61 protein-coding genes and 1 pseudogene (2 of these 62 only partly in view) are annotated in these 57671 nt (G+C 46.4%); 26 read left to right on the top strand and 36 right to left on the bottom strand.

Going from position 1 to position 57671, the window contains the following annotated elements:
* The 6 genes from OVA33_RS09450 to OVA33_RS09425 form a co-directional block, all read right to left on the bottom strand.
* Positions 1-118: the beginning of a nitronate monooxygenase gene (locus OVA33_RS09450; RefSeq protein ID WP_021495351.1), read on the bottom strand. The gene continues 914 nt to the left of window position 1, outside the view; 118 of the gene's 1032 nt are visible here — the first part of the coding sequence; its start codon is at positions 116-118; the stop codon falls past the left edge of the window.
* Positions 111-533, bottom strand: a complete 423-nt coding sequence (locus OVA33_RS09445) for a secondary thiamine-phosphate synthase enzyme YjbQ (RefSeq protein ID WP_017419405.1) — start codon at positions 531-533, stop codon at positions 111-113. Before OVA33_RS09445 ends, OVA33_RS09450 begins: the two co-directional genes overlap by 8 nt.
* Positions 534-654: 121 nt before the next feature.
* The gene (locus OVA33_RS09440) at positions 655-2313 is read right to left on the bottom strand and encodes a glycoside hydrolase family 13 protein (RefSeq protein WP_063637074.1); all 1659 of its coding nucleotides are present in this window, start codon (positions 2311-2313) and stop codon (positions 655-657) included.
* An 89-nt stretch (positions 2314-2402) separates the two neighbouring features.
* Complete coding sequence (locus OVA33_RS09435; protein WP_007408640.1) at positions 2403-3692, bottom strand: hemolysin family protein; 1290 nt, start codon at positions 3690-3692, stop codon at positions 2403-2405.
* A 42-nt stretch (positions 3693-3734) separates the two neighbouring features.
* On the bottom strand, positions 3735-4412 hold the full coding sequence (locus tag OVA33_RS09430; protein WP_003152125.1) for a zinc metallopeptidase: 678 nt from the start codon (positions 4410-4412) through the stop codon (positions 3735-3737).
* A 46-nt stretch (positions 4413-4458) separates the two neighbouring features.
* Complete coding sequence (locus OVA33_RS09425; RefSeq protein ID WP_014418740.1) at positions 4459-4722, bottom strand: YuzI family membrane protein; 264 nt, start codon at positions 4720-4722, stop codon at positions 4459-4461.
* Between the two features lie 132 nt (positions 4723-4854).
* On the opposite strand from OVA33_RS09425, the gene OVA33_RS09420 reads away from it, so the two are divergent.
* The gene (locus OVA33_RS09420) at positions 4855-5109 is read left to right on the top strand and encodes a protein mistic (RefSeq protein ID WP_003152123.1); all 255 of its coding nucleotides are present in this window, start codon (positions 4855-4857) and stop codon (positions 5107-5109) included.
* Positions 5106-6092 carry a potassium channel family protein gene (locus OVA33_RS09415; RefSeq protein WP_128974216.1) on the top strand — a complete coding sequence of 329 codons (987 nt, stop codon included), beginning with the start codon at positions 5106-5108 and terminating at the stop codon, positions 6090-6092. The genes OVA33_RS09420 and OVA33_RS09415 overlap by 4 nt, the downstream gene beginning before the upstream one ends.
* Here the strand turns inward: OVA33_RS09415 and OVA33_RS09410 are convergent.
* The 3 genes from OVA33_RS09410 to OVA33_RS09400 form a co-directional block, all read right to left on the bottom strand.
* Positions 6089-6493 (bottom strand): YugN-like family protein, encoded by a 405-nt coding sequence (locus tag OVA33_RS09410; protein ID WP_015418088.1) that lies wholly within the window; start codon positions 6491-6493, stop codon positions 6089-6091. The genes OVA33_RS09415 and OVA33_RS09410 overlap by 4 nt on opposite strands.
* A 22-nt stretch (positions 6494-6515) precedes the next feature.
* Positions 6516-6869: a hypothetical protein gene (locus OVA33_RS09405; RefSeq protein ID WP_025650352.1), complete on the bottom strand. Its 354-nt coding sequence runs from the start codon at positions 6867-6869 to the stop codon at positions 6516-6518.
* Between the two features lie 65 nt (positions 6870-6934).
* Positions 6935-8287, bottom strand: a complete 1353-nt coding sequence (locus OVA33_RS09400) for a glucose-6-phosphate isomerase (RefSeq protein ID WP_007408647.1) — start codon at positions 8285-8287, stop codon at positions 6935-6937.
* A gap of 397 nt (positions 8288-8684) precedes the next feature.
* Between OVA33_RS09400 and OVA33_RS09395 the strand changes: the two genes are divergently transcribed.
* Both OVA33_RS09395 and ycaC read left to right on the top strand, forming a co-directional pair.
* On the top strand, positions 8685-9251 hold the full coding sequence (locus tag OVA33_RS09395; RefSeq protein ID WP_017419407.1) for an NADPH-dependent FMN reductase: 567 nt from the start codon (positions 8685-8687) through the stop codon (positions 9249-9251).
* Positions 9252-9375: 124 nt separating this feature from the next.
* The gene (ycaC, locus tag OVA33_RS09390) at positions 9376-10020 is read left to right on the top strand and encodes an isochorismate family cysteine hydrolase YcaC (RefSeq protein WP_014418745.1); all 645 of its coding nucleotides are present in this window, start codon (positions 9376-9378) and stop codon (positions 10018-10020) included.
* Positions 10021-10235: 215 nt separating this feature from the next.
* On the opposite strand, the pseudogene OVA33_RS20670 reads toward ycaC, so the two are convergent.
* Positions 10236-11664 (bottom strand): annotated as a pseudogene (locus OVA33_RS20670) (iron-containing alcohol dehydrogenase).
* Between the two features lie 230 nt (positions 11665-11894).
* Between OVA33_RS20670 and OVA33_RS09375 the strand changes: the two are divergent.
* Positions 11895-12131, top strand: a complete 237-nt coding sequence (locus OVA33_RS09375) for a DUF378 domain-containing protein (RefSeq protein ID WP_003152104.1) — start codon at positions 11895-11897, stop codon at positions 12129-12131.
* A gap of 64 nt (positions 12132-12195) precedes the next feature.
* On the opposite strand, the gene OVA33_RS09370 is transcribed toward OVA33_RS09375, so the two are convergent.
* From OVA33_RS09370 to OVA33_RS09355, 4 genes are all read right to left on the bottom strand, one after another.
* A protein-coding gene (locus OVA33_RS09370; RefSeq protein WP_087614160.1) for an IS3 family transposase occupies positions 12196-13346 on the bottom strand; the annotation gives its coding sequence in 2 pieces (ribosomal slippage) (positions 12196-13073 and positions 13073-13346; 1152 coding nt in all).
* 123 nt (positions 13347-13469) lie between these two features.
* Entirely contained in the window at positions 13470-13862 is a 393-nt protein-coding gene (gene yugI / locus OVA33_RS09365) for a S1 domain-containing post-transcriptional regulator GSP13 (RefSeq protein WP_007408653.1), read from the bottom strand.
* Between the two features lie 197 nt (positions 13863-14059).
* Positions 14060-15229 (bottom strand): aminotransferase, encoded by a 1170-nt coding sequence (locus tag OVA33_RS09360; protein ID WP_025650225.1) that lies wholly within the window; start codon positions 15227-15229, stop codon positions 14060-14062.
* Complete coding sequence (locus OVA33_RS09355) at positions 15230-15730, bottom strand: Lrp/AsnC family transcriptional regulator (protein WP_003152098.1); 501 nt, start codon at positions 15728-15730, stop codon at positions 15230-15232.
* Positions 15731-15882: 152 nt separating this feature from the next.
* Here OVA33_RS09355 and OVA33_RS09350 point away from each other — a divergent pair, with 152 nt between their 5' ends.
* Positions 15883-16704: an alpha/beta fold hydrolase gene (locus OVA33_RS09350; RefSeq protein WP_021495356.1), complete on the top strand. Its 822-nt coding sequence runs from the start codon at positions 15883-15885 to the stop codon at positions 16702-16704.
* Between the two features lie 24 nt (positions 16705-16728).
* Here OVA33_RS09350 and OVA33_RS09345 read toward each other — a convergent pair whose 3' ends face one another.
* Complete coding sequence (locus OVA33_RS09345) at positions 16729-16989, bottom strand: DUF1871 family protein (protein WP_014418748.1); 261 nt, start codon at positions 16987-16989, stop codon at positions 16729-16731.
* Positions 16990-17075: 86 nt separating this feature from the next.
* On the opposite strand from OVA33_RS09345, the gene OVA33_RS09340 reads away from it, so the two are divergent.
* The 3 genes from OVA33_RS09340 (at position 17076) to OVA33_RS09330 (ending at position 20079) form a co-directional block, all read left to right on the top strand.
* Positions 17076-18239, top strand: coding sequence for a MalY/PatB family protein (locus tag OVA33_RS09340; protein WP_077722758.1), 1164 nt, complete (start codon positions 17076-17078; stop codon positions 18237-18239).
* A 122-nt stretch (positions 18240-18361) separates the two neighbouring features.
* A complete protein-coding gene (locus OVA33_RS09335) occupies positions 18362-19645 on the top strand; it encodes a sensor histidine kinase (RefSeq protein ID WP_003152088.1) in 1284 nt (427 codons plus the stop codon).
* Between the two features lie 47 nt (positions 19646-19692).
* Positions 19693-20079 (top strand): kinase-associated lipoprotein KapB, encoded by a 387-nt coding sequence (locus OVA33_RS09330; protein WP_003152087.1) that lies wholly within the window; start codon positions 19693-19695, stop codon positions 20077-20079.
* A 24-nt stretch (positions 20080-20103) separates the two neighbouring features.
* On the opposite strand, the gene kapD is transcribed toward OVA33_RS09330, so the two are convergent.
* Positions 20104-20721: a 3'-5' exonuclease KapD gene (gene kapD / locus OVA33_RS09325; protein ID WP_003152084.1), complete on the bottom strand. Its 618-nt coding sequence runs from the start codon at positions 20719-20721 to the stop codon at positions 20104-20106.
* 150 nt (positions 20722-20871) lie between these two features.
* On the opposite strand from kapD, the gene OVA33_RS09320 reads away from it, so the two are divergent.
* The 3 genes from OVA33_RS09320 to OVA33_RS09310 all read left to right on the top strand — a co-directional run bounded on the left by OVA33_RS09320 (position 20872) and on the right by OVA33_RS09310 (position 24515).
* On the top strand, positions 20872-22116 hold the full coding sequence (locus OVA33_RS09320; protein WP_217365447.1) for a multidrug efflux MFS transporter: 1245 nt from the start codon (positions 20872-20874) through the stop codon (positions 22114-22116).
* A gap of 89 nt (positions 22117-22205) precedes the next feature.
* Positions 22206-24080, top strand: coding sequence for a transglycosylase domain-containing protein (locus tag OVA33_RS09315; protein WP_014305709.1), 1875 nt, complete (start codon positions 22206-22208; stop codon positions 24078-24080).
* A 21-nt stretch (positions 24081-24101) separates the two neighbouring features.
* Entirely contained in the window at positions 24102-24515 is a 414-nt protein-coding gene (locus OVA33_RS09310; protein WP_014305710.1) for a thiol-disulfide oxidoreductase DCC family protein, read from the top strand.
* Positions 24516-24529: 14 nt separating this feature from the next.
* Here OVA33_RS09310 and OVA33_RS09305 read toward each other — a convergent pair whose 3' ends face one another.
* Positions 24530-25087, bottom strand: a complete 558-nt coding sequence (locus OVA33_RS09305) for a YufK family protein (protein ID WP_007408662.1) — start codon at positions 25085-25087, stop codon at positions 24530-24532.
* A gap of 174 nt (positions 25088-25261) precedes the next feature.
* Between OVA33_RS09305 and malK the strand changes: the two genes are divergently transcribed.
* From malK to nupQ, 6 genes are all read left to right on the top strand, one after another.
* On the top strand, positions 25262-26863 hold the full coding sequence (gene malK / locus OVA33_RS09300) for a malate sensor histidine kinase MalK (protein WP_017419412.1): 1602 nt from the start codon (positions 25262-25264) through the stop codon (positions 26861-26863).
* Positions 26856-27563 carry a response regulator gene (locus OVA33_RS09295; RefSeq protein ID WP_017419413.1) on the top strand — a complete coding sequence of 236 codons (708 nt, stop codon included), beginning with the start codon at positions 26856-26858 and terminating at the stop codon, positions 27561-27563. The genes malK and OVA33_RS09295 overlap by 8 nt, the downstream gene beginning before the upstream one ends.
* A 401-nt stretch (positions 27564-27964) precedes the next feature.
* Positions 27965-29038: a BMP family lipoprotein gene (locus OVA33_RS09290; protein ID WP_007408665.1), complete on the top strand. Its 1074-nt coding sequence runs from the start codon at positions 27965-27967 to the stop codon at positions 29036-29038.
* A gap of 141 nt (positions 29039-29179) precedes the next feature.
* Positions 29180-30712: an ABC transporter ATP-binding protein gene (locus OVA33_RS09285; protein WP_063637044.1), complete on the top strand. Its 1533-nt coding sequence runs from the start codon at positions 29180-29182 to the stop codon at positions 30710-30712.
* Complete coding sequence (locus tag OVA33_RS09280; RefSeq protein ID WP_014418756.1) at positions 30705-31751, top strand: ABC transporter permease; 1047 nt, start codon at positions 30705-30707, stop codon at positions 31749-31751. The genes OVA33_RS09285 and OVA33_RS09280 overlap by 8 nt, the downstream gene beginning before the upstream one ends.
* Positions 31752-32711: a guanosine ABC transporter permease NupQ gene (gene nupQ / locus OVA33_RS09275; protein WP_003152071.1), complete on the top strand. Its 960-nt coding sequence runs from the start codon at positions 31752-31754 to the stop codon at positions 32709-32711.
* 44 nt (positions 32712-32755) lie between these two features.
* On the opposite strand, the gene OVA33_RS09270 is transcribed toward nupQ, so the two are convergent.
* Positions 32756-32974 (bottom strand): hypothetical protein, encoded by a 219-nt coding sequence (locus tag OVA33_RS09270; protein WP_007408668.1) that lies wholly within the window; start codon positions 32972-32974, stop codon positions 32756-32758.
* A 242-nt stretch (positions 32975-33216) separates the two neighbouring features.
* On the opposite strand from OVA33_RS09270, the gene OVA33_RS09265 reads away from it, so the two are divergent.
* Genes OVA33_RS09265 through mnhG form a run of 7 tightly spaced genes read left to right on the top strand, consistent with a single transcriptional unit; the run spans position 33217 to position 38986 of the window.
* A complete protein-coding gene (locus OVA33_RS09265) occupies positions 33217-35619 on the top strand; it encodes a Na+/H+ antiporter subunit A (protein WP_017419417.1) in 2403 nt (800 codons plus the stop codon).
* Positions 35616-36047: a Na(+)/H(+) antiporter subunit B gene (locus OVA33_RS09260; protein WP_007613424.1), complete on the top strand. Its 432-nt coding sequence runs from the start codon at positions 35616-35618 to the stop codon at positions 36045-36047. Before OVA33_RS09265 ends, OVA33_RS09260 begins: the two co-directional genes overlap by 4 nt.
* Positions 36047-36388 carry a Na(+)/H(+) antiporter subunit C gene (locus tag OVA33_RS09255; protein ID WP_022553706.1) on the top strand — a complete coding sequence of 114 codons (342 nt, stop codon included), beginning with the start codon at positions 36047-36049 and terminating at the stop codon, positions 36386-36388. Before OVA33_RS09260 ends, OVA33_RS09255 begins: the two co-directional genes overlap by 1 nt.
* Positions 36381-37862, top strand: a complete 1482-nt coding sequence (locus tag OVA33_RS09250) for a Na+/H+ antiporter subunit D (RefSeq protein ID WP_128974217.1) — start codon at positions 36381-36383, stop codon at positions 37860-37862. Before OVA33_RS09255 ends, OVA33_RS09250 begins: the two co-directional genes overlap by 8 nt.
* Before the next feature lie 5 nt (positions 37863-37867).
* Positions 37868-38344, top strand: a complete 477-nt coding sequence (locus tag OVA33_RS09245) for a Na+/H+ antiporter subunit E (RefSeq protein WP_017419419.1) — start codon at positions 37868-37870, stop codon at positions 38342-38344.
* Positions 38344-38628, top strand: coding sequence for a Na(+)/H(+) antiporter subunit F1 (locus tag OVA33_RS09240; protein WP_012118311.1), 285 nt, complete (start codon positions 38344-38346; stop codon positions 38626-38628). The genes OVA33_RS09245 and OVA33_RS09240 overlap by 1 nt, the downstream gene beginning before the upstream one ends.
* Positions 38612-38986, top strand: a complete 375-nt coding sequence (gene mnhG / locus OVA33_RS09235; RefSeq protein ID WP_003152056.1) for a monovalent cation/H(+) antiporter subunit G — start codon at positions 38612-38614, stop codon at positions 38984-38986. Before OVA33_RS09240 ends, mnhG begins: the two co-directional genes overlap by 17 nt.
* A 39-nt stretch (positions 38987-39025) precedes the next feature.
* On the opposite strand, the gene OVA33_RS09230 is transcribed toward mnhG, so the two are convergent.
* From OVA33_RS09230 to degQ, 5 genes are all read right to left on the bottom strand, one after another.
* Positions 39026-39409, bottom strand: coding sequence for a hotdog fold thioesterase (locus OVA33_RS09230; protein WP_065180456.1), 384 nt, complete (start codon positions 39407-39409; stop codon positions 39026-39028).
* A gap of 21 nt (positions 39410-39430) precedes the next feature.
* Entirely contained in the window at positions 39431-40075 is a 645-nt protein-coding gene (locus tag OVA33_RS09225) for a two-component system response regulator ComA (RefSeq protein ID WP_071181952.1), read from the bottom strand.
* 80 nt (positions 40076-40155) lie between these two features.
* Positions 40156-42459, bottom strand: coding sequence for a sensor histidine kinase (locus OVA33_RS09220; protein ID WP_025650219.1), 2304 nt, complete (start codon positions 42457-42459; stop codon positions 40156-40158).
* 152 nt (positions 42460-42611) lie between these two features.
* The gene (locus OVA33_RS09210) at positions 42612-43544 is read right to left on the bottom strand and encodes a class 1 isoprenoid biosynthesis enzyme (RefSeq protein WP_025650217.1); all 933 of its coding nucleotides are present in this window, start codon (positions 43542-43544) and stop codon (positions 42612-42614) included.
* A 184-nt stretch (positions 43545-43728) separates the two neighbouring features.
* The gene (gene degQ / locus OVA33_RS09205) at positions 43729-43869 is read right to left on the bottom strand and encodes a degradation enzyme regulation protein DegQ (RefSeq protein ID WP_003152043.1); all 141 of its coding nucleotides are present in this window, start codon (positions 43867-43869) and stop codon (positions 43729-43731) included.
* Between the two features lie 464 nt (positions 43870-44333).
* Here degQ and OVA33_RS09200 point away from each other — a divergent pair, with 464 nt between their 5' ends.
* Positions 44334-44675 carry a YuzC family spore coat inner layer protein gene (locus OVA33_RS09200; protein ID WP_014418765.1) on the top strand — a complete coding sequence of 114 codons (342 nt, stop codon included), beginning with the start codon at positions 44334-44336 and terminating at the stop codon, positions 44673-44675.
* Positions 44676-44681: 6 nt separating this feature from the next.
* Here the strand turns inward: OVA33_RS09200 and OVA33_RS09195 are convergent, their stop codons facing one another.
* From OVA33_RS09195 to essC, 13 genes are all read right to left on the bottom strand, one after another.
* Positions 44682-45905, bottom strand: a complete 1224-nt coding sequence (locus OVA33_RS09195) for an EAL and HDOD domain-containing protein (RefSeq protein WP_014418766.1) — start codon at positions 45903-45905, stop codon at positions 44682-44684.
* Between the two features lie 129 nt (positions 45906-46034).
* Positions 46035-47501 (bottom strand): nicotinate phosphoribosyltransferase, encoded by a 1467-nt coding sequence (locus tag OVA33_RS09190; RefSeq protein WP_014418767.1) that lies wholly within the window; start codon positions 47499-47501, stop codon positions 46035-46037.
* A 17-nt stretch (positions 47502-47518) separates the two neighbouring features.
* The gene (locus OVA33_RS09185; protein ID WP_025853916.1) at positions 47519-48070 is read right to left on the bottom strand and encodes a cysteine hydrolase family protein; all 552 of its coding nucleotides are present in this window, start codon (positions 48068-48070) and stop codon (positions 47519-47521) included.
* Between the two features lie 96 nt (positions 48071-48166).
* Positions 48167-48565, bottom strand: coding sequence for a YueI family protein (locus OVA33_RS09180; RefSeq protein ID WP_003152031.1), 399 nt, complete (start codon positions 48563-48565; stop codon positions 48167-48169).
* A gap of 64 nt (positions 48566-48629) precedes the next feature.
* A complete protein-coding gene (locus OVA33_RS09175) occupies positions 48630-48878 on the bottom strand; it encodes a YueH family protein (RefSeq protein ID WP_003152028.1) in 249 nt (82 codons plus the stop codon).
* 72 nt (positions 48879-48950) lie between these two features.
* Positions 48951-49172, bottom strand: a complete 222-nt coding sequence (locus tag OVA33_RS09170) for a spore germination protein (protein WP_003152026.1) — start codon at positions 49170-49172, stop codon at positions 48951-48953.
* Between the two features lie 61 nt (positions 49173-49233).
* Complete coding sequence (locus OVA33_RS09165) at positions 49234-50340, bottom strand: AI-2E family transporter (protein WP_014418769.1); 1107 nt, start codon at positions 50338-50340, stop codon at positions 49234-49236.
* Between the two features lie 135 nt (positions 50341-50475).
* Positions 50476-50712, bottom strand: coding sequence for a DUF2642 domain-containing protein (locus tag OVA33_RS09160; RefSeq protein WP_003152023.1), 237 nt, complete (start codon positions 50710-50712; stop codon positions 50476-50478).
* Between the two features lie 137 nt (positions 50713-50849).
* On the bottom strand, positions 50850-51380 hold the full coding sequence (locus OVA33_RS09155; protein ID WP_003152022.1) for an HD domain-containing protein: 531 nt from the start codon (positions 51378-51380) through the stop codon (positions 50850-50852).
* Between the two features lie 163 nt (positions 51381-51543).
* Positions 51544-52275 (bottom strand): (S)-benzoin forming benzil reductase, encoded by a 732-nt coding sequence (locus OVA33_RS09150; protein WP_007408685.1) that lies wholly within the window; start codon positions 52273-52275, stop codon positions 51544-51546.
* Between the two features lie 60 nt (positions 52276-52335).
* On the bottom strand, positions 52336-52809 hold the full coding sequence (essA, locus tag OVA33_RS09145; protein ID WP_063637055.1) for a type VII secretion protein EssA: 474 nt from the start codon (positions 52807-52809) through the stop codon (positions 52336-52338).
* A 7-nt stretch (positions 52810-52816) separates the two neighbouring features.
* Positions 52817-55942 carry a type VII secretion protein EsaA gene (gene esaA, locus OVA33_RS09140; RefSeq protein ID WP_025650215.1) on the bottom strand — a complete coding sequence of 1042 codons (3126 nt, stop codon included), beginning with the start codon at positions 55940-55942 and terminating at the stop codon, positions 52817-52819.
* Positions 55939-57671, bottom strand: the 3' end of a protein-coding gene (essC, locus tag OVA33_RS09135; protein WP_025650214.1) for a type VII secretion protein EssC. It continues 2743 nt past the right edge of the window; the window shows 1733 of its 4476 coding nt (coding positions 2744-4476); the start codon falls outside the window, past its right edge; the stop codon is at positions 55939-55941. The genes esaA and essC overlap by 4 nt, the downstream gene beginning before the upstream one ends.

Raw genomic sequence — 57671 nt, 5'->3', positions numbered from 1 at the left:
TTCCGAGCGCCCCTTCATTTGATACCGCCGAAGCCAGACGCGGCGTGACCAGCCCGCCGGCCATCGGCGCCTGAATGACGGGCTTTGTTAATGATAATGCACTCATCCACTCACTCATTTGTGTTTTCCTCCGTTTCAGCCTGTATTTTGATATAACAGGTTCTGTTTCGCGGACCGTCAAATTCGCAAAAATAAACGCCCTGCCATGTTCCGAGTATCAGGCGCCCGTCTTCTATGATGACATGCTGGGAGGCGCCGGTTGTACTCGCTTTCATATGTGCCGCCGTATTTCCCTCCATATGCCGGTCCAGTTCGTGCTCCCACGGATACATTTCATCAAACCTTCTGAGCATATCCCTCTTCACATCCGGATCGGCATTTTCATTTATGGTAATGCCGGCGGTTGTATGGGGACAGTATATGAGCGCCAAACCGTTTTTCACGCCTGTTTTGCGGAGAAACGCTTCAGCTTCATGTGTGATGTCGATCATTTCATCCCGTCTGTTTGTTTGAATCTGCAATTTTTTCAGCATATGAATGCCTCCTTTCTTTTTCTCTTCCTTTCCCATATTCGTTTCTGTATTTGTCTTTTCCTGTCGGATCGCGATGATAAACGCAGATCACAAAAAACTTCAGCCTCGGGACTGAAGTTTTTCACCATATATATACGCGGGCCTCATAAGGCTTTAAAAGAAAGGATGTCACATGGCGGTGCGCTTCTGTCTCCGCGTTTGCAAGCACGAGAGAATCGGAGTCAAGCGGATAACCGGGATGCCTGTATAAAGTGGGGGTTCGGGACAGATTTGTGATGATCAGGGCGGTTTTTGTTCCGTTTTTTCTTAGATAGGCATAAATCTGCCGGTCATTCGGAAGCAGCAATTCATATGTGCCGCTGATCAATACGCCGTGTTCTTTTCTGAGGGCGAGCAGCCGTTTGTAGAAATGGTATACGGATGTTTCATCCTGCATTTGTGATGCAGCATTCAGCCATGTGTGGTTCGGATTCACTCCGAGCCAAGGAGAAGCATCAGAAAACCCGCCGTTCGCCTCACCGCTCCATTGCATCGGTGTCCGTGAATTATCCCGGCCCTTCTTCCAGATGATCTTCATCACTTTTTCATGCGGAACGCCGCGGGACGTCTCTTTTTCATACAGATATTTCATTGCGGCGTCATCATAATCTTCAATGGATGGGAACGAAACATTGGTCATTCCGAGCTCCTGCCCCTGGTAAATAAACGGCGTGCCTTTCATCAGCATATACATCGCGGCGAGTGCCTTGGGGCTTTCTTTCAAAAACCGTTCGTCACCCCATACCGAGACGGAACGGGGCTGATCGTGGTTCTCCATAAACAACGCGTTCCAGCCCTTTCCTTCAAGACTGTTCTGCCAGCCGGACAAGACGCGCTTAAGCGCCGGAATGGAAATGCTTTGATCATCTTCCGTATCCCAGAGGCCGAGATGTTCAAATTGAAAAATCATTTGAAAGACGCCGTTTTCTTCACCGGCCCAATCAGCCGCCTCCCAAGCCGCCACTCCGTTCGCCTCGCCGACCGTCATGATCGGATAGCGCGAAAATGTTTCCCGTTTCAGCTCTTTCAAGAGATCCATTATGCCTTCCCCATTCATATGATACGGGAAAGACGGGACGTATGGGAGACCGTCCGGATTCGGCATGTCAGGGAGCCCTTCTTTTTTCTTAATGTGAGAAATGGCATCCACCCGGAAGCCGTCTATGCCTTTATCAAGCCACCAGCGGACCATCTCATAAACGGACTGCCTCATCACTTCGTTTTCCCAATTTAAATCAGGCTGTTTTTTGTCAAACAGGTGCAGGTAATACTGGCCGGTCTCTTGATCATATTCCCACGCCGATCCGCCGAAAATGCTTTCCCAATTGTTCGGCTCTTTGCCGTTTTTTCCGTCTCTCCAGATGTACCAGTCCCGTTTTTCGGAATCTTTCGCTGAGCGTGATTCGATAAACCAAGGGTGCTCATCGCTTGTATGGTTGATGACGAGGTCTATAATCAGCTTCATGCCGAGCGAATGGACATCCGCAAGGAGCCGGTCAAAATCCTCCATCGTCCCGAATTCGCCTGCAATTTGTTTATAATTCCGAATATCGTAGCCGTTGTCCGCGCCCGGCGAGTCAAAAACGGGACAAAGCCAGATCACATCCGCCCCCAACTCTTTTATGTAATGAAGCTTTGCTCTGATGCCGTTCATGTCGCCGATTCCGTCCCCGTTCGAATCCATAAAGCTTCGGGGATAAATTTGATAGACGGCCGCCGTTTTCCACCAATCCGTTTTCATACCGACACTCCTTTCTTTACATCATATGAAGGAGCGGGACGAAGAAGCATTTTTTCCAAAAAAAAAGCCTCATTGCAAAAGCAGGAGGCTCAGAAATCAGTTTTTTTAATTTCAACGAAGCGGATATGATGGTCTTCCGCTTCCAGCACCTTAAATTCACACCCTTCGGCATGAAACACATCACCATTTTTCAGCTCCATTTTTTGTGTTAAGAGCCAGCCGGCAATCGTGTCAATGTCTTCATTTTCGATGGCGATATCAAGGAGATCATTCACCTCTTCTATGAGCGCCTTGCCGTCCATCACATAATGGTGTTCGCCTTTTTTGACGATGTGGGGCATTTCATCCTGGTCATATTCATCACGGATTTCCCCGACGATTTCCTCCAATATGTCTTCGACGGTCACAAGTCCCGCCGTGCCGCCGTATTCGTCAACGAGAATCGCCATATGAATCCGCTCCTTCTGCATGCGGATCAAAAGCTCCTGAACGGGGATGCTTTCAATGACTCTGATGACCGGACGCATAATTTCTTTTAATTCAATGGAGCGGCCGAGAAAATACGCTTTAAATAAATCCTTATTGTTAATAATGCCGAGAATGTGATCTTTGTCTTCCTTAATAACCGGATATCGCGTATACCGTTCGTTGATGATCAAATGTATGGCTTCATCAACTGACTGTTCAAGCGAGATGGCGGCGATTTCGGTGCGCGGCACCATGATTTCTCTGGCGACCCGGTTATCGAATTCAAATATTTTATTGACGTAACGGAATTCGGATTGATTGATTTGACCTTTTTTATAGCTTTCGGACAAAATCAGCCGCAATTCCTCTTCACTGACCACGACCTCATGTTCTTTCACCGAATGAAAACCGAACAGCTTGACCAAAAATCCGGCTGAGCCGTTTAACAGCTTAATAAACGGATACATCACTTTATAAAACAGAATGAGCGGTTTCGCCGTCCACAGACTGACGGCTTCGGCTTTTTGAATGGATATCGTTTTCGGCGCAAGCTCTCCGATGACGACGTGCAGATACGTGACGGCGATAAACGCCGCAATAAACGTGACGACGTGCGTAATAGATGACGGCATTCCGATCAAGCTGAAAACAGGATGAAGAAGCCGCTGAATCGTCGGTTCACCGAGCCAGCCGAGTCCGAGCGCCGTAATCGTAATGCCGAGCTGGCACGCTGATAAATATTCATCGAGATTTGAAATCACCCTGTGCGCCGCGAGCGCCCGGCTGTCTCCGGTTTCAACCAGCTCCGCGATTTTTGAACCGCGGATTTTGACAATCGCAAATTCCGCAGCGACAAAGATGGCCGTTAATCCGATTAACAGCATAATGAGAATCAGTTTTAATATAAGCAAAAAAACCCCTACCGCAAACGGTAAGGGGCCACCTCCTTCGTGTTAATTCTCATCACGACCATTTAAGAAAATCATCACAAAACGAAGCAGCTCGAATAATGAAACGAGCGCCGCAGCCACATACGTCAGCGCGGCGGCGTTCAGCACTTTATTCACGCCGTGTTCTTCACTGTTGCGAATGAATCCTTCCGACACGATAATCCGCTTCGCCCTCGCGCTGGCATTAAACTCGACAGGCAGTGTGACAAGCTGGAAAAAAACAGCGGCCGAAAACAAAATAATGCCGAGTCCGATTAAGTTCAAGCTGCCCAGGAGCATCCCGCCCAAGAAAAGCAGAGGGGCAACCCCGGAGGCAAAATTGACGACCGGAAAAATTTTGTGCCTCAGCACAAGCGCGCCGTATGATTCCTGATGCTGCAAAGCATGTCCGACTTCATGGGAAGCGACGGAAATGGCGGAAATGGAGCGGCCGTAATATACCGGCTCAGATAAACGCACCACCCGCTCCGTCGGGTCGTAATGGTCTGTTAAAGTGCCTCTTACCGGTTCTACCGGCACATCATATAAACCGTTAATATCAAGAATCCGTCTTGCCGTTTCCGCCCCCGTCCGCTGACTGGAAGCTTCTACGTCTGAGTATTTCTGAAAATTGCTTTTCACTTTAAATTGTGCCCAAAACGACAATCCCAATGCAGCAATTGTTAAAAAGATAAACAGCATATTATCCTCTTCCTTTTTCTCTTATATCGTACGATCTGCTTATATATTATTTTAATGATTGTCCGCTTTCCTGTACAGAAATCCGCTTCTTTTTTCTGACAGGAATCAATCCTCCGAGCATGATGAGGATACACCCGGCCATTCCGATGTAAAACGGAAACGTGCCTGCGGTCTCTTTTGCAAAAACAAGCCATGAAAATCCGCCGGACATATGATTGTGTCCATTCAAATCAAAAATAAGCAATACGGCCGCCGAAGCGAGCAGCTGCGCTCCGGCCAGCGCCGCCAGCAGTTTTTGAATGACTGTCATTCGACTCACCCTTTTTCGGTCCGCTTTCTTTATCATATGAAAAAATAAGGGTGAATATGTTTTCGTCGATTTTTGAAAGACATCAAACGAACTGGGACATACTGTATAAAAAAAGATACAGGTGTGATCGACATGAAAGTGACAAATGGCGAGAAAGAACAGCTGAGCAATGCGATAGACAGAATGAACGAGGGGCTTGACGCCTTTATCCAGCTCTATAATGAATCGGAAAACGACGAGCCTCTCATTCAGTTTGAAGATGAGACGGCCGATTTAATCAGACATGCGCGTGACTCATACGGCCAGGAACAGCTGGACGAAAAACTAAACACCATTATTAAGCAGATTTTATCCATCTCTCTGTCGAAAGAAGAGCCGGACGAATGAAATCAAACCGTATTTTTATTTCCTGGCTGAGATGGCCGTTATATGTTCGGATCGGACTGATCATTATCGCCTTGATCTTATTGTTCGGCCAACTCATTTACATGCTTGAACCGAAGCAATTCACGTCTGTGTTTGAAGGGGTTTGGTGGGCGGTTATTACGGTGGCCACGGTCGGCTACGGCGATTACGTTCCCCAGACGCCGCTCGGGCAGATTGCCGGCATGGTGCTTGTATTAAGCGGAGCGAGTTTTGTGACCGCCTATTTCGCCACGCTTTCTTCAGCCGTATTCAGCAAACAGCACCGCTATGTCGAAGGGAAGGTCGCCTTTAAAGGCAAAGGGCACGTCATTCTTATCGGATGGAATGAGAAATCGCATATGCTGCTGAAAGAACTGCAGCACATCGCGCCGTCAAAAACTGTCGTCCTGATTGATGATTCATTAAGGGAAGGGCCGCTTATTGAAAACGTCCATTTCATCCGCGGACATGCCGCTGATGACAGTACGCTCAATAAGGCGAATGTTACGGAAGCCGATACCGTCATTCTGACAGCGGATCAGCAGAAAAATGAATCCGAAGCTGATATGCTGTCGGTATTAACGCTTCTCGCCATCAAAGGGCTGCATCCGTCCGTTTATTGTATCGTGGAAATTTTAACGGAACGGTATGTCAAAAACGCCGAGCGCGCAGGAGCTAATAAGATTCTGTGCACATCACGGCTGTCGAGCCGGGTGATGTTTGAGCATTACCGGGTCAAGCTGCAGCTTGCCAAACCGCAAACGCTGTCAGATCTGACGCTGGAGAAAAAGGTTCGCATCATTCCCGTTCCCGGGGAATTAAAGGGCTCATCCTATCATGACTGTGCGCTCTATTATCTCAAACGGAATACCACGATCATCGGCATACAAAAAGAAGAGGGGCCGATGCTGACCCCTCCCCTGTTATACAAGGTGCTCGATACTGATCTGTTTTTGGCTCTTTAATGCAGCAGGACGTCTTCCAGCTCTTTCACAAGCGAGATGCCGATATCTGTATATGAGCGGTCAATTGCCGCATCCCGCCGTTTCGGCTCGGAGAATTGGTTGAATAATGACTCAAAAACACCGCCGCCTGCGTGATCATCCGTTTCCTGCTGATAGACGTGCCTCAGCAAAAAGGGTGTGCCGATTGTAACGGCGGCCCCCCGTTCATCCAGGTGTCCCTTATTTGCTTCAACAGGGATGCGGAGAAATAAATAGCCGTCCTGATCGGAAATTTTGTAATCAAAGAACCCGCGGTCATACTCCCAGCCGCCTCCGATGGTATAACCGATCGGTTTCAGCACCTGTTCCAATTCGCGGAGTAAAAACGATTGCCCTTCAAGTGAAGATGGAATGCTGATCATGTGCATATGCTCCTTTTTGTCTTTAGCGTCCCCGCTCTGCGGCATCTTCATACGGCGCCCGGGAAGAATCGGGAGCGGCAGACAGACGCCGGAAAGAGATAACGGCGCATTCAATCAGAACATACGTCACAATTGCGGAGAGAACGGCTTCCGTTGAAATATAGAAAACGGCGGCATAGAGACAGCACTTCGTGATCAGCGACTGCATCCGGCCAATCTTCAGTTTCAGCCGGACCATGTCCGTAAACAAGCCGAGAGGGAAAGCGAAAAACAGGATGGTTTGTAAGAGGGATTCAGGAGACAGTTTTAGTGCCGAATAGACAATAACGGCGGAACAGACGGAAATGACGGCATGCTTACATAAGAGTCGTATCATTCATCAACACACCTTTCACGGTTTAAAAAAGGCTGACCCGTCATGCTGAGGGCCAGCCCTTCTTTTTATTTTTCAAGGCGTTTTTCAAGCTCTGCTTTTTTCTCTTCAAAGCCCGGTTTGCCGAGAAGCGCGAACATATTCACCTTATAGGCTTCAACACCCGGCTGATCAAACGGGTTGACTCCGAGCAGATAACCGCTCATCGCCACCGCTTTTTCAAAGAAATAGACGAGATATCCAAATGTATATGCATTAAGCTCCGGAATGTTGACAATTAAGTTCGGCACTTTTCCGTCTGTATGGGCAAGCATCGTGCCTTCGAACGCTTTTTTGTTGACGAAATCGACCGTTTTTCCGGCTAAGTAATTTAAGCCGTCGAGATCATTTTCCGCTTCTTCAATTGTCAACTCATGCTTCGGTTTTTCAACGTTTAATACAGTTTCAAACAGATCGCGTCTGCCTTCCTGCACGTATTGACCGAGAGAGTGAAGGTCTGTTGAGAAGTTAGCGGAAGAAGGATAGATGCCTTTTTCATCTTTTCCTTCACTTTCGCCGAAGAGCTGCTTCCACCATTCCGCAAAGTATTGCAGCGCAGGCTCATAGTTGATAAGCATTTCAATGGTTCTTCCTTTATTATACAGAACGTTGCGGACGACGGCGTATTGGTAAGCCGCGTTCTCTTCTAATTCCGAGCTGGAAAAGTCTTTGCTTGCATCAAGAGCGCCTTTCATCATTTCATCGATATCAGCCCCGCTTACCGCAATCGGCAGAAGGCCTACCGCAGTCAGAACGGAGAAACGTCCGCCGACATCATCAGGAATAACGAATGATTCGAAGCCTTCTTCATTAGAAAGCGTTTTTAAAGCGCCGCGCTCTTTATCTGTCGTCGCGTAAATCCGCGCTTTCGCTTCTTCTTTTCCGTATTTTTCTTCAAGAAGTTTGCGGAAAATCCGGAAAGCGATTGCAGGTTCCGTCGTCGTGCCTGATTTAGAAATGACATTGATAGAGAAATCAGCGTCTTCTAAAAGATCCATAACATCTTTCATATAAGTTGAGCTGATATTGTTGCCGATAAAGATAACTTGAGGGTTTTTGCGCTTGTCTTTCGGCAGAACATTATAGAAAGAATGATTGAGCGCTTCAATCGCCGCGCGGGCGCCTAAGTATGAACCGCCGATACCCACGACGAGAAGCACGTCTGAATCTGATTTGATTTTTTCAGCGCTTTTTTTAATGCGCGCGAATTCTTCTTTATCGTAGTTTTCAGGGAGGTCCACCCATCCTAAAAAGTCGCTTCCGGCGCCTGTTTTTTCATGGATATTATGGTGTGCCGTTTTTACGAAATCACGTGCGTATGTAAGTTCATGTTCATTGAAAAAAGGTAACGCTCTTGAGTAATCAAAGCGTACATGCGTCATTTGCTTGTCCCTCCATCACGGTGAATTGTTTTCTCTTTCACTTTATATGAACTCACCCGCTAAATCAAGTCATGAAGAAGGCCGGATGAATACGGGATTTGCGCTAAAGATGCGTTCATTTTTTATACAATATCCCGGATTCGATATGGTTATATTTGTAATAATCGTGAGAGGGGTAACGAATCGAATGTTGATGATCCAGGAACGTATCACCTTTACTTTGGAGCAGGATGACATCCATCGCCAATCCCGATGGGCCGGTTCTTTTTATATAGTACTCCTCTTGAGAGGCTGCCGCGCAGTCATATTAAGGCATAAATGTCCATTTTTAAAAATAGTGTCTGTATTTGGGGTATCGTGTTAAGATGAAAGTGATTTTAAACCGGGAGGTGATTTTATGACTAAAACCATTGGTCTTATTTGCGGAAGTTTACGAAAAAACTCGTATAATCGAGCAATTGCTCAATCATTGTTTGACTTCGATAATGCGGCTCAATTTCGTTGGGTTGAAATAGACAATCTTCCTTTTTTTAACGAAGATTTAGAAATTGCCGGAGCACCAGACTCCGTAACATCCTTTAGAGCTGATATACAAGACGTTGACGGCGTCATCATTGTAAGTCCAGAGTACAATTCCGGAATTCCGGGGGTATTAAAAAACGCATTGGACTGGGCATCGAGACCGCGGACCTCTTCTGTTTTAAACAGAAAACCGGTTGGCTTAATCGGCGCAACCCCCGGAGGGTTCGGTACTGCCTTTGGTCAAACGCAAATGAGAGAAGTACTCGAAGCTATGCAAGTCAATGTTTTGCCATTTCAAAAAATGCTGATTTCGCAAGTCCATGAGAAAATTGATTCCGCTCAAAACATACTTACGGATGAACAAACAAAACGTTATCTTCAACGCTATTTACAACAGTTCATCCATTGGATTGATCATGCTCCGGTTCCCGTTCCAGATTAATTGAAGGATCATCACCCTCACGAAAAGTCACCTCAGAAATAACTTTCTATCTATACAGCATATGAATAGATTTACCGTTTTCAATTCACAAACTTACTTGCCTTAATTCAAGGAGGATTATAAAATGTCTGATCTTTATTCCCGTCTTTCAAAAGATGATGCTGCCGTGCTTTTAGTTGACCATCAAACCGGCCTTATTTCCGGTCTCGTGCGTGACTATGGCGTTGATGAATTTAAAAACAATGTATTGGCTCTCGGTGATACGGCTAAATTCTTTGATTTACCGGTTATTTTAACAACCAGCTTTGAAAACGGACCCAACGGACCGCTCATGCAAGAACTCGTTGATCTCTTTCCTGATGCGCCAAAAATAGCCCGTCCCGGACAAATTAATGCATGGGACAATGAAGACTTTGTTAAAGCCATTGAAGCCACTGGCAAAAAACAGCTGATTATCGCGGGGGTGGTAACAGACGTCTGCGTTGCTTTTCCTGCGCTTTCTGCCATTAAAGCAGGCTACGAAGTGTTTGTTGTGACAGATGCTTCGGGGACGTTTAATAAGCAAGTAGCAGATGCATCATTAACCCGTATGGCTCATGGCGGCGCACAGCTGATGAACTGGTTCAGCGTAGCATGCGAGCTTCAGCGTGATTGGCGCAACGATGTTGAAGGTTTTGGCGCATTAATCTCCAGTCATCTTCCCGGTTATCAAAACTTAATGGGAAGCTATATGGGGGCTCAGCGGGACCTTAGTACACAAAATGCATAAAAGGAGCGCTGATTGAATCAGCGCCCCTTTTTTAAATTCGAAGTATAGCAAGGCTCTTCATGATTTAGATTTTGTGTAAATAGATGATCGGCAATCGCAAAGTTAATTGATCCTTTTCTGCTAAATGTACAGAAACAGGGAGTCAAATCCGCAGCATGTGATTACATCTGCAGCTTGAAAATCTATTTCATCTTCACTCCAGCGGGGAATGTATCTTACAGTGACGCCTTTAAGATGGCAAGTACGTCATCTTTGTTCAGTTTTTGGAAATTGCCGAATCCGCCGTATTCCATTTCTTTTGCGGCGATGTCTGCAATCAGCTCAAGCTTGTCTTCGCCGATGTCATAATCCGCAAGGCGGGACGGCGCGCCGAGGCTTGTCCAGAACGCAGATAATTTATCGATCCCTTCAAGCGCAATTTCTTTATCCGTTTTGCCTTCAGTATCAATGTCAAACATGTTGAGCATGAGGTTTTTAAAACGGTCTACATTTGTATCCAGCGTGTATCTCATCCAGTTCGGGAACAGAATCGCAAGTCCTCCCGCGTGAGGGATGTCATACACCGCTGATACGGCGTGCTCCATCGTATGGGAAGCCCAATCGCCGAAATAGCCCATTTGCAGCGTGCCGTTTAATGCGATCGTACCCGCGTATAAAATCGTTTCACGGTGCTTATAGTTCTCAAGGTCTTCCAAAAGTTTCGGCGCTGTTTCAATTACCGTCTGAAGGACCGCAAAACACATTCTGTCCTGAAGCGGCGTGTTTTCAACATTGTGGAAGTATTGTTCAAATACGTGGCTCATCATATCCACCATGCCGTATACGGTTTGGTTTTCCGGAACGCTGAAAGTATTCTCAGGATCTAAAATGGAGAAACGCGGATGAGTGACATTGCTGCCCCATACGAATTTTTCGTTTGTTTCCCAATTTGTGATAACGGAATCAGGGTTCATTTCAGAGCCTGTCGCCGCAAGCGTCAGCACCGTGCCGAACGGGAGTGCGTCCTGCGCCGTTACTTTTTTGCTGTAAATGTCCCATGCGTCGCCGTCATATTTCGCACCGGCCGCAATCGCTTTTGTACAGTCGATGACACTTCCGCCGCCGACTGCGAGCCGGATCGAGAATAGAGAATTTAGGGTAAACGAGCGGGCTCCCCCACCCGTATTTCTCTTGTGTCTCCCAGTTTGTGATGACTGATCCGGAGTTCATCTCTGAACCGGTTGCCGCAAGTGTCAGCACTGTTCCGAACGGCAGCGCTTCTTTCGGCTGGTGTTTTTTCGTGACGATATCCCACGCGTCGCCGTCATATTTAGCGCCCGCCGCGATGGCTTTCGTGCAGTCAATGACACTTCCGCCGCCGACGGCCAATAAGAAATCGATGCTGTTTTCTTTACAGAGCGCAACACCTTTGTTCACCGTTGAGACACGCGGATTCGGCTCTACGCCTGCCAATTCATGTACGGTAACTCCTGCTTTTTTCAGCAGTTCGGTTACTTGATCATAAAGACCGCTGCGCTTAATGCTGCCGCCCCCGTATACGAGCAGTACGTTCTTTCCGTACGGCTTGATTTCTTCAGGAAGTTTTTCGACCTCTCCCTTTCCGAAAATCAATTTGGTCGGATTCCAATATGTAAAGTTTTGCATGACATCTCCTCCTTTGGATTTATATTATGCAGAAAGATGACATTCAATGTAAAGCAATCCGCTTTTTTGACGGCACATCACACGGTTTACAGACAGCGGCTTCCCGGGAAAGGCACTTGTACAGCTTGAGACAGTGTGTGATTTACACGGCGGAGAATGTAGTATGCATAGATTCTTTGCTTTGTCACAATCTATAACTGTTTCACGAATTCATAGAGGAGGTTGTTTACATGAGTGTTATTCAGCGTATCTGTCTCGTATTAACAATTATCGGCGCTATTAACTGGGGACTGATCGGATTTTTCCAATTTGATTTAGTAGCAGCCATCTTCGGCGGCCAAGGATCAGCTCTGTCGCGGATTATTTACGGTCTTGTCGGCATCGCCGGTCTGATCAATCTCGGCCTGCTGTTTAAGCCGAACGAAGAAACATCCCGCGAGGAAGCGGCAAATCCGGAAGTCAGATAAACATAAAAAAAGCACCGAACATAGGGACTGACCCCTGTTTTTGAGACAGGGATCAAAACACCTTTTAAACAGCCAATTGCCGATAATTTATCGGTGATTGGTTGTTTAGTTTCGTTTGAATACGAATATTGTTATAATAATGAATGTATTCTATGACAGTGCGTTCTACGATGGCGGTCGTGGTTCGATCAATGCTGTTAAGATAGAACGTTTCAGACTTTAGTGAGGAATGAAACGATTCGATGGAGGCATTATCAGCGGGTGTCCCTTTGCGGGACATGCTCATGGTAATGCCTTTTGTTTTAACAGCTTTCTGATACTCGTAAGATGTATACACAGATCCTTGGTCACTATGTAACACGCAGTTCTCAGGCAGTGTTGGCAGTTGATCAAGTGTGTGTAAGACAAAGTCTGTGTCCTGCTTATCTCCAATCGTAAAAGCAATCACTTCTCCATTATATACATCCAATATACTGGAAAGGTACAATTGTTTCTGTCCATAAGGCAAATACGTGATGTCTGTTACTAGTTTTTCAAGAGGATGATCAGACTGAAAGTTCCGATCTAATATATTGTCGACCACGGCATATGGCTGCCCATTCTTCTTGCGCTTTTTCACCTTAACCCGGCACTGCCACTGATTTTTCTGCATAATACGCTGAACCGTTTTATGGTTAATACACATTCTCTTTTTTAATATAGCTGTGATTTTTCGATATCCATATCGATACTGGTGCTCTCGGCACAACGTGCCGATTTGTTTTTCTAAATGGCGCTTGGGATGATCTTTCTTCAGATTCTTCTTCCAACGATAATAAGACGAGCGAGAGATACCTAAATGAATACAGATATCCTGCACGGTCATTGTGCTGTGCAATTCTTCTACAAGTTCGACTGACGTTTGGCTATCAACTTCCTTTCCAATTCGTTGTACTTTTTTAACACTTCATTCTGTTGTCTCAGATATCGATTCTCTGCCTGCAGTTTCTCTAATTCGGAAGAATACTCCGGACCTTTTCCATAAGTGTATTGCTTACCAACAGGCTGTTCAAATCGATGTGTATCACCAGCCTTATACCATCTGACCCATGTCTTAATCTGCGTATTATTTTTGATATTCAACTCCTGCATGATCTCTTTCATAGGTACGCCTGCCAATCTCATTTCTACAGCCTTCTGTTTCACTTCAACCGGATAACTCACTCTTGTCCCCATAGAAAAAACACCTCCAAGTCTAATTTCGGCTAACAATCATCCGTTTTCAAACTTGAAGGTGTTTTTTGTTTGTCTCATCTTATGGGGTCAGTCCCCATACATATCCGGTGCTTTTTTTGATGATTATTTTTTGATAAGGTCTTTGCGGTTGGACTGTTCAATCCACTCTTCAAGCTTATCTTTCAATGTGTTGAAACCTTGCGGAGCAGATGTTTCTTCAGAAGCTTGAGCCGCTTTCGGTTTTCTTGGTTTGCTTTCTTTTCTTTCAGGCGCCGCTTGAGTCGCACGGATAGAAAGGCTGATTTTGCCTTTTTCTTCGTCAACCGCAAGTACTTTTACTTGTACTTCGTCACCGATAGAAAGGTGTTCGTTAATGTCTTTTACGAAACCGTGAGTGACTTCAGAAATGTGAACAAGTCCTTGAGTTTCTTCATCTAATGCAACAAACGCACCATACGCTTGTAATCCTGTTACTTTACCAGTGTAAACACTGCCCACTTCAAATTTTGCTGCCATTCATAACAACTCCTAAGTTAAATTAAATACAGATTATACGCAATTTAAAATTATATCATACAAGTTTGTTTTTCGCAAAGAGAACTTTTTTACATGATCATGTTTAAGGACAGAAAAATGGGGGTATACTATGATTACGAAGGCTTTCTAGTATTCCCCCCCTTTTATTTGGATGCGAACCGGGTTCGTATCTTTTTTTATGCCCTTTTTTCAACAAACCGTTTGATTCTGACGAGCGCTTCCTGAATCTGCTCAATGGATGTCGCATAGGAACATCTGATGTAGCCTTCGCCGCTCGGGCCGAACACATTCCCCGGAACGACGGCTACTTTTTCTTCAATGAGCAGCTGTTCCGCGAATTCTTCTGAACTCATGCCGGTCGACTGAATGGAAGGAAAGGCGTAAAATGCTCCGCCGGGGTGGTGGCAGCCGAGTCCGATTTCGTTCAATGTCTCCACAATCAGGTTTCGGCGTCTCCGATAGCTTTTCTTCATTCTTTCGACGTCTTCCTGGCCGTTTTTCAGCCCTTCAAGCGCCGCGTACTGAGCCATGGAAGGCGCGCACATCATCGCGTGCTGATGAATTTTGAGCATGGCAGCCCTGATCACGGGAGGCGCCGCCGTAAATCCGAGTCTCCACCCCGTCATGGCAAATGCTTTGGAGAAGCCGGAAATAAGAATCGTGCGTTCCTTCATGCCGCGGATGGCCCCCATGCTCGTGAATGGCTCATCATACGTCAGCTCGGCATAAATTTCATCGGCAAGCACGATCAAGTCGTGTTTTTCAGCGAAAGCAGCGATGCATTCAAGCTCTTCTTTCGAATAGACAGAACCTGTCGGATTTGACGGCGAGCATAGAAGCAGCGCTTTTGTTTTGTCCGTCAGGGCCGCTTCAAAATCGGCTGGGGATGCTTTGAAACCTTTTGCAGCGACAGTCTGAATCGGCACCGGCTTCGCCCCCGTCAGGGTCACGAGTGATTCATATGCGACAAAACACGGTTCGGGAATTAACATTTCCTCCCCGGGATTCATAATGGCGCGGACAGCGAGATCAAGCGCCTGGCTTGCCCCTACAGTAACGATCAGTTCACTGTCAGGCGAATAACTCAGGCCGAACCGCTGATCTAAGTAGCGGCTGATTTCTTCTCTCAGTTCATAAAGACCCGCATTTGCCGTATAAGCCGTATAACCCTGTTCTAAAGAAAGAATACTCGCTTCCCTCACGTTCCAGGCCGTCACAAAGTCAGGCTCTCCCACTCCCAGTGAAATGACGCCTTCCATCGTAGCGGCCAGATCAAAGAATTTGCGGATGCCTGACGGTTTAATCTGCTGCACGTAGTCAGATAAATAAGAAGTCTTCGTTTCCATTTACGGAGACACCACGATTCTTTTGTCATCGTCTCCGCTTTCAAAGACTTTGCCGTCATGCTTATATTTTTTCAGGATGAAGTGCGTTGTCGTGGAAACGACAGACTCAAGGGTGGACAATTTTTCAGACACGAAGCTTGCCACGTCTGACATCGTGTTGCCGCGAATAACGACGGATAAGTCATACACCCCTGACATCAGGTACACTGATTCAACTTCCTGGAATCTGTATATCCGCTCAGCGACTTCATCAAAGCCGACATTTCGTTTCGGAGTGACTTTTACGTCAATCATCGCCGTGACGCCTTCCAAACCGTCGACTTTGCGCCAGTCGATCATCGCCGCATAATCAATGATGACTTTTTCCTTTTCAAGCTTTTCAATGATGCTTTTGACTTCTTCAGCGGGAATGTTTGCCATTTTCGCAATCGTTTCCGCATCAACGCGGCTGTTTTCGTCTAAAATTTCTAATATTTCTGTTTCTTTTTCGGTCAGCTTCATACGTTTCACACCTTTGCATTATCAAAAATCTTCATGACATTATATCACGATTTTCGACAAATGCTAAGAAAAACCCGAAAGAAACCAGAGCTAAAATCTGACAATCAAATAAGCCTTTACATTACAACAAAGAAAGGATGGCGAAGGCTCTCATGGAAGCTGTTTCACCGATTAAACGGGCCGCGATAGACGGAGTTGAGCTATATTACGAGCATTATGAAAATCCCGGCAGACAGACACTCGTCTGCGTACACGGTTTTTTATCTTCGGCATTCAGCTTCAGAAAACTGATCCCGCTGCTCAGAAACCATTATGATATTATCGCCGTTGACCTGCCTCCTTTCGGGCAATCGGAAAAGTCACGGACATTCGTATATACTTACGCAAACCTCGCCAAGCTTCTGATCGGACTTCTGGAAAAGCTCGGTATCAGCCGGGCCGCACTCATCGGCCATTCAATGGGCGGCCAGATTTCCTTATCCGCGTCTCTTCTCAGACCCGAGCTTTTTTCTAAAATCGTCCTGCTGTGCAGCTCGGGGTATTTAAAGCGCTCGCACCCGTCGATTATATTCGGGACGCATCTCCCTTGTTTTGACCTGTATCTTAAGTATTGGCTTTCAAAAGACGGCGTGCTGAACAACCTGTTAAATGTCGTTCACGACCGGACGCTTATCGATCAGGAAATGATTGACGGTTACGAAAAACCATTTACAGACCGCCAGATTTTCAAAGCGATGACAAGGTTTATCAGACACAGGGAGGGCGATTTAGAGCCCGAGGATTTGAAGAAAGTGCAAAACCCCGCTCTTTTAATATGGGGAGAAGAAGACCGGGTCGTTCCGGTCTCAATCGGAAAACGGCTTCATGACGACCTGCCGGATTCCATTCTGTATTCACTCAAGGATACGGGGCACCTCGTACCCGAAGAGCGCCCGGAGTTTGTTTCGGAGCGGATTTTTGAATTTATTCAATAAAAAAACCGGCGGAACCGCCGGTTTTTATGGGGTGCAGGAGCTGCTTTCTTTTATGGACAGAAGCTGCTCGGCGGCCTTTTGGCAGCCTTCGATCGGAAGCTTTTGCTCAAATGAAGCTTCAAAGATATCCTGAATGGCTGCTGCCAGCTTGTCGGCACGGTCTTCACTGTAGACGGCCTGAACGATGTCGACGGCTTCTGTCTCATAAAAATCTTCTCCATATTTAAACGGGTCCCACTTGGCAATGATTTTCATCATTTCCATGACCGCTTGGCTTTCTTCCATTTTCATCACCGCTTATAATAAAGTTTGCAATTCTATTTTATCATAGATACGCTGTGCAAAATAATGATACTACAGGAGTGACATACATGAACTTTGATCTTCGAGAAAACCGTCTTGGCACACAATCGGTGAAATGGGACAAGGCGGAAGCGTTATTCGGCGTATCGGATGCGCTTCCGATGTGGGTTGCCGATATGGATTTCCGCGCTCCCGAAGCGGTCACTGACGCCTTAAAAGCCCGCCTTGACCACGGCATATTCGGTTATACGTCTCCTGACGAAAACACAAGAGAAGCTGTCGCTTCATGGCTCGAGACACGGCACGGCTACCGGCCCGATCCCGCAAGCATCACGTTCAGTCCCGGAGTTGTCACGGCAATCAGCATGGCAGTACAAGCCTTTACCGAACCGGGCGATCCGGTGTTGATTCAATCACCGGTGTATACGCCTTTTTATCAGATGATCAAGGAAAACAAACGGCAGGTTTTACATAACCCATTACGGGAAGAAAACGGCGTCTACTGCATGGATTTTGAGGATCTTGAGAAAAAGCTGAACGATTCTGAGGTCAAGCTGATGATTCTTTGTAATCCCCACAATCCGTCCGGCAGAGCGTGGAGCCGGGATGAGCTTATGAAGCTCGGATCGCTGTGCGCCGCTCATAACGTCACCGTCGTTTCTGACGAGATACATTCCGACTTGATGCTGTACGGAAAGCCGCATACGCCTTTTGCTTCTCTGTCTGAGGAGTTTGCGCGGATTTCCGTTACTTGTGTCGCGCCGAGCAAGACGTTTAATATTGCCGGCATTCAGGCATCCGCCATTATCATTCCCGACCGTTATAAGCGGGCGAAATTCTCCGCCGCATTGCATCAGAACGGGATTTCCAGCCTCAACACATTTGCGGTTGCAGCAATCGAAGCGGCTTATACAAAGGGAGGCCCTTGGCTTGACGCGCTGATTCCTTACATTGAAGGGAATATGAAATTGGCTGAGGACTTTTTAAGAAAAGAATTGCCGAAAGTCCGCATGATGAAACCTGACGCTTCCTATTTGATCTGGATGGATTTCAGCGGATATGGATTTTCGGATGCCGAGCTCAAAGAAAGAATGCTCAAAAAAGGGAAAATCATATTAGAGCCGGGAACGAAATACGGACCGGGCGGCGAAGGATTTATGAGACTTAATGTCGGCTGTTCAGCCGCAACCGTAAAAGAAGGGCTTGAGAGAATGAAAGCAGCGCTCGCTTAGCAGCGGAAAGAACGCCTTTATCAGACGAGATAAGGGCGTTCGCTTTAGAGAAATATATACTTTTTTTGCCGGTAAAGATGTTATAATAGATTCATATTTACATAGGAAAGGATTTCGCATAAATGGAGATTGTAAAGGATTACCTGCTTCACTTCTCTTTTATTTTATTCCCTATTTTTCTTTATCAAGTCTTCTGGCTCAGCAAGCCCGATTTGCTTGTACCGAGAGCGAACCGCCTGCTGGTCGCCGTATTTGCAGCGTCATCTTCATTATTATGTACGGCTTTTCCCATCCAGGAGCTTCATTCCGTCCGTTACGGTTTGCAGCTGATTCCCATTATCGTCTGCCTGCTTTATTCCGGTACCGCAGCAGGACTTGCCGCAGGGGCGGCATCCGTTTTTTTTCAGCTCATATGGTTTGAACCTTCCGCTCTTTTTTTCTTATCCTTAATTCCTTTTTTAATCATCATCCCTATCCAGCTCCAAACGAAATGGCCTTTTTTCTCAAAGCGGAAGAAACTGCTTTTCGCTCTTCTCATCGGCTGCACTGAAACCGCCTTATTAACCGCATCTGTCTTCATCTATTCCGCGACCAATATTTTCAATTTTCAAAATCTATCTTCCGTTTATTATGAGGCGGCAGTATCCGTTTTTTTTCAAGTCAGCGCCCTTTTGCTGTGCATTTATTTGATTGAGATCATCGATGAGAATGCGTCAATGCGGGCAAGGCTGATTCACTCAGAAAAAATGGCCGTCGTCAGCGAGCTTGCGGCAAGCGTCGCCCATGAAGTCCGCAATCCGCTTACGGTCGTCAGAGGTTTTGTGCAGCTGCTGTTCAGCGGCGAGCAGCTTCAGGACAAATCCCACTCCGGATATCAGAAACTTGTGCTGTCCGAACTCGACCGGGCTCAGACGATCATTACGAATTATCTCGATATGGCGAAGCAGGATGACTATGAAAAAGAAAAGTTTGATATTTCTCTGCTCGTAAAGGAAACAGGTTCCTTAATGGAGTCTTATGCCAATTTTAAATCGGTGACCGTGACTGTTCAAAGCGAGCCTGATTTATATGTGTTCGGCGATGTAAAAAAACTGAAACAGGCCTTCATTAATCTGATTAAAAACAGTATTGAAGCCGTGCCCTCAGAAAACGGCCGAATCGAGGTCTCCGTCCAAAAACAGGAAGAGATGATTCTCATTCAGATTACGGATAACGGAATCGGCATGTCCGATGAAGAACTGCAGAAACTCGGCAAGCCGTATTATACGCTGAAAACGAACGGCACCGGGCTCGGGCTTACCGTGACATTCTCGATTATTCAGCATCATGAAGGCTCCGTCTATTTCACCAGCGGCGAGCACTCGGGCACAACGGCTTCAGTCAGGCTTCCGGCAGCTGTTCACTAGCCAATCGCGTTGATCTTTTATAGAATAACTAGAGAGAGGTGAACGCTATGAATTCGTTTGAAATCGGCACAATCGTAAAAGGGTTTTATAAAACAGGAGCATACATAGGGGAAGTGACAGACGTCAGGCCCAATCACTATTTAGTGAAAATTAAAGCCGTTCTGACGCATCCCGCTCAAGGAGATCTTCATCATCCGAAGCAGGCGGATGTTCCGTTCTTTCATGAAAGAAGAGCGCTTGCATTCGGGGAACAGACAAACATACCGCATCAGATGGTCAAACCGTTTGATGGCGAAGTTCCTGATTATACGGCTTCCTTACAAGCGGCGTCTGCCCGGCTGAAAGATCAGCTTACAGCGGACGGCTCAGAATGGGCGGAACGTTCGCTCGCCAACTTGGCCGCGTTAGAGCGTGACTATTTTAAAAGAACTTGACCCAGTCGGCATGATTGGGTTTTTTTATGTGGCCCGGCGAAACAGTTCAGTCAGATCGACGCGATCACCGATCGTCGGAGGTTTCGGTTTTTCAAGATATTGTTTATCCCGCTCGACAAGCTTGAATAATTTGTATGTCGTCCGCGCATCATCCAGCGCTTTGTGATGCGTGCCCGTTCCTTTATCGCCATACTCTTCTGCCGCTTTCCAAAGGCCGGTCAATGTTCTGTCGCCGAAGAAGTTTTTGTATTCAAGGGACAGATCCCGAAGTTCTCCTTTGAACGGAAAAGGGATGTGGTTAAACATGCAATTTTGCTTCAACACCTTCATATCCATATTTCCCCAGGTGACGATCGTGCAGTTTTTATCAGGATCAAGCTCATTTAATTTGCGGATGAATTCATTAAACGTGATTCCGCCGTCCACGTCTTTTTGGGTGATGTTCAGAAAGGTTTTACATCGTTTCGTCAGCTTTGGAAATTTTTTCGGTTTGATATAACTCGAAAACGTTTCAGTCACTTCATCATTCACCGTCTTGACAATCCCCGCTTCAATAATCTCAGGAAAGAAATTTTGCGGGCTGTATTTTCCGTCAGGCATCGTAAATTCAAAATCAATAATGAGCAGACTGCGCTGATCCACTTTTTTACACCTGCCTTTCCTCCGATCAAAAATGATATTTTATGATAGTATATCAGTTTCCCCTCTGAAACTTTCTTCATTTTCTAAAAATAATGAATTTTCCTATATCCGCATCGAAAATACAAATACCGGATTCATTCCTATATACTAATGATTAGACACACGAAAATTAAAGAAGGTGATGTTATTTCTGTCCGTAAGAAGAACTTCGTCGTCATTTGGGTTACAAATTTCTTTATTTCCGCCAGCATGACCATGATTGTTCCGTTTCTTTCGTTATATATCGAAACGATCAGCCCCCATTCGGGCGGGTATGTGCAGAGATGGAGCGGGTATGTGTTCGGTGTCACGTTTTTAATGGCGTTTGTGATTTCCCCGTTTTGGGGCAGATTCGGCGATAAGCGCGGCTACAAAAAAATTCTCTTGATCACAGGCACCGGCATTGCCGTCAGCATTTTATTGATGGGGTTTGTGACATCGGTTTATCAGCTGTTTGTCCTGCGGCTGCTTATGGGCCTTGTAACAGGCTTTGTTCCGACATCGCTTGCCATGATTTCGGCGCAGACGCCGAAAGAGACTGCCGGGAAAACGCTCGGCACACTGCAGATGGGTCAGGTGTCAGGCACTTTATTCGGACCGATGCTGGGCGGGCTGCTCGCTGACAGCTTCGGGTTTACGTACACATTTTTTATTACGTCTTTTGTTATTTTCGTATCCGTGCTTCTCGTTTTATTTCAGGTGAATGAGCAGCCGCTCGGCGAGAAACAAAACAAGCGGAAAACCTATTCCAGAAAACAGGTACTCTCCTATATTTTTCACCAGCCCGCGCTTTGGGCGATGATGGTGCTTACCATGATCGTGCAGACCGGCAATTTCAGCATCCAGCCGCTGCTCGCTTTATATGTCAATGAGCTGCACGGACCTGTTAATTTAGCTTTTTTCTCCGGAATGGCGTTTTCAGCGACCGGACTCGGAAGCTTATTGCTTGCCCGGAAATGGGGGGACTTCGGCGACCGCTTCGGCCACAGCCGGATCTTAATCGTGCTTTTGATTGCCTCAGCGGTGTTTTTTATTCCGCAGGCGCTCGCCTCCTCCCTCTCCATTCTGTTAGTCTTCAGATTTCTGTTCGGCATGGTCATGGGCGGCACGCTCCCCTGCATTACGGCCGCGATCCGCGTCAGGGCGCCGGGCAGCATCCAGGGAGAGGTGCTCGGCTATAACGTCAGCTTTCGTTTTCTCGGAAACGTGCTCGGCCCTCTGCTCGGAGGTGCGGTCTCAAGCGGTTTTTCTATTTCGGCTGCTTTCTACGTCACCGCCTTTCTCTTTTTAATAGGCGCGGGGCTTTTATGGATGGCGGGACATCTGCAAAAGGATACAGCGTCAAACGCGGGCTGACCGGCAGCGATCACGATTTCTTCTAAATTTAACCTTCTCGTATTCTTAAAAGAATGATACGATATGGCTAGAAATCAGGAGAAAAGAGAGTGACCATGGTACGTAAAATAATCGGATGGATTTTGCTGCTCGGCATTATCCCGTTGTGTGCATTTACAGTTATTGCTTCCGGCAAAGAGGTAAAACAAATCAAGCCTTTTGATCAGGTGCTCGATAAACATATTGATTTAAAAGCGATCAACCTGGTTCAAAACAGTTACATGTATGACAGGGACGGAAGCCTTGTTTCTGAGATTGTCAGCGATCATGAGAACCGCGTGATCGTGCCCTTTAATAAAATACCGAATGAGGTAAAACAGCTGTTTTTAACCTCTGAAGACCGCCATTTTTATGAGCATAAAGGGTTTGACTTTATGGGGATGGTCAGGGCGGCCGCCTCCAATTTCAAAGATCATAAAATTGACCAGGGCGCCAGCACCATCACCCAGCAGCTGGCAAGGAATGTGTATTTAAGCCATGAACGCACCTTCAGCCGAAAACTGACGGAGCTGGCCTATTCCTATCAGCTTGAGAAAAAATACAGCAAAGATGAGATTTTAGAAGGCTACTTAAATACGATTTATTTTAATAACGGTGTATACGGTGTCGGTTCGGCGGCGCAATTTTATTTCAGCAAGCCGCTGAAATCTCTCACTTTGGGAGAGATGGCCTTTATCTGCGCCATCCCTAATAACCCTACATTATATGATCCTCTCAAGCATTTTGATTATACGAAAAAACGACAAGTCAGATTGCTTAACGGATTGAAAAAAGCAGGCGTTATATCCGGGAAACAGCTGAAAAAAGCCGAAAAGGAAAAGATCAAGCTTGATATAAACGAAAAAACAAATAAATATCCTGACTATGTTTCCTATGTAAATGATGAATTCACACAGCTTGTTTCCTCATCCGAAGGCTATGACAAACGTCTTGAAAAAGCTTCCGGAAAGGCGAAACAAAAAATACAGAGTGAGCTTTCCGACAGAGTCAGCACATTGTTAAAAGACGGCGTGAAGATTTATACGGCGCTGAATCCGTATATGCAAAACCAGGTCGTCGCCCAAGTGAATCAAAATCTGCCGTATGCAGGCGTCCAGGGCGGAGCGGCCGTGATTAATCATCAGACACATCAGATTATCGCGCTTTCAGGCGGGAAAGATTATCATAAATATGATTTCAACCGCGCCTATCAAGCATACAGACAGCCCGGTTCATCCATTAAGCCGCTGCTTGATTACGGACCTTACATTGAAAAGACCGGCGCAACGCCACACAGCAAGATTGACGCAAGCAAATTCTGCAGTGCGGATTACTGCCCGCAGAACTATAATAACCGCACGTACGGCACGGTTACGCTGGAAACGGCGTTTAAATACTCGTACAACACACCGGCCATCAGAATCATGGACCGCGTCGGCGTTAATAAGGCGTTCAGCTACCTTGAACCGTTTCATTTCGCGAAGCTGGTCAGCGCGGATTATCGTCTGCCTGCGGCGCTGGGCGGTTTTACAAACGGCATGACGCCGCTTGAAATGACCAATGCGTACACCACGTTCGGCAACAACGGCGTTTATACGCCGAGTCACGCGATTACAAAAGTGACTGATTTAAAAGGAAAAACGATATTAAAATGGAAAGATGAGCCGGCGCAGGTATTCAGCGTGCGGACCAACATGCAGATCAAAGAAATGATGAAAGCCGTCGTCAAAAGCGGAACAGGAAAGAAAGCGAACTTTAAAGCTCCGTACGTCGGCGGAAAATCAGGAACGTCAAATGACTATCACGATATGTGGTTTGTCGGCCTGACGGATGCTTATACGATGGGGGTATGGGTCGGCAAGGATACACCGTCAAGCGTCGAATACCTTCATGACGCAAGCCCTCAGCTTTCGATCTGGAAAAACACGCTGCAGGCAGCTTATTAAAGATAACGGAGGGGATCCGCTTTGAAACCAGCTCAGCTTCCGGACCGCGTGCTTTTGTTTGACGGCGTCTGCAACTTATGCAGCGGCGCCGTTCAATTCATCATTAAACGCGATCCGGCCGGCAAAATCTCATTTGCATCATTGCAATCAGATACCGCCCGGGAGCTTTTGGCATCAGAAGGACTTCCGACAGAACAATTTGACAGCATGATTTTCATCGAAAACGGGCGGATATACAAAAAATCCGCAGCCGTGTTAAAGGTTTCGCGTCATCTCCGCGGAGCCTGGCGGCTGTCAGCGGTTTTTTTCGCAGTGCCCCGCCCCCTCAGGGACAGAGCCTATTCTTTCATCGCCCGGCGCCGTTACAAATGGTTCGGAAAAAGGGAAGCATGCATGCTCCCCTCCCCTGAGATCAAAAACAGATTTCTGTCTTAACAAAAATGGCTAGCTTACACAGGTAAGCTAGCCATTATGCTATTATAAAGCTTGATAAAGATGTACAAAATACCGATAACAAAAGTAAACCAAAACAGAATCTCAAGCAATATAAAACCGATCAGCGAAACGATCGAGAGTGTCGAATAGATTCTGTACACCATGAAAATCAAATAAACGAGCGTAACAACGGCAAATAACGCCGCAATCCAAAAACCATTCTGCACGAGCGCAAAGGAAAGAATTCCTCCGCCTACATAAATTAAAGAGCCTAATCTGATTTTTTTCAGATTGTCCCCTTCAGGGTCATTTGTGAAAAACAAAAGAGACAGCTCTGTCACTGTGTTTGCAATCAGCTTCAAAGCCGAAAAAAGCATAAAATACACAAGGGCGAACGCTGCAAAAAGCGCCAGTCTGATCCCTTTCTCAGAGAAATAATCCAGCATCCCCTGATACATGCCGAGCGTCTGAAGTATCTTCATGACATAAAGCGAGGTAGAAATGGATAATGACGAACTAAAAAGCAGAATCGCAACGAGCGGAAAATAACCCGTCCAATAAGTATTTTTCATATAAAAAGTCCCTTTCTGTAATCTACCTCACTTATTATGGAGGACTTAAAACACATTGACAAGATAAAAAATTCCATTTTTCCTCACTTTTACGAAATAAGGGCCTGATCTTCACAAACAGGCTTTTTCGGAGTAAAGTAGAACGCGGGAATGATAAACGTAAGGAAGGCTGTTATGAAAAAAACATTAAAATTGCAAACCCGATTAACGATATTCGTCTGTATTGTCGTTCTTACCGCACTTTGTATCACCTTTTTCACGATCAGCGTCCAGACCGCGGACCGCGTGAAAGAAGAAGAACGGACAACCGCGCTGCGCACCGCAAAGCTGGTCGCGGAAACACCGAGTGTCGCGCAGGCATTGCAAACAAGAAAAGGGCTGAAAGAGCTCCGGAATTATACACTGGATGTCCAGCATACGACAGGAACCGAATTTGTCGTGGTGATGAATATGAACAGCATCCGCCTCACCCACCCCGACGCAAATAAAATCGGGAAGAAATTCACCGGCGGAGACGAACAGCCGGCAATGCACGGCCATATCAAAACGAGCACATCAGCGGGAACTCTCGGAAAATCCATGAGAGCCTTCGTACCGATCTATGGAAAAGATAAAAAACAAGTGGGCGTCGTTTCGGTCGGAATTTCGCTTAACAAAATACAGGATGTCGTCAGCCACAGTTTGAGACCGCTTTATTTCATCATCTGCGTAAGTATTTTTGTCGGCGTCATCGGAGCCGTGATTGTCGCCCGCACCGTCAAAAACATTATGTACGGTCTTGAGCCTTATGAAATCGCCACCCTCCTGGAAGAGCGGAGCGCCATGCTCGAATCAACGAAGGAAGGCATCCTGGCGGTTGACGCGCGGGGAAAAATTAAGCTTGCCAATGCGGAAGCGAAACGGCTTTTTATTAAAATGGGTATTCCGACTAATCCGGTCGATCAAGATGTGAACGATATTCTCCCGAAAAGCCGGCTGAAACAGGTGATTGAAACGAAAAAACCGCTTCAGGACAGGGATATCCGCATTAACGGACTTGAGCTGGTCTTTAATGAAGTTCCGATTCATCTGAAAGGACAAACCGTGGGAGCGATCGCCACGTTCAGGGACAAAACGGAGGTCAAACATTTAGCAGAACAGCTGTCCGGTGTTAAAATGTATGCAAACGCATTGAGAGCCCAGTCTCATGAATTCATGAATAAGCTTCATGTCATTTTAGGGCTTGTCCAGTTAAAAGAATACGATGATCTCGGCACTTACATTAAAGACATTGCCATTCAGCAGAAGACGGAAACAAGCGAGATTATAAGTGATGTCAAAAGTCCGGTTCTCGCAGGGTTTCTTCTGGGAAAACAAAGCTACATACGCGAGCAGGGCGCTGATCTGGACATTCAGCTCGGCAGCCTGATTCCGAATGCGGCGGATCCGGCCGTCATCCATGAGCTCATTACGATTATCGGAAACCTGTTAAACAACGCGCTCGACGCAGTGGCGCAGATGCCGAAAAAAAACATTACGTGCTCGATGCGGTTTCAGGATCGCCAGCTTGACATAGAGATTACGGATACGGGAGCCGGAATGTCTGCGGCAGACCAAGCCCGTATTTTTGAACAAGGTTATTCCACGAAAGGGACAAACCGGGGGTTCGGCCTCTATTTCACCCAGCAGGCAACAGAAAATTTAAAAGGCCATATGATTGTGACAAGTGAAAAGAATGAAGGAACGACTTTCAGTCTTCGCATTCCGTATGAACCGAAGGAGGAAAATGATGATTAATGTACTCATAGTTGAAGACGACCCCATGGTGGGTGAATTAAATAAGCGCTACCTCAGCCAGATTGAAGGATTCCAGCTGAAAGGGATCGCATCATCCTTTCAAAGCGCGCTGCACGTGCTGAGCGAGCATCATATCGATCTCATCCTTCTTGACATTTACATGCCGGGAAAAAACGGGCTTGAGCTTTTAACGGAAATCCGCAAGCAGAATGAATCGGTTGATGTCATCGTCATTTCGGCCGCAAGCGAGCTGGACGTCATTAAAAAAACGCTTCGGTACGGCGCCGTCGATTATTTAATCAAACCATTTGAATTTGACCGCTTTCAAACCGCTCTTTCCGACTACAAACGCAAGCAGAAAGTTTATCAATCACACAGAAGCATGACACAGAAAGAATTGGATGCCGAGCTTTTTCAAAAGAAAGAAGCGGCGGAAAAGGTTCACCTTCCGAAGGGATTGACAAAGAGCACGCTTAAACTCATCTGGGCGAGCATTGAGTCTTTCGGCGACGGCTCTTTTACCACGGAAGATCTCGCCAAGCATACTGAAATCTCGCAAGTCTCCATCCGGAAATACCTTAAATTTCTGGAAGACATACAAGTGCTGAATGTAGAGATGGCGTACGGCACGATCGGCAGACCCGTCTTTCAATATCATATCAACACCGGCAATGTCAGCAGCATCAAACAATATTTATAATGTCAAAAAGCGCCGTTCCGCTGTGAACGGTGCTTTTTTACTGTCATATCCCGTGACAAAAGGCTTGAGATTCCTTTTTGATATGCTATATAAGGATAATGACCCGGCTGATCCTCCTCTGTTTTATCCAGATGAGGAAGCTGATTCATAAAATTGATATTTTTTAAAAAATAAGCAAATTTCTATTTATTTATGACGGGTAAAATGATAAATTATGATTGGTTAGCAGATCTTTTCAGATAAGTCATAAGTCCCGAACCCGGAAGAGACAGCCGGTCAAGGCGGGAAAAAGAGAGACGTCTCATCATTATTATCAGAAAGTTTTTTCGATTCTGCATCCGGTACGGGGACTCAAGTCTGAATTGAACGGCACAGCCATATTTTACAGGGGGGTTATATCTTTGAAAAAACGCAAAATCGGAATGGCGATGGCGCTCATCGCGGCGGCCGGAACCATATTAAGCGCATGCGGTTCAAGTGACAAAGCAAACGGCTCCGGCAGCAAAAACTTTACCGTCGGCATGGTAACGGATATCGGCGGTGTCGATGACAAATCATTTAACCAGTCCGCCTGGGAAGGTATTCAGGCATTCGGAAAAGACAACGGGCTTACAAAAGGCAAAAGCGGTTTTGACTATCTTCAATCAAAATCAGATGCGGATTATACAACGAACTTAAATAAATTAGCGCGGGAACACTTTGACCTGATTTACGGCGTCGGGTATCTGATGCAGGATTCCATCAGCGAAATCGCCGATCAGCGCAAAGACACAAATTTTGCGATCATTGACGCCGTTGTCAAAAAAGACAACGTGGCGAGCCTTACATTTAAAGAGCAGGAAGGTTCATTCCTCGTGGGAGCGGCCGCTGCGCTATCGAGCAAAACGGGAAAAGTCGGATTCGTGGGCGGAATGGAGTCTGAATTGATCAAAAAATTCGAAATCGGCTTCCGCGCGGGTGTACAAGCCGCAAATCCGAAAGCGACCGTCGAAGTGAAATATGCGGGTGGATTTGACAAAGCCGATGTCGGTAAGGCGACGGCTGAAAGCATGTACAAATCAGGCGTTGACGTCATTTATCACGCGGCCGGCGCAACGGGAACGGGCGTCTTCACAGAAGCGAAAAATCTGAAAAAAGAAGATCCGAAGCGGAACGTATGGGTTATCGGTGTTGATAAAGACCAGTACGCGGAAGGTCAAGTCAAAGGCACAAAAGACAATGTCACTCTCACATCAATGGTCAAAAAAGTGGATACAGCCGTAGAGGACTTAACGAAAAAAGCGAGTGACGGGAAATTCCCGGGCGGCAAAACATTAACATACGGTTTGGCGCAAGATGCAGTCGGCATCTCGGATCACAAGGAGAACCTTTCTGACGATGTCATCAAAGCAACAGACGATTGGAAGAAGAAAATCGCGGACGGGCTCGAGATCCCTTCAACTGAAAAAGAATTGAAATCCTTCAAGGCTGAGTAAGAACCAGGGGATAAGGAGACTTCCATGCTTATCCCCTCTCTTTTATGAAAAGAGCGGTGAAGGAAAAGCTGCATCTCTTGCAGCTTTTCTTTTGCCAAGCTCTTTCTCATCAAAGTATCTCTGAAAAGGAGCGTCAAATCGGTGGATTATATCATTGAAATGTTTAATATACGCAAGGAGTTTCCCGGAATCGTCGCCAATGATGACGTCACGCTTCAAGTGAAAAAAGGCGAAATACACGCCCTTCTCGGTGAAAACGGCGCCGGAAAATCGACACTCATGAACGTTTTATTCGGCCTGTATCAGCCGGAAAAAGGCGAGATCCGGGTGCGGGGCGAACGCGTTCACATCAACAGCCCGAACAAAGCCAACGATCTTGGCATCGGGATGGTGCACCAGCATTTTATGCTTGTGGATACCTTTACCGTCTCAGAAAATATCATTCTCGGAAAAGAGCCGAAAACTTTCGGCCGGATTGACAGACAGCGCGCCGCCCGGGACGTGCGCGATATTTCCGACCGTTACGGCCTGCACATTGATCCTGAAGCCAAAGTTGCCGATATTTCCGTCGGTATGCAGCAGCGGGCGGAAATATTAAAGACCCTCTACCGGGGGGCCGACATTCTCATTTTTGACGAGCCGACCGCGGTGCTGACTCCGCACGAAATTCAAGAACTGATTCAGATTATGAAAAATCTTGTCAATGAAGGAAAATCAATTATCCTCATCACCCACAAATTAAAAGAGATTATGGAAGTCTGCGATCGTGTCACCATCATCCGGAAAGGAAAAGGCATTACAACACTCGATGTCGCACATACGGATCAAGATGAACTGGCAAGCCTGATGGTCGGACGCGAAGTGTCATTCAAGACGGATAAACAAGCGGCCGATCCGAAACAAGAAGTGCTTTCACTTTCTGATGTAACGGTTAAAGACGCGCGCGGCGTTGAGGCGGTCAAGCAGCTCTCCCTCTCAGTCAGATCCGGTGAAATCGTCGGCATTGCGGGCGTTGACGGAAACGGCCAGTCTGAATTAATTGAAGCCATTACAGGTCTCAGAAAAACAAATGCCGGCACGATCACGTTAAACGGCAAACAGCTGCAAAACATGCCGCCCAGGAAAGTCACTGAAGCCGGAATCGGGCATATACCGCAGGACAGGCATAAACACGGGCTCGTCCTTGATTTTCCGATCGGAGAAAATATCGTGCTGCAAAGTTATTACCAAAAGCCCTACTCTTCTTTCGGCATACTAAATAAACACACGATTTATGACAAAGCGCGAAGCCTGATTGAAGAATACGATGTCAGAACACCTGATGAATATACGCCTGCGCGCGCTCTCTCCGGGGGGAATCAGCAAAAGGCCATTATCGGCCGGGAAGTGGACAGAAATCCGGATCTTTTAATTGCGGCCCAGCCGACGCGGGGACTCGATGTCGGCGCGATTGAATTCGTCCATAAAAAGCTCATTGAGCAGCGTGATGCCGGTAAAGCGGTGCTTCTGTTATCTTTTGAACTTGATGAAATAATGAATCTCAGCGATCGCATCGCCGTCATCTTTGAAGGCAGCATCATCGCAAACGTCAATCCGCTTGAAACAAACGAGCAGGAGCTCGGACTTTTAATGGCGGGAAGTAAGCAAATGGAGGCGGGGAAAACACATGATTAATCGACTTTCTCATCTGGCTGTGCCGCTGATTGCGATCATCCTTGGGTTAGCTGCGGGTGCGGTCATCATGCTCGCCAGCGGCTACAATGTCGTAAGCGGGTATTCGGCTCTTTGGAGCGGCATTTTCGGTGAAGTGTATTACATCGGGGAATCGATCCGGCAGATTACGCCATATATTTTGTCCGGATTGGCCGTGGCATTCGCATTTCGGACCGGCCTGTTTAATATCGGGGTTGAAGGACAGCTCCTTGTCGGCTGGACCGCCGCGGTGTGGGTCGGCGCTTCCTTTGACGCCCCCGCTTACATCCACCTTCCGCTTTCGTTATTGGCGGCCGCGGCTGCGGGCGGCATGTGGGGCCTGATTCCCGGATTTTTAAAAGCCCGTTTTTTTGTCCACGAAGTGATTGTCACGATCATGATGAATTATATCGCTCTTCATTTAACCAATTATCTCATTTCCGATGTCATGACGGACCACCGGGACAAAACAGACAAAATTCATGAAAGCGCGTCGCTCCGCTCGCCGTTTTTAGAGCAGCTGACAGATTACTCCCGCCTTCACTGGGGCATTCTGATCGCTCTGTTTGCGGCAGTCCTCATGTGGTTTATCATTCATAAAACAAAAAGCGGATTTGAATTCCGGGCTGTCGGCTTTAACCAGCACGCCGCACAATACGCCGGAATGAGCGTCAGAAAAAATATGATGTACGCCATGATGATTTCCGGCGCCTTCGCAGGGCTTGCCGGCGCGATGGAAGGACTCGGAACCTTTCAATACGCGGCGGTTAAGGGCGCCTTTACCGGCGTCGGCTTCGACGGCATTGCGGTTGCGCTTCTCGGCGGCAGCACGGCAATCGGCGTTGTTCTGGCGGCATGTCTTCTCGGCGGCCTTAAAGTCGGGGCATTAAATATGCCGATTGAATCCGGGGTGCCTTCTGAAGTCGTTGACATCGTCATCGCCATTATTATTTTGTTTGTGGCATCAAGCTACGCCATCCGTCTCATCCTTGATAAATTGAAGAAAAAGGGGGCGAAGTAAGTGGACTTCCTGCAGATTTTATCCATTATTGTCCCGGCAACACTCGTATATGCGGCTCCGCTTATTTTAACCGCTCTCGGCGGCGTGTTTTCTGAAAGATCGGGAGTTGTCAACATCGGTCTTGAAGGACTGATGATTATCGGCGCCTTTACAAGCGTCATGTTCAACTTATTTTTCGGACGCGAGCTTGGCGCCGCCGCTCCGTGGCTCGCCTTGGCTGCGGCTATGATTGCCGGCGGACTGTTCTCACTGATCCACGCGGCTGCCGCGGTTTCTTTCCGCGCCGATCAGACGGTAACCGGTGTGGCGATCAATATGCTCGCGTTAGGAGCGACACTGTTTATCGTCAAGCTGATTTACGGAAAGGCCCAGACTGATAAAATCCCGGAGCCCTTTTACAAAACGAACATTCCCGGGTTAAGCGATATTCCGGTTTTAGGAAAGATTTTCTTTTCCGACGTATATTATACGTCGATTTTAGCCATCGTACTGGCCTTTGTTTCCTGGTTTATTTTATTCAAAACGCCGTTCGGCCTCCGCATCCGTTCTGTCGGGGAACATCCGATGGCGGCCGATACGATGGGAATCAATGTGTTCGGCATGCGCTATATCGGCGTTATGATCAGCGGGCTGTTCGGCGGGCTCGGCGGCGGTGTATATGCTTCCACGATCGCGCTTGATTTCACCCACTCCACCATTTCCGGGCAAGGCTTTATCGCTCTTGCCGCGCTGGTTTTCGGCAAATGGCATCCGATCGGCGCGCTCGGGGCTGCATTGTTCTTCGGGTTTGCACAGAGTTTGAGCATTATCGGCTCGCTTTTGCCCCTGTTCAAAGACATTCCGAATGTATACATGCTGATGGCTCCTTACATTCTGACCATTCTCGCGCTTGCCGGCTTCATCGGCCGCGCGGATGCGCCTAAAGCCAACGGCATCCCTTACATTAAAGGAAAACGCTGATTGCCACACAAAAAGAGTTCCGCACCCTGGTGCCGGAACTCTTTTCATCTATATACGATTCTGATATACTCACGCGGCTGAAACGGCGTTTGCATTGATTCAGCCGCACTCAGCTTGTCTTCTGCGTATTCCGCACCGAGAAAAAAACGCTCCCAATTATCCGCCTCTGTCTGCTGCCGCGTTTTGCAGAAATCATCCGCTATGAATGTTCCTGCAATAATAGAACAAAATATTCCAATACAGGCCGCCGCCTTTCTCTTCATCTGACCAGCTCCTTTTTTAAAAGCTTGATCTGAAAGATAAATGTATATACAAAGATCAGGATATTTGATAAATTTATTTTGGGTTCAAAAGACCACAAAAACACAGAGAGGAATACATTATGCCGTAGCAGGGTAAAAAAAAGTGCGATATAATTTGTACTGGGTCCTATGACCGTGAATTGATTGATTCATTCTTACATAAAGCAGTTGCTTGATGAAAAACAAGCAAAGGAGGTCTTCTGTTGCAGCTGTTACATTTCGCGATTTTGGCGCCTTTTTTATTTGCATTTATCGTTCCCTTTCTTTATAAACGGGTAAAACAAGTCCATACAGGCTGGTTTGTGCTGATAGTGCCCGTTGTGCTGTTTGTTTACTTTATCAGCAAACTCCCTGTCACAATGGCTGGGGAAACCGTCCGGTATGCGGCCGAATGGATTCCGTCCCTCGGTATTAACTATACCGTTTATATTGACGGACTCGGGCTGTTATTCGCTTTATTGATTACGGGCATCGGCTCTTTGGTGACGCTTTACAGTATTTTTTACTTATCGAAGGACAAAGAAAAGCTCGGCCCCTTTTATGTGTACCTGCTGATGTTTATGGGCGCGATGCTCGGCGTTGTGCTCGTCGATAACGTCATCGTGCTTTATATGTTCTGGGAGCTGACAAGCCTGTCATCCTTCTTATTAATCGGGTATTGGCATAAGCGGAAGAAATCACGCTACGGGGCGGAAAAGTCACTGCTGATTACCGTCGGCGGCGGACTGTGCATGCTTGGCGGCTTTATCCTGCTGTATCTGATGACGGATTCTTTCAGTATCAGGGAAATGGTCAACCAGGTGCATATTATCGCAGGCCATCCGTTCTTTATTCCGGCGATGGTTCTCCTGTTATTGGGGGCCTTTACGAAATCAGCGCAGTTTCCGTTTTATATCTGGCTGCCTGATGCCATGGAGGCGCCGACTCCTGTCAGCGCCTATCTGCACTCGGCTACAATGGTGAAAGCGGGCATTTATGTGATTGCCAGATTCAGTCCGGTTTTTGCATTTTCACCCGTCTGGTTTTGGACGGTTGCCTCAGTCGGTCTGATCACGATGGTATGGGCTTCCTTCAATGCGATTAAACAAACCGATTTAAAAGCGATTCTGGCATTTTCCACAGTCAGTCAGCTCGGTATGATTGTATCGATGCTCGGCGCAGGAGCCGCCGCGCTTCATTACCAGCATTCAGAGTATTTTACGGCGGCTGTCACCGCGGCTGTGTTTCACTTAATTAACCATGCTACTTTTAAAGGAAGTTTATTTATGGCGGTCGGCATTATCGACCATGAAACGGGAACACGGGACATCCGCAGGCTCGGCGGCCTGATGGCGCTTATGCCGGTAACGTTCACCGTTTCACTGATCGGAACGTTTTCCATGGCGGGCCTCCCTCCGTTTAACGGCTTTTTAAGTAAAGAAATGTTCTTTACAAGTATGCTGCGGATTGCTCATGCAGATATTTTCAGCCTGGATACGTGGGGCGTGCTGTTCCCCGTTCTCGCATGGATCGGGAGCGTCTTCACTTTCATCTACAGCATGAAGCTGTTTTTCAGAACGTTCAGCGGCGCGCGCAAACCTGATCAGCTTGAAAAGACGCCGCATGAAGCACCGCTCGGCATGCTGATTTCGCCGGTCATTCTTGCCGCTTGCGCCGTCAGTCTGTTTTTTGCACCGAACGTTTTGTCTTACAGCCTGATTGAACCGGCGATGAACTCCATTTATCCGGCTCTGTTAACCGGCGGAGATACATTCCATGTCCATATTTCCCAGTGGCACGGGGTGACGGCTGAGGTAATGATGACCATCGGCATCATCATTGTCGGCACGATCGGTTACGTAACGCTGTCTAAATGGGAGCGTTTGTACGGTCTGTTTCCGAAAAAACTGACGCTGAACAAGCTTTACGATGCGGTGACGGGCAGTATGGAAAAAAGATCTTACCAGCTGACGTCATCGTATATGACCGGATTTTTGCGGGATTATCTGCTGTATATTTTTGCGGCGTTTATCATTCTCATCGGAGCGGCGTTCGTCATGAAAGGCGGCTTTTCCATGACAACGAAAGGCATGGCTGAAATCGGCCTGTATGAAATCGTGCTGTCCCTCGTTATGGTGAGCGCAACGATTGCGACTGTGTTCGCCAAATCGCGGCTGACGGCCATTATCTCACTCGGTGTTGTCGGGTACACACTCGCGCTGTTTTTCGTGATTTTCAGAGCGCCCGATCTGGCGCTCACGCAGCTCGTCATTGAGACGATATCCGTCGCCTTGTTTCTTCTTTGTTTTTACCATCTGCCGAAAATGCGGCGGAAAAAGAAGACAAGAACATTCCGGATGACGAATTTTATCATTTCTCTCGGTGTCGGCGTCATCGTGACAATGCTCGGAATCGCGTCTTCCAGCGAAAAAACAAAAGACAGCATCTCCTCCTTTTTCACCGCTTACAGCCATAAGCTCGGGGGAGGAAACAATATCGTCAACGTCATCCTCGTTGATTTCAGGGGATTTGATACGATGTTTGAAATCACGGTGCTGTCGATTGCCGCACTCGGGATTTACGGCATGATCAGAACGAAAGTAAAAGAGGAGGGAGAAGAGCGTTGAGACAGCAAAAAACAAACGACATCATCCTTCAGACGGCAACGAAGCTTGTATCTTTTATCATTCTGCTTTTCTCTTTCTATTTATTTTTATCGGGGCATAACGCTCCCGGCGGAGGATTTGTCGGCGGACTGATTACGTCTTCGGCCATCGTGCTGTTGCTTTTGGCCTTTGATTTAAAAACCGTCAAATCGATTTTGCCCGTCAATTTTATTTATGTGGCGGGCGCGGGTCTGCTTATCGCGATTGCAACGGGTGCAGGTTCGTTCTTATTCGGAGCACCCTTTCTCACCCATACATTCGGCCATTTTCATCTCCCGGTGCTTGGGAATACGGAGCTTGCGACGGCCACTTTGTTTGATTTAGGTGTGTATCTCGTTGTTGTCGGCGTGACGATGACCATTATTCAAACGATTGGAGAGGAAGAATAATGGAAATCTTAATGTCTGTCATTGCCGGTATTTTGTTTATGGCGGCAACCTACCTGCTGCTTTCTAAAAGTCTGCTGCGCGTGATTATCGGCACCGCGCTTTTAAGCCACGGCGTCCATTTGCTGCTCCTGACCATGGGCGGACTGAAAAAAGGCGCTCCTCCCATACTGGGCGGAAAAAGCTCGTCGTTTGTCGATCCGCTGCCGCAGGCACTCATACTGACGGCGATCGTTATTTCGTTCGGCGTCACGTCCTTCCTGCTTGTGATGGCGTTTCGCGCCTATCAGGAACTGAAAACGGACGATATGGATCGAATGAGGGGAAATGATCAACATGAATAACTTTGTGATATTGCCTATTCTGGTGCCGCTGCTTGCCGCAGTGCTGCTGATTTTTATGAACAGGCGCGTGATGCTGATGCGGATATTCAGCACTGCCGCTTCCTGTGTCTCCATCGTCATCAGCGCCGTTCTCGTTCAGACGGTTTTTACACACGGGATTCAGACGCTGACACTCGGCGGCTGGAAAGCGCCGTACGGCATTGTGCTCGCCGCGGATCAGCTCGCCGCACTGCTTGTTTTGACAACCGCCATTATCGGGCTGCTCGTCATCCTGTACTCCTTCCGCTCCATCGGAGAAAAAAGGGAGCGCGCTTTCTATTATTCAGGGGTGCAGTTTCTTCTGGCCGGCGTAAGCGGAGCGTTTTTGACGGGTGACCTGTTCAACATGTACGTCTTTTTTGAGCTTCTGCTTATCGCGTCCTACATGCTGATCGTGCTTGGCGGAACGAAAATTCAATTAAGAGAATCGTTGAAGTATATCGTGTTTAACATTGTGTCATCCGCGTTTTTTGTCATCGGCGTCGGTTACTTATACGCGGTGACGGGCACGCTGAATATGGCTGATCTAAGCGTAAAAATAAGCGAATCGGGCCAGACCGGGCTGATCACCGTCATCGGCGTCCTTCTTCTCGTCGTTTTCGGTTTAAAGGGCGGAATATTCCCGCTGTATTTTTGGATGCCGGGCTCTTATTACGCCCCGCCGGCTGCAATTTCGGCTTTATTCGGGTCTCTTTTGACGAAAGTCGGCCTGTATGCCATTTTAAGAGTATTCACCCTGATCTTTATTCACGATACGGGCTTTACCCACCAATTGATGATGTGGCTTGCGATGCTGACGGTGCTATTCGGCGTAATCGGATCTATCGCCTTTTCGGATGTCATGAAAATCGTCATCTACAATATTATTACAGCCGTCGGCGTGATTTTGTTCGGCATTGCCATGAACACGCCGGCCTCCATTCAAGGAGCGGTTTATTACTTGATTCACGATATGCTGATTAAAGGAGCGCTGTTTATGCTCGCCGGCACGCTTATCGCATTGACAGGCACTGCCAGCCTGCATAAAATGGGCGGACTGATCACCCGTTATCCCGTTTTAGGATGGATGTTCTTTATTTCAGCCATATCTTTGGCCGGCATCCCGCCGTTCAGCGGATTTGTGGGCAAGCTGAAGATCGCGGAAGGCGGGTTCGATAAGGGGGAAACATTGTTTTCCGTATTGATTCTCTTATCAAGCCTGCTTGTGCTCTATTCCGTGCTAAAGGTTTTTACGACGGCTTTTTGGGGGGAAGAAAAAGAAATCCCCGGCGCAGGCGGACGGTCCGCAAAAGGACTTCTTTATCCGGCAGCCGCTTTTCTCCTTTTGTCGCTTCTGTTCGGGCTCGGAACCGAATGGGTTTCGCCGTATGTTAATCAGACGGCTGAGAATCTGCTGAATCCGGAAAAATACATTGAAGCTGTTTTGAAGGAGTAGATGGCATGGCTTTTCAACTATTATTAAATGTTCTTCTCGCTGTTTGCTGGATGTTTCTCACAAACAGCCTCAGCGCGGCGGGTTTTTTGACCGGATTTATCGCGGGCTTGGCGGCGCTGTTTTTTTTCCGGCGCTTCTTCTCGCGGCCGTTTTACATTTGGAAAATATGGTCGGTCATCAAACTGATGCTGATCTTTATAAAAGAATTATATTTGGCCAATGTCAGCGTGCTGAAAACCGTTATATCGCCGAAACTGAACATCCGCCCGGGCATTTTCGCGTTTAAGACGGAATTGACGGAGGATTGGGAGATCACGCTGCTCTCGCTGTTAATCACTTTAACACCGGGTACGCTCGTAATGGATATCTCCGATGACCGGTCGATTCTCTATATACACGCCATGGACATTGAAGATGCGGAGAAAGCGATCCATGACATCCGCGTCTCTTTTGAGAAAGCCATTCAGGAGGTGAGCCGCTGATGTTTACGTTTATTCTGCAATTATCACTCGGCATTATGGCGGTTTCGACTCTTCTGTACGTCATTCGAGTCATAAAAGGGCCTACGATACCGGACCGGGTCGTCGCGCTTGATGGGATCGGCATTAATCTGATTGCCATGACCGCGCTTGTATCCATTCTCTTAAACACATCGGCCTTTTTGGACATCATACTGCTGCTCGGCATTTTATCGTTTATCGGCACGATTGCCTTTGCTAAGTTTTTGGAGAAAGGAGAGATTATCGAAAATGATCGAAATCGTTAAATGGGCCGTCGCCGTTTGTATTCTGATGGGATCGCTGATCTGCCTGGTCGCGTCTTTCGGCACACTCAGGCTTCCTGATGTGTATACGCGCGCCCACGCCTCTTCAAAAGGCTCGACACTCGGCGTTAATTTGGTATTGCTCGGGGTGTTAGGCTACTTGTGGATGCTGACCGGAGAAATTTCTGTAAAAATACTGCTCGGCATCATTTTTATCCTGCTGACGGCGCCGGTCGGAGCGCACCTCATATGCAGGGCCGCGTACAATTCGGGAGCGGCGCTTGATAAACGAAGCGTTCAGGATGATTACAAAGGGATCAGAAACTTTGTGATCAAACGAAAAGAAGATTCATATTTGTAAAAACAAACAGCCGGACGATTCAGGGTTCCGGCTGTTTGTTTATTTTGTTATAACAGCCAGCGTGCAGCGGGAAACACAGATCAGCCTTTCCCGTTCATCGAAAATGTTAATTTCGTACACAATGGTTGCCCTGCCTGTGTGAACGGGTTTCGCAATCGCTGTGACCGTCCCGCCCTCTTTCACGGATTTTAAATGATTGGCATTAATCTCAAGCCCGACACACGCCTGTTTCGATTGGTCGATAAAATGCTGGGCCCCGACACTTGCAACAGTCTCCGCCAGCGCTGCTGACGCGCCACCATGCAGATATCCGAAAGGCTGCACCGTCCTCTTATCCACCGGCATCACCGCCACGCATCTCTCCGGCGTGTTTTCAGTGATTTCAATACCGAGTGCGCCGAGCAATGTATTGTTCAGATTCATAGGTCATTCTCCCTTCAAGATTTATAGTACGTTATCTGACTTGGCGATCAGCACCGCTTCAGTGCGGGAGCCGACATTCAGCTTGTTAAAAATGGATGTCAGGCTGTATTCAATCGACCGCTTGCTTAAGTGAAGCGCATCTGCGATTTCCTGATTGGTCAAACCTTTTTCGACCTCTTGGAGAATATGGCGCTCTCTCTGTGTTAACCGATCCTGCTCACTTTGAGGGGGAGAAGACGTTTTTGTTTTTTGCTGGGTCATCAGCTGTTTGAAATAGGAGAAATCAACTAAAATCTGTCCGTTCAGCACATGATATATGTATTGCATGATTTTCTCTTTAGATTCGGTTTTGCTGATGGCGCCATGCAGGCCCGCGCGGATGGATTCTTCAAAATAATCTTCAACCTCATAGCCTGTGTAGACAATGATTTTGCAGAGAGGATTCTCTTTTAAGATTTTCTTGGAAAGCTCTATGCCGCTGATGTCATCACCCAGATTTAAATCCATTAATATGAGATCGTAAGCTGAAAAATCATGCCGGAGAACGAATTGTTCACTGGCATCAGGACTAAGGCAATCGACAGAAAGATTCGTGTCCGTTTCCAGAATCGTCTTGGTGCCCTCCATGACAGCCGGATGATCATCAATCACTAGTATCTTTTTCATGGTTTCCTCCCTTTTACTCACTCATTTCCATTTTATTAAAAAGACTTGGCTTCTGCCAAGTCGATTTGGTGATAAATTGGTTACAATTCCATTTCAATATCCGCTTTAAAACCGTTTCCTTCACTTGTGTCGATTTTCATCCGTCCGTCAAGTGCACGGACGCGTTCCTTAATACCCGAAAGACCCATGCTCATCGACTGTCCGCCGCCTTCTTCCTGATTGCAGCCGACACCGTCGTCTTCATAATGGAGAATCACTTTATTTTGAATGCTGATCAGCATAATCAGCACCTCATTCGCCTGTGAATGCTTCATGGCGTTCGAAAGAAATTCCTGAATAATGCGGTACAAATTCAGCTGGGTATCCAAATCCAGCGCCGCCGTAAACCGGCCCGTATTCAGACGGATATGAAACGGCGCACGCTCCTGCTGCTGCGCGGCAAGCTTGGATACCGCCTTGACCAGACCCAAATCATACAGCAGCTGAGGACGAAGCTCATGGCACGTCTCCCGGGTCATCAAAATGACATCCGACATCTGCTCATTCATCTGATGAAGCTTGTCCTGCACCTCTAACTGGCAAGGCTCCTCTTTCTTAAAATCGGCCAGAAACAGTTCACACTGGCGCTTCAAAGAAATCAAGTCCTGCAGCACTGAATCATGCAGATCACGGGCCAAATCCGAACGCTGCTTTTCCTCGATCGTAAACATCAGCTTTTTGAGCCAGACCGGGTTTGAGCCTTGTTGTTTTAGATCTTGTAAATGGTTCATGAGTTCTTCGATCTGTATCACATTTTCCATAGAGACACTCGTATAGAAAGACAATGTTTTCAGCCATGAAATCTCATCTCGTGTCAGTCTCGGTGTATTAATAGTGGACAAACAAAGCAAAACATAAGAACTTCCCCCGCGTTCTCCTATCTTGATTAAAAAACCGCGGTTTAGCTCAATGATTTTTCCAATCTCTGAAGTAACTTTCTTAAATTCTTTTGAATACATTTCCCAGTCAGGCTCATTATCCTTTTTATCATGAAATAAAATGTCACCCTCAGAGGTAACTTCAAAGACATAAGCTTTACTGACAAGTAGAACATCCAGAATCGTCTTTTTTAGTTCTTTAAACATTTGTTTTAAAGATGTTATGCTTCTGATAAGCTGAGTATATTTGAATATACTATCTTGATAATTAAATTTTTCAGAAAAACGTTTTAACCGAAATTTATAATCCATTACTTCTTTAAAATAAAAAATGACAAATATCACAATAAAGAAAAATACAGTTTGCTGAGCAGGATTCATTTGTATATCTATTGACTCGAACCAAGCTGAAATCCCAACAATAAAAAGGGCTGGAACTAAGGCAAGCAAGCCATAGTACCTCATCCTGCCTAAAATGAATTCAATATCAAAAATTTTGTTAGCTACGAACTGGTATACCAATCCCAATGGGATAAGTACGAGCAGGGATGCCGCTGCCAACGCATCTAATATATAACTTCCTGTCAAAATAATTGGGATTACATAAAAAAGCAAAAAAGGTAAAAAAGAGAGCGTGTTTGTTAAAATTAAAATCTTAAGAATATAAGCATGTTCTGAATACTTGAATTTATACAGATGATAGAAAACAGATATAAATGCATAGAGAGTCACGAAGAAAAACGATACTAAATTTAAATTTGTTGTGAAGTCATATGAATAAATATGTCGAAACGGTTCGTTTAAGAGATTAATTATCGGTATGATATATAGAAAAGAAATCAAGCGATTGGCAAATTTTTTACCTAATTCCTTGAAATACTCTTGAATAAACTGGAGATAAAATATAGGTGAGGCAATGAAGGTAAACAAATTTATATATCTGTTAAATTCATGACCTCTTGAGGGACCACCAGCACTCATATAAGCTATTGAGATATCTAACAGGAAGAGAATTAGGACATACCCAGCTATCGATTTTCTGGTTTGACTCACCTTTACAATATAAAATATACATATTAAACTCAAAAAATAAAATACAAGGGGAAGGACAAATAAAAAGTAACTGTAGTATCCATTTAAATTAACAATATCAAAATCATCTAAATGAATTTGCTGTCCATTTCTTTTTATATCTAAGCTCTTAACGTGGTAGAGAGTATCCCCTTTTAGATATTTTAAAGATGGTTTTTTATTATTAATTTTGACAATCATATCACCTTGTTTTAAACCTACAAATTTTCCATACGAGGTTTTTGACATTTCAGCAACTTCGAGTACTTTATGCTTATTTTCTACAATTTTCGTGCCTACAATAAGTCCATTCATGTTAATAAAAGCGACATAACAAACATAGATAACACTTAAAATAATAATGGATATTGTAAATGGCTTTATAAGCTTCTTCAAGATTTACACCCTTCGCTTATTATTCATTATCCCATTTTTTATTGTCCGAACCCATCATTAAATAATTCTCAAACCCTTTAATGATAATTTGCGTTTGTATAGAGTCATAACCGATAAGGCTAGCTTCATTACTTTTCAGTTTCTTTAATACATCAGGATAATTCAAAAAATAATTTATTAAATTCTGCATCTTCATCATCCTTCTTATTATTCTTATTATTCAACAAGTGTTTTTTTATTATTTTTATCTTCTTTATATCTAAATTTAAATTTTCAACTTCAGTTCCACACTTATGCATGTATAGTTGGTATAAAACCGAAACATATTGAGATGCTCCAGAATCATACAGCTTTTGAATAAACTCTTTTTTATTAAGCCGCAGTTGCGAATATAATTTTTGATCTGAGAATATACGAAGCAATTCTTGAGAAGACTTATTAAACAAGCGCTTAAGATATAAATTAATCAATGTATGTTTATCTTTCAGAATATCACTAGTATTATCCTTAAAAATAGCATGATAATCACCGGAAATTTGTTCAAATATCCCTTTATAATAGGAATAACTTTCAACAGACTTATTGAATTCTCCAGTTGCTAAAAGCGTACCAGTAACATTTGCTAACGCAAATAAACTTCCGCATTTTAACTTGATTACCTCTAAACATTCATCTTCTGTCTCTGGTTTATTGATCAAATCATCATGTTGACCCTGCATTGCATCTTGAATATATTTTAATACATACTTAATCACTAAAGGATTCGTACTAATCGAATTAATGCTTTGCAATCCTGCTGTGTATAATGAAAATGCTGCACTTAATGCTAGTGAACGATCTATCTTCATCCAAGGAGCATCTCGATTATCCTCATCTTCCAGATCATCAATTATATCGGAAGTAAGTGTAAGAATTTCAATAGCGGCACCTAAGTTCACTGCGGTTTCTTGATTTTCGCCGTCAAAGATCACATAATGCAAAACAGCTGATTCAGCTAGAGAAAAATTTTTTTTTGGTTCAATAAAACGAAGAAGGAGCTGCATTAGATGTTCATTAAATATGTTCCGCTCTATTATACTCTTCATTCTATTCTTGATTTGGTTGGCATCTAAACACATTTGCTCAATAATTGTCTTCACCCTCCCATTCTATTTTACTAAATGCAGGTGATGAAAGACAGCAGGTTTTTCGTTTTTTAACAATCGTATAATACTTTATCCATGAAATGGATAAAAAATGCACAAAAAAAAGACTTGTTTCCAAGTCTTTTTAAGAAATTTTCATTGCATATGAGAATTTATCGAGCTGATCAATGCTTTTGTTAATGTTTCGTAATGAGTCGGTTGTTTCTCTGATATCATTTTCAAGTCGGAATAATAATTGCTTTACTTCTTCTAATTTGTTTTCCACCGTTTCCACACTCCTTTTTTGAAAGATCAATGAATTGTGTATGGTGAACGAGTCCTAGGTATTTGATCTGTTACTAATAGTGTAAACGTTTTTGCGGGATTTTTCACCGAAAAGTATGTGTAAAAGTATCTGCGTGACACCGCAAACCGAGGTAATCCCATAGTCCCGAACGGAGCATTTAGCGAACAGGACTATATAACTACCAGAAAGGCAGACGTTTAGGATGAAGCAGACCAATCTGGCGGTTCTGCTGTTTTTTTAACGGTTTTCCGACAAACCGGAAAGGACTATAGTCCCTGCCGTCGCAATTTCAAAACAGAATGGGCGAACAACGTCGCATAACCACCGACAAACACCGAAAAGACCGCAACCCCCGCATTGTGGTCTTTTTGCATGTCATAACTCGTTATCACGCCGCCTATACTCATGAATAACGAATGTTTTCTCAGGAAGGAGGCCGCCGTATGCATTATGTGTATCCATGCTTCCCTGTTTTCGCCGCGCCATACCGGAATCCTGCGCCCAGTCCCCCGGTTCACGCAGATATTTTGACAGCGTCCGCAAAAGAAGCTGCGGGCATGCTGGAGGATGCGCGCCTGCTCCTTGCGCGTCTGTCGGCGTCAAAAGAGCTTGCGCGCCGCATTCTCACCGCAGCGCAATCATCTGACACCGCAGCGGTCAAGCGGCTCATTAAGCAGACCGGCATCAAAAATGATTTTGACGTGACGTATAATCCCGACGGCATCCGTGTCAGTCTGATCAGAGAGCAAAGCCGGTTTATCATCGCCCTCAGGTGGTCGGCTTAAAGCGGCTCAATCCACGATCAGCTGCCGGCACCATTCGATCGCCTGTAAGTAACATTCATACGCTTCTTCTTTGTTCAGTTCTTTTCCCCACTCGTCACAGTCCCAGTTGTTGCATTCAATGGCTTTGACGAGCGCGAGCATCTTATAATAATCGTTTTCATAACCGAGCAGCGCCTGTCCGACTTCATCGATTAAAGGCAGTTCTTTGATGATATCCTCCAGCTCCCTGTGGAGAAGCGTATCGATGAGCGAAAACATGCCGATCAGCATGTAAGAAGAGGGCTGGGGCCTTCCGGTTCTTTTCGCCAGCAGTTCGCACAGTTTGGCCCTGATTAAGGAAATCTTAATGATTTCTTTTTGGCTTGAGTGGCTTTTCGCCGTTAAATCTCTGAATGAAAGAATGTAAATCAAGCGCTTAATCTCATTCAGCCCGAGCATCATGATGGCCTGCTGGATGCTGTCTATCTTTTTTTTCAGCCTTGTTTGCGATCCGTTTAAAAAACGCAGAATCTGATACGATAAGCTGACGTCCCGCTCTATGTATTCCGTCACGCGCTTTATATTGGGCTGGTCATTGTTTAATTCGCTTAAAAGCTGGTAGTAAGAATGAAAATGAAACGTCAGATCATTTCCGCTGATGACACGCGGTTCACTGAAAAAATATCCTTGAAACAGGTGAAAGCCGTCTATGGCCGCCTGTTTATAATCTTTTCTCGTCTCCACTTTCTCCGCTAAATAAATCAGACTTTTACAGCTGTACGTCTGAATGATTTTTTTGCGCTCCAGACGCGAGGATTGCAAAAAGTCGATTTTTAAAATATCAATATATTTCATCAGCTGTTCCACTAACTCTTCATTTTCCGGATTGATGGCGTAAAAATCATCAAGTGCTAATGTATATCCTAATTTCTTCAGCTGTCTGCATCTTGAGATGAGTGCCGGAGTGATCGGTATGTCCTCAAGAATTTCGATAATAAGCTGGTCAGGATCAAAGGAGGTAGGGAGATCTGAAAACATCAGGCTTTCTGTAAAATTCACAAAGCAGCGTTTCCCCTCAGTCAGCTTTTCGATTCCGATGTTGATAAAGCTGTTAATAATGAGATCCGTCGTAGCTTTATCTCCGTCAGCGGCCGAATAACGGTTCTCTTCGCTCTCCCGGTAAAGAAGTTCATAAGCAACAACCTGTTCGTTTCTGTTGAAGATAGGCTGTCTCGCAACAAACACCTTCATTCATTTACCCCCTTAGATACGGCCTTCGAACATAAGTATATCAAATAATTTGACGAAATTTGTCTAAATGTGAAAAATATTATCACAACAAAAAGGCCTTTCCAGAGAAAGGAAAGGCCGCTTTGTCTTCTATTCAAGTTCCCGTTTCAGCTCGCTTTTGATTTCATGAATCCGCTGCATCTTGTTGCTCCAGCAGTCTTCGCTTAAATCGACCGGATATTCTTCCGGCTTGCTGATCCGTTTGTATTCCTCCCACAGAAGTTTGAGGTTATCCTGCACGTATTGCTGGATGTCGGTAATTTCGGGATTATCATAGCATAAAACGCCGTTTTCAAAGATCGGCTCATGCAGGTCTTTCGCATAGAAATCAGTGACGAATTTGCTGACGAACGTGTGGACGGGATGGAACATTTTTAAGCGTTTCTGATCATTTACCCGCTCGTCATAAAGCGCGATATAATCACCTTCCGAGTGGTGATTCAGCTTGTTGATAATCCGGTATACTCTCTTTCTTCCCGGCGTTGTCACTTTTTCAGGGTTTGACGAAATTTTAATGGTGTCAGTCAGCTTGCCGTCCTCTTCAATGGCGACAAGCTTGTAAACCGCGCCGAGGGCCGGCTGATCGTATGCGGTAATCAGCTTCGTGCCGATGCCCCACGTATCGATTTTCGCTCCTTGGGATTTCAGATTTAATATCGTGTGCTCGTCAAGATCGCTTGAAGCAATGACCTTTGCGTCTGTGAAACCCGCTTCATCAAGCATTTCACGCGCTTTTTTTGACAGGTACGCCAAGTCCCCGCTGTCCAAGCGGATGCCGATGAAGTTGATCCGGTCGCCGAATTCCTTTGCGACTTTAATCGCATTCGGCATGCCCGAACGGATCGTATCGTACGTATCTACGAGAAATACGCAGTCTTTGTGGGTCTCCGCATATTTCTTAAATGCCGTATATTCATCGCGGTACGCTTGTACGAGCGCATGAGCGTGCGTGCCGGATACCGGTATATTAAAACGCTTTCCGGCTCTTACATTACTCGTCGCGCTGAAGCCGCCGATCAAAGCCGCTCTCGCTCCCCACATGGCCGCATCCATTTCATGGGCGCGCCGCGTTCCGAATTCGAGGGCGTCTTCATCACCGACAACGCCTTTAATGCGAGCCGCTTTCGTGGCGATTAATGTTTGGTAATTCACAATGTTAAGCAGAGCCGTCTCAATCAGCTGCGCTTCAATCAGGGGCGCTTCGACCCGCATAATCGGTTCGTTGTTAAAAACGAGCTCGCCTTCTTTCATGCTGTAAAGAGATCCGGTAAAAGAAAGATCCCGTAAATAATCAATGAAATCATCAGCATAGTGCAATTCCGTTTTTAAATAATTCAGATCGCTGTCGGTAAATTTGAAGTTCTCCAAGTATTCGATTGCTTTTTCTAAGCCCGCAAATACCGCATAGCCGTTTTCAAAGGGAAGCTTTCTGAAAAAAAGCTCAAAAATCGCTTTTTTCTCATGAATGCCGTCTCTCCAGTACGTTTCGGCCATATTAATTTGATAAAGATCTGTATGTAAAGACAAACTGTCGTCTTTAAAACCATGCTCCACCAAAATTGTTTTCCCCTTCCTTACTCTGCCACTTGCGCTCCGATGCTGTTCTTAAAATGGGACAGGGCCCATTCATGCCCTTCCGGATTAAAGCTGGCCACAGCGTTTTGATGAATGACGATCTGAAAGCCCTTGTTGTAGGCGTCAACCGCCGTGTGAAGAACGCAGATGTCGGTGCACAGGCCCGCAAGATGCAGCTCAGTGATCTGCCGTTCCCGCAGTTTCAGCTCTAAATCCGTTCCCGCAAAAGCAGAATATCTCGTTTTTTCCATATAATTTACGTTTTTTGCGTGTTTATGTTTCTCATAAAGAGGCGATAGCCTTCCGTACAGCTCTTTGCCCTCCGTGCCGTTGATATTATGCGGAGGAAACAGGTGTGTCTCGGGATGAAAGTCATCGTCTGCATCATGCGAATCTACCGCAAAGACAACGTAATCACCGTTTTCTATAAATGCTTGCGTCAAACTGACAATCGTATCTTCAATCTGTCTCGCGGGTTCTCCGCAAGTTAATGCCCCGTTCTCAGCTGCAAAATCATTCGTATAATCAATGCATATAAATGCTTTTTTCATAGCCGGCCTCCCCGCCATTCATATGAAAACCATTATATCCTATCTCCACTTGTAAGTGAATTGGCATTGTAAAATGACAAACGGTGTTTTGCCCTTTTAAGATTTCAGGAGTGAGCGCTGAAAAATGTCATCCTGCACGTAAATGCCGTCAAGGTTCACGGCATAATCGGCGGCAAAAACCAGGCCGAGCGGCGTTTCGAATTGAAGGTCCGAGATGACGGAGCTTCGGACACCGGCAAGTGCGGCAAGCTTCATATATGGTGAATAAGCATGATACGGGAGCCTTCCGTTTATATAGAGCACCGCGTCTTTTCGGCTTTTCAGCGCCTGTTTCACTTCTTCATACGGCTGCTTTTGCAGCACCTGTCCCTTCGTCAGGGCAATGATGACTCTTTCACGCAGCGAGCCTAAAAATAAATGGCGTTCATCCGGTTTCGTCTGCAGAGGGCCGTACATCCCCTGCTGTAAATAAAGGTCAACCGTTTTGTCGCTCATCGGCCTGTCCCTCCCAGCTTGTTTTACAATTATCGCCCCGGACGGGACGCGGTAAACCGCTTCGTTACATTTCAGCCACCCAATGGGAGATCTTGCCGGCGAGCTCTCCGGCGGGCTCTTCTTCAATCAGCTTGCTGAATGATTGTAAAAGCCGCTGCGCCAGCGCCTTTTTCTCTTCCTCATAGGAAATGATCGTGCTCCACTCAAGTTCCGGAACGGCTACAAGGGTATGCTGTTCTTTTTTATTTTCATGCAGATATACATCACCGATCATTCCGGACTGCACGGTAATATTCGCTTTTCTGATTTTCATAAAACATTCCCCTTTTATAAAGACTGATTCTATTATACTACAAAAAAGCGACAGCCTCCTAAAAGGAGGCTGTCACGCGTTAAACCAATCAGGTTCGTCAAACACATCGATGTCTTCAAAGCGCGTTTTGCTGAATTTATTAGTAATTTTGACAAAATCTCCGGAATGAAACGCCCCTGCCCCCGCGCCTGAGTGGTCAACGGCTTTGGGAGAAATGGCAAACACGTCACCGAAGCTCGCCGCAGCGTCTCCGGCTAAACTCATAATATAAATCGGTCCCACAATTGCAGGCATACCCACACCTCCGCTTTTCTTTACAGCATTTTATGCGCTGCACCGGGAGTTGTGCCCGTTTTTATTTCGGCTTGCGGCTGTCTTCGAGCTTTGACCGCTGACGAAGTTTGATAAGCCGGACGATATTTAAGACGAAAGCTTTTAAAACCGCGTAAACCGGCACGGCCAGAATCATTGCGAGAATGCCGCCGAAACTGCCCGCTCCGATAAGCAGAAGAATAATGGTGAGCGGGTGGGTATTCAGCCGTTTCCCAATCACAAGCGGAGAAAGCAGGTTCCCGTCAAGCTGCTGGACGACAACGACAACAATAACGGCAAAGAGCGCCTTAGCCGGCGAATCCATAAACGCGATAATCACCGCGGGCGCCGCCCCGAGAAACGGCCCCAGGTACGGAATGATATTGGTGACGGCGATCACCATCCCGAGAATTAACGCATACTGCAGGCCGATGATCCAATATCCGATAAAGCATGCCGTTCCGACAAAGAGACAAATCAGCAGCTGGCCTTGGAAATAGGCGGCCAATGTGACATATAAGTCGTTAAATATTTTCCTGCCTTCCGCCCGGTAGGAAGAAGGCAGGATTTTGACCGCCAAGAGCGGAAACCGCCGGCCGTCCTTCAGCATATAAAACAAAATGAACGGAACGGTGATCACGACAAGCGTGATATTCGTAACGACGCCGAACACGGCCGACAGGCTTGCCGTAATATTTTGCGGAAGGCTTTGTAAAAATCCCGTCAGAGACTGCTGGATTTTTTCTATCGACACATAATCCTGCGTCATCATCCACGTAAACCATTTGGAATGGGATAATTGCGCCGTCAAGACTTGAATCTGATGAATGTAATCAGGGAAATTGTTAATCAGCCCCGTGACCTGGGAAGCCACAATCGGTCCGATGGCGGTGAACATAAAGGCAATCAGGCCGATGAAAACGAGATAAATGAGCAGGATCGCCAATGTCCGGGGGATTTTTTTCTCAAGCAGGCGCACGATCGGATTAAAAATGAAAAACAAAATGCCCGAGATCAAAATCGGGAAAAACAGAGTGGTGATAAAACCGAAAAACGGCTGAAAAATAAACGAGACTTTCGTTGATACGTAAATAATGAGCAAAACGAGCAAAATTTGCAGCGTCCAAAAATGGACCTTTGATTTCAACAAGCGGTTTCCTCCTATTGTTATGTGAACTTGTACTGTGATTGTACCAAAAAAAGCCGCCGTGCATCTATGTATCTCAAAAAGAAGACGCACCGGGGTTCTATAGGGCCGCCTCCGGTTTGCGCCTTATTCGGGCTGTTACACGCGTTCGGTATAATCAGGCATGACGGAAACCACATGGCGGTTTCTGATATAAAATACACGGTCATGCGTCTCTTCAATGGCGATGTGATCCGGAGTGGCATCAATCAGCCGTCCTCTGACAATGCGTCTGACGGTTTGAATGATAAACCTTGAGCCGATAAGCTTATGGATGGTCTGATAAACGTAAGGATCCACTAACGAGACGATTTGCGGGCTTCCTTGATGGGCCATTTTCGCTGATCCCCTTTACTATGTTTTCCTTCAGCATATGCAGCGGACAAAGGCTTTGACACAGTACGTCTATCGGAGCGGAAAAGGTGTTAGTGAGCATGCGGAGTTATGTAAGCGGAAAAGGCCGCATGAGTGGCCTAGACTGAGCTTCTTATGGGATATTGGGCTCGGTCAATTAACTGATCAAGCTTTTGGATTTGTTTGAGCGCGGCCGTGTGATCCATTTGGCGGTAATGGTGATGTCCGCCGGGTTCTTCATCGAGTTCATCCGCTTGTTTCACGATTTGCTGGAGCGTATTCTTGTCCAGTTCGCCTTCAGGCAGATAGGAATCGGTGTGAAGCAGAATCGCCAGCGCAATGTCCTTCGCCGCTTTCGGTTCTTCACCGAGCCGGATGAGCAGCTTATGCGCCCGTTCCGCGCCTTTAATGGCATGGATATCGTTTCTTCTGTACTTTTCATAATCCCATTTGCCGTCTGTGTACCATTCATAATGGCCGACGTCATGCAGTAACGCCGCTTTCGCCGCCAGATCCGGGCTGACACCTGCTTTTACGGCAAGACGGTATGCATGAAACGCGCAGGCGATCGCATGGGCGACACCGGAACGCTGTAAATACTTTTGTGCGATTGGATGGGTGAAGACATCCATTAATGTTACATTTCTCATGGAAACCCCTCCTTCATATATTTTTAGAATCCTAACATAAATCGAGAAGAAACTCAATTCATCTGATACATTTCTTATACCCCTTATATGTTGTTTCATTCATCATATGCCGCCGAAGCCCGAAGTGATTGTACAAACAAAAAAGAGCAGCGTGAAAGCTGCTCTACAAAAATTCTTTGATATCGTATATCCGTCCGTTTTCCGGCTCGCCCGCGATCAGTGAGTGAATGACGCCGGCGATGTATTCAGGACTTCTGAGGTTTTTCGTTTCTTTCAGATTGCGGAACCGTTCGATGTCATGGAAATCTTCTTTTGACGAAGAACGGATGACAGCCTGCATGTCTGTATCCATCACTCCCGGCGAGAATGAGATCATGCGGACCGGCAGCTCTTCATCTTCCTGTTCAAACCCGAATGTTCTCGTAAACATATCAAGCCCCGCTTTTGAGCTGCAATACGCGCTCCAGCCTTTATAAGGATTTTTTGCCGCGCCCGATGTGATGTTGACAATTGTTTTGCTGCCGCTGAACGCTTCGAAACGCTTTGTGAACATTTGGCTGAGCAAAACGGGCGCCGTCAGATTAAGGGTGTAATGGCGGTTTAATTCTTCGGCGGAAGCCTCTTTCGCCCGCTTGATCGGTTCCACCATTCCGGCATTGTTGATCAGTGTGACGGCGGAGTACCCCTTCTCCTCTGCTTGATCAAGAATCGCCTTCATCTGCCGCCCGGTATCTGCGAGATCGGTTAGATCAACACTGTATTCTGTCAGCCCCTCGCGCTTTTCCCCGCTTATCGTTCTTGAAAGCGCGGCGACTTCGGCTCCTTCTTGAAGCGCCTGTTCCGTAAGCGCCCGGCCCAAGCCTTTTGACGCGCCTGTTATAAGAAAAAACTGCATGAAACTCCTCCTTTTTTTCTTATTTTACGGGCTGTCTTCCCGCAAACACAAGCGATCCGTTTACCGCCTTGCCTTTTCCTGCGCCGTGACTTTCGGGATCAGATAGATCATCGCCGCAATCCCGAGGAGGATCAAGACGGCATAAATAACAGGAAGCAGATAAGAAGTCTTTTTCTCTTCCGTTTCCATATCTGCCGAGGTATGCCGCACCGCCGGCTCGGCAAATGTGATACCCAGTTGTTTCGATTGCGCTTTGATCGTATTCGGCTCCGTGTCTGACGATGTAAACAGATTTGATATCAGTTTGTCATCCGGGTTTTCGGACGGCTGATCAAACTTGATATCCTTCTGTTCTTTCGGAAGCGCCGTTTTTTCCTCGGAGTAGGCATCGTCGTGCAGGTAATCCGTACGAATTTCAATGTCTTTCTTTTCATATTCATTCGGCTTGACATCAGTATTTTCCTCATTCGCGGCTGCGGCTTGGGGAAGGAAAAGGAAAAAGGAGAGAGCAAACAGCAGCAACCCTTTTTCCATGAACATGTTACGCCTCATAAGACTGATCACTTTCCTCCGTTTTTTCCGCAAACAGCCGAATGACGAGCGGAAGCGCCGCCGCAATCAGCGTAATGATCGCAAGAACCGTTACCCCCAACGCAAACAGATGGCCCGTTCCGTATTGGATATCGATATAGACTTTCGAAACCGGACTGTCAAAGGTGAAGTTCGGCATAATCAGGTCGATCAACGGCGCCACATAAAAGAGAATGAGCGCGGATGATGCGATCCATCCGGTAATTGAGCCGAAGACAAAGGCTGCCCGGATAAAAGCTGAACTCGCCGCAAGCAGGAGAATCGTAAAGACTGACCATTTAATCGTCTGATCATCCGGAAGCGAATAGATATTCAGACCGAACAGACTGATCATCAATCCGACCATAATGTTTAAAATCCCAAAGAGCGCGCCTTTGACAAGAAGCGGCGCCTGCTGATAATACGAGCTGAAATAGCCGATCAGAAGACTGCTGATCAGGACGATCACCAAAATGACGACCGGCGGAACATTCTGAACCCGGTCTTCCGGCACCTCTCCGCTGATTTTAAGCGGATTGGCGAGATAATCGTAAACATAGCCGTTTTCCTGTCCGTCAACGAGCGCGTTCCCTAAAATGCCGTACACGTCATTTCTGATCAATTTCGTGGAATCGACGTTTTTGCCCCAGTTGCTGTTCAGGGTGTCCGCTTTTTGCTGGACGTCATTTACGCTTTGCTGCATATTGTCGGTATAGCTGATGATGCCGGACTGGCGTTCTGACAGATGGCCCATCGTGTCAGACATTTGCAGGACTTCGCGGCCGACGGTATCCTGAGCGCCGAGCGCCATCGTTCCGGTTAATCCGTCTCCGCTGAACGCGGCCGCTTCCTGCACAGCACCTTCAGCCAGCTGATCGGATGCTTTCGCCGCGCTGTCTGAAATGCTGGCAAGCTCATTGAGCACTCCCGCTTGTTCATCTCTGATATACGAGCTGTAGTTATCCGAGAATTCGGTCATGCCTTTAATAAAATTGCTGATGTCTTCATCTGTCTGCATTTTATTGTTTTTCAGATTTTCCCAGCTTGCCGTTTCTTCCGGTTTGATGGCGAGAACGGTTTGGACTTCGCCTTGCTGGGCTTTCAGCACCCGGTTTTTCACATCAGGCAGCGAGCCCGCGTCAAGAGAGTGATAGAGTGTCGCCTCATACAGGGATAAATCATTATAGTAACTCATTAAATCGGATATCTTTTTTGTATTAATGTCAGCGGCAAATATCTGTTCAAGAGCAGATTTGCGGCCGCTATCCAATGACGGGTAGTTCAGAATGTTCTGTTCTGTTCTTACAATCATTCTGTAAACGGTATTGAAGTCTTGTTTTCTCGTTTCTTCTGATTCTTCCAGCTTTTTCTTTAATTTTTCTGCGCGTTTTTTGACGTCATCAATCTGGTCTTTAAGGCCTTGGATTTCTTCATCAAGAGCATCGAGACGTTTTTTCAGTTCTTCATTATGAGTCTGCTGTTTCTCTTCCAGCTCTTTTTCAATTTGCTGAATGCGTTCTGCGGCTTGGTTCAGCCTTTCTTTCGCCTCAGATATGTCCGTGCCGCCGTCCCCTTCAGAATCGTTTGGATCGTCCGCCGGCTCATCAGCAGGCGGAGTGACGTTTTCAGCGGCTGTCGCGGTCTGGACGGTTTTTGGCTCCTGATCGCCTGTGTTATCGGAAGCAGGCTGCTCTTCTTTTGTGCCGTCTTCCGTTTTTCCGTCTTCTCCGGGATTCGTTCCGTTATTCGGATCGGTATCGCCGGAGTTTTCACCGTCATCGCCTTGGCCCGGTTTTTCCGGTTCCGGTTTTTCTTTTTCCGGTTCTTTTAATCCGTCAGAAATGTGATTGATTTCAGCAGAGATGCGTTTTAATTCTTCACGCTGATCGTCAAGGTCAATTTTCAGATCGCCGGGTTTTTCTTCTTCCGGTTTTTCTTCTTCATTCGGGTCATCCGAGCCGTCATCCCCCGGGTCCTTTTCCGGAACGGTTAATGCCGGCCGATCCCTTTTCATAAGGGTTTGAATGCTGTTCAATGTTTCAAATCTTGCTTGCGCTTTATATTGAGTCAAATAATTGTTCAGTAAATTGGATTGAATATCTGCCATCCCGTGTTCCTGCTCAGGAATCTGCGCTTCTCTCACCTGTTGGGCGGCCAAAAGAGACGATCCCGTCTGGTCAAGCTGTGTCTGCGCCCGATTTATGCCTGAAGACAGCCCGCTCATCATCGTGCTGAACTGGTTGGCGGCCTGCTGTGCTTTAATGGCGTTCAATCCGGTTGTGATTTGCTTTTGATTTTGTTCCTGCGCGGCCATCAGCAGTTTTTTCTGATTTTCTTGATATTGTTTGTAGCGCTCGACCGTGTCGGCAAAGTCTTTGAGCGTGGTTTTGGCTTCATCTGCCGAGGTCAGTTTTTCTTTTACCGCGCCCTGCGCTTCATTCATTGATTTTTTCAGTTCGTCAATCAGGTCTTTTTGCCGCTTGATTTCACCTGCCAAGTCATTGGAGCTCGGCTTGTAAAAGTTGTACATGACGTTTTGAAACTCTGATTCTTTATTGACGATTTTGTCAAAATCGCCTCGGACATTGTTCACTTTTTGTGAGACGAAATTCCAATATAATGTTGACATTTTTTTATTCATTGATTTTTGGGCGTCTTCAAGCTCACGCTGCACCTTTTCTTTGTTGACGGCGTTCAGGTTGCTTTGAATATTGAATGTCAGCGTGGCTTTTTGCGGACGCTCCTTGTCATAGCTTAAGATGTCTTTTGAAAAATCGGATGGAATGTAAACGACGGCGTCATACTTCTTAGCCGCCAGACCGTTTTCTGCCGCGCTCCTGTTGACAACCGTCCATGAATAATCCGGACGGCCGCCGAGAGCGGCCGCTACTTCTTTGCCGAAATGGACGGATTCCTCTTCCTCATTTTCATCTGTTTGTAAGCCCATATCTTCATTCACGACTGCGATTTGGCGGGTGGCGTTGATTTTTTGTTTTCCCGGGTCATCGCCGATAAACCGGAAAAACAGCACCGGCAGCAGCAGAATGATGACGACCGCGGCTATTAATTTGATCAGGCTTTTTCGTTGTTCGGTCATCTGACGGCCTCCCTTTCCGCTGAACATAAAGGTATTTGGATTTTTTGCTCCTTCCCGTTTTCAACCAAATAGCCGAAGCCCGGCTGAATGTCCGGTTCCTGCCTTTGGTAAGGCAGCGGAATGACATTTTGTTCGGATTTTTTCACAAGCAGCATCGCGTGGCGGATCTGTTTCATTTCCGTCGTTAAGGAATCATAGCCTTTTGAGAATTCGCTGTGATTGCCCGCCGGGATAAAACTGAAGCCCACATGCGCGTAAGATTTCATAAACATCGCCAGCTTGTCCTGTATGGCGGTGTCGATCGTCTGCTGGAATCTTGTAATGCCGTCGGCCATTAACACGACCGGAGAGAAACTGAGTTTGTGCACAACGCCATTTTTGATGGCCTGCGTATACTGAGCTTCGCGCTCCGTGAAAATGGCTTCTGCCGTTTCGATCCACTGCCGGACGTCTTCTTTTGTGTCCAGATAGCTGACCTTTGTTTCCTGCGCATACTGCGACAGTCCGCGGTCAATCGAGTCAAACAGCCCGACCCGTTCCGCACCTTCACGCAGCAGGTGATTCAGCATCACTTTCAGGATATTTGTTTTTCCACGCTGTGTCTGGCCCAAAATAAGACAATGTTTATTTTTACCCAGATCAAAGTACACAGGGCTGACCTTTTCCTCATGAAGCCCGACAGGAATGCGGAACGGTTCTTGTTCCGGGCCGAGACGGAGTGAAAATTCGCCGGCCGTCAGCATATCCGGAAGCATCGGAATCGGGTCTGGACCGGCTGTTCCGGCGTGGCGCTCAGCTAAAGCTTTGACATCAGCTTTCAGCGCCTGGAACATCTCGAGGTCATTTTCCGCTTCAGCCGGAAGAAACATTTGCGCGAAATACAGTTCTTCTTTTTGGATCATGACGCGGCCCGGGATCGGTTCGAGACTGAACGGCGGACGCCCGTAAATGGAGTATCCTTCTGACTGATCCATTAAATAATGGACGACTTTCGTTTTTATGTTGTTTAACAGCGACTGGCGGACGGCGTTTACCCTCGTTGCGGTCAGCAGGAAGTAAATGCCTAAGCTTTGCCCGTCGCGTGAAATCTGGATAAATTCCGTTTCTAATTCATGCATTTCATCTTTGACGATGTCGAAATTGTCAATTGTGATAAATATCAACGGCAGCTCTTCTTCACTGAGCGAATTGTACATTTTGATATGGCTGACTTCTTTTTCCCTGAACAGCCGTTTCCGCCGCTCGATTTCTTCCTTGATGCGGATCATGAATTTTTCGATCTTTCTCATTTGATCCATTAAGAAATAGTCTGCGGTGTGCGGAAGCTTTGCCAATGGCAGAAGCGTGCCGTTTCCGAAGTCAAAGATGTACATATGAAGCTCTTCCGGCGTGTATCCTTCCGCGAAGTTCATCAGGAAGGTGATGGCAGCCACTGACTTGCCGTAGCCGGATGAGCCGAAAATGCCGATGTTGCCGTCATCCATCATCGTGTAAGCGAGAGGCGCCTGTCTTTGCTGATCAGGCTCATCAACGCAGGCGATGAAGAACCGGTCTTTTTCCTGCGCGGGGTAAAGCGTGCGCGGGATACGTTCGGCAAGCGGCGGAAGCCACGGGCTCGGCAGCTTTTCAATGCCCATTTCATTTTGAATCCGCTCGATTTCTTCGACTACGGCTTCTATTTCTGCCGGGGCGTCTTTTTTCGCCGCATCATCCGCATCCACCTCAGACA

It is taken from the genome of Bacillus sp. KICET-1, assembly GCF_027721405.1.
In the GTDB taxonomy this organism is placed as follows: Bacteria; Bacillota; Bacilli; order Bacillales; family Bacillaceae; genus Bacillus; species Bacillus velezensis.
This window is presented reverse-complemented; position numbering and strand designations above follow the sequence as displayed.

Excerpts from the sequence above, each read along its gene's own strand:
- OVA33_RS09170 (WP_003152026.1), bottom strand. The coding sequence starts at position 49,172 with ATGCCTGCAATTGTGGGACCGATTTATATTATGAGTTTAGCCGGAGAC.
- OVA33_RS09155 (WP_003152022.1), bottom strand. The coding sequence starts at position 51,380 with ATGAGAAATGTAACATTAATGGATGTCTTCACCCATCCAATCGCACAA.
- OVA33_RS09160 (WP_003152023.1), bottom strand. The coding sequence starts at position 50,712 with ATGGCCCATCAAGGAAGCCCGCAAATCGTCTCGTTAGTGGATCCTTAC.
- OVA33_RS09320 (WP_217365447.1), top strand. The coding sequence starts at position 20,872 with ATGATTAGACACACGAAAATTAAAGAAGGTGATGTTATTTCTGTCCGT.
- malK (WP_017419412.1), top strand. The coding sequence starts at position 25,262 with ATGAAAAAAACATTAAAATTGCAAACCCGATTAACGATATTCGTCTGT.
- OVA33_RS09280 (WP_014418756.1), top strand. The coding sequence starts at position 30,705 with ATGATTAATCGACTTTCTCATCTGGCTGTGCCGCTGATTGCGATCATC.
- OVA33_RS09410 (WP_015418088.1), bottom strand. The coding sequence starts at position 6,493 with ATGATCAGCATTCCATCTTCACTTGAAGGGCAATCGTTTTTACTCCGC.
- OVA33_RS09180 (WP_003152031.1), bottom strand. The coding sequence starts at position 48,565 with ATGAGCGACAAAACGGTTGACCTTTATTTACAGCAGGGGATGTACGGC.
- OVA33_RS09375 (WP_003152104.1), top strand. The coding sequence starts at position 11,895 with ATGAGTGTTATTCAGCGTATCTGTCTCGTATTAACAATTATCGGCGCT.
- OVA33_RS09400 (WP_007408647.1), bottom strand. The coding sequence starts at position 8,287 with ATGACGCATGTACGCTTTGATTACTCAAGAGCGTTACCTTTTTTCAAT.
- esaA (WP_025650215.1), bottom strand. The coding sequence starts at position 55,942 with ATGACCGAACAACGAAAAAGCCTGATCAAATTAATAGCCGCGGTCGTC.
- OVA33_RS09195 (WP_014418766.1), bottom strand. The coding sequence starts at position 45,905 with ATGAAGGTGTTTGTTGCGAGACAGCCTATCTTCAACAGAAACGAACAG.
- OVA33_RS09250 (WP_128974217.1), top strand. The coding sequence starts at position 36,381 with ATGAATAACTTTGTGATATTGCCTATTCTGGTGCCGCTGCTTGCCGCA.
- yugI (WP_007408653.1), bottom strand. The coding sequence starts at position 13,862 with ATGGCAGCAAAATTTGAAGTGGGCAGTGTTTACACTGGTAAAGTAACA.
- OVA33_RS09335 (WP_003152088.1), top strand. The coding sequence starts at position 18,362 with ATGGAGATTGTAAAGGATTACCTGCTTCACTTCTCTTTTATTTTATTC.
- essA (WP_063637055.1), bottom strand. The coding sequence starts at position 52,809 with ATGGAAAAAGGGTTGCTGCTGTTTGCTCTCTCCTTTTTCCTTTTCCTT.
- OVA33_RS09355 (WP_003152098.1), bottom strand. The coding sequence starts at position 15,730 with ATGAAGCTGACCGAAAAAGAAACAGAAATATTAGAAATTTTAGACGAA.
- OVA33_RS09210 (WP_025650217.1), bottom strand. The coding sequence starts at position 43,544 with ATGAAGAGTATAATAGAGCGGAACATATTTAATGAACATCTAATGCAG.
- OVA33_RS09230 (WP_065180456.1), bottom strand. The coding sequence starts at position 39,409 with ATGAATCTGAACAATACATTGCTCGGCGCACTCGGTATTGAAATCACT.
- OVA33_RS09305 (WP_007408662.1), bottom strand. The coding sequence starts at position 25,087 with ATGAAAAATACTTATTGGACGGGTTATTTTCCGCTCGTTGCGATTCTG.
- OVA33_RS09395 (WP_017419407.1), top strand. The coding sequence starts at position 8,685 with ATGACTAAAACCATTGGTCTTATTTGCGGAAGTTTACGAAAAAACTCG.
- OVA33_RS09360 (WP_025650225.1), bottom strand. The coding sequence starts at position 15,229 with ATGGAAACGAAGACTTCTTATTTATCTGACTACGTGCAGCAGATTAAA.
- OVA33_RS09200 (WP_014418765.1), top strand. The coding sequence starts at position 44,334 with ATGCATTATGTGTATCCATGCTTCCCTGTTTTCGCCGCGCCATACCGG.
- OVA33_RS09330 (WP_003152087.1), top strand. The coding sequence starts at position 19,693 with ATGAATTCGTTTGAAATCGGCACAATCGTAAAAGGGTTTTATAAAACA.
- OVA33_RS09240 (WP_012118311.1), top strand. The coding sequence starts at position 38,344 with ATGTTTACGTTTATTCTGCAATTATCACTCGGCATTATGGCGGTTTCG.
- OVA33_RS09425 (WP_014418740.1), bottom strand. The coding sequence starts at position 4,722 with ATGACAGTCATTCAAAAACTGCTGGCGGCGCTGGCCGGAGCGCAGCTG.
- ycaC (WP_014418745.1), top strand. The coding sequence starts at position 9,376 with ATGTCTGATCTTTATTCCCGTCTTTCAAAAGATGATGCTGCCGTGCTT.
- OVA33_RS09405 (WP_025650352.1), bottom strand. The coding sequence starts at position 6,869 with ATGATACGACTCTTATGTAAGCATGCCGTCATTTCCGTCTGTTCCGCC.
- OVA33_RS09340 (WP_077722758.1), top strand. The coding sequence starts at position 17,076 with ATGAACTTTGATCTTCGAGAAAACCGTCTTGGCACACAATCGGTGAAA.
- OVA33_RS09430 (WP_003152125.1), bottom strand. The coding sequence starts at position 4,412 with ATGCTGTTTATCTTTTTAACAATTGCTGCATTGGGATTGTCGTTTTGG.
- OVA33_RS09175 (WP_003152028.1), bottom strand. The coding sequence starts at position 48,878 with ATGAAAATCAGAAAAGCGAATATTACCGTGCAGTCCGGAATGATCGGT.
- OVA33_RS09255 (WP_022553706.1), top strand. The coding sequence starts at position 36,047 with ATGGAAATCTTAATGTCTGTCATTGCCGGTATTTTGTTTATGGCGGCA.
- OVA33_RS09245 (WP_017419419.1), top strand. The coding sequence starts at position 37,868 with ATGGCTTTTCAACTATTATTAAATGTTCTTCTCGCTGTTTGCTGGATG.
- OVA33_RS09445 (WP_017419405.1), bottom strand. The coding sequence starts at position 533 with ATGCTGAAAAAATTGCAGATTCAAACAAACAGACGGGATGAAATGATC.
- mnhG (WP_003152056.1), top strand. The coding sequence starts at position 38,612 with ATGATCGAAATCGTTAAATGGGCCGTCGCCGTTTGTATTCTGATGGGA.
- OVA33_RS09440 (WP_063637074.1), bottom strand. The coding sequence starts at position 2,313 with ATGAAAACGGATTGGTGGAAAACGGCGGCCGTCTATCAAATTTATCCC.
- OVA33_RS09350 (WP_021495356.1), top strand. The coding sequence starts at position 15,883 with ATGGAAGCTGTTTCACCGATTAAACGGGCCGCGATAGACGGAGTTGAG.
- OVA33_RS09150 (WP_007408685.1), bottom strand. The coding sequence starts at position 52,275 with ATGCAGTTTTTTCTTATAACAGGCGCGTCAAAAGGCTTGGGCCGGGCG.
- OVA33_RS09295 (WP_017419413.1), top strand. The coding sequence starts at position 26,856 with ATGATTAATGTACTCATAGTTGAAGACGACCCCATGGTGGGTGAATTA.
- OVA33_RS09415 (WP_128974216.1), top strand. The coding sequence starts at position 5,106 with ATGAAATCAAACCGTATTTTTATTTCCTGGCTGAGATGGCCGTTATAT.
- OVA33_RS09420 (WP_003152123.1), top strand. The coding sequence starts at position 4,855 with ATGAAAGTGACAAATGGCGAGAAAGAACAGCTGAGCAATGCGATAGAC.
- OVA33_RS09185 (WP_025853916.1), bottom strand. The coding sequence starts at position 48,070 with ATGAAAAAAGCATTTATATGCATTGATTATACGAATGATTTTGCAGCT.
- OVA33_RS09225 (WP_071181952.1), bottom strand. The coding sequence starts at position 40,075 with ATGAAAAAGATACTAGTGATTGATGATCATCCGGCTGTCATGGAGGGC.
- OVA33_RS09270 (WP_007408668.1), bottom strand. The coding sequence starts at position 32,974 with ATGAAGAGAAAGGCGGCGGCCTGTATTGGAATATTTTGTTCTATTATT.
- OVA33_RS09345 (WP_014418748.1), bottom strand. The coding sequence starts at position 16,989 with ATGGAAGAAAGCCAAGCGGTCATGGAAATGATGAAAATCATTGCCAAG.